Source organism: Leifsonia sp. AG29 (assembly GCF_009765225.1).
Lineage (GTDB): Bacteria > Actinomycetota > Actinomycetes > Actinomycetales > Microbacteriaceae > Leifsonia.
On sequence record NZ_VMSF01000001.1, the window covers coordinates 335,361 to 388,910 of the forward strand.

Consider the following 53,550-nt stretch of genomic DNA (forward strand, 5'->3'; position numbering starts at 1 on the left):
TCTGAGGGATGTGCGCTTTCTGACGGTCGCCGAGGTCGCCGACATGATGCGGGTCTCGCGCATGACCGTCTACCGTCTCGTCCACGCGGGGCAGCTTCCGGCCATCCGGTTCGGCCGCTCCTTCCGCGTCCCCGAGTCGGCCGTCAGGCAGGCTCTGCAGGCAGTGACACCGCTCTCCGAGGACGGCGTCGCGGACTCCGCGTGAGTTCCGGTAGACTTGCTCCTTGTGTCGCCGCGCATCCCGCGGCAAACCCCCCGAATTTTTGTGAGGTCTACGTGGGTTCCGTTATCAAGAAGCGTCGCAAGCGTATGGCGAAGAAGAAGCACCGCAAGCTGCTTCGCAAGACGCGTCACCAGCGTCGCAACAAGAAGTAGACCCCGGGTCTGCGGCTCAAGCGTCGGTCCGATCGGCCCGGCGCTTTTTGCTGTACCCGCTGTCAGCGCAGCGCAGTACCCGCTGCGCCTAGAGTTGTGGGGTGCCCACCGTCTCCCTCACGCTCATCGGCAAGCCCGGCTGCCACCTGTGCGATGACGCTCGCGACGCCGTCCGGGAGGTCGTCGGCGCTCTTCCGGACGGCGCGCCCGACGTGGTCGTCGAGGAGCGCGACATCCTGCAGGAGCCGGACCTCTACGAGAAGTACGTCGAGGAGATCCCGGTCGTCCTGATCGACGGACGGATGCACACCTACTGGCGCGTCGACCCCGACCGTCTCCGCTCAGCCCTCCTGGAGGACCGATGACCATCCGCCACGTCGTCTCGTGGAAGCTCGCCACCACCGACGCGGAGGAGCGCGCGCAGCATGCGGCGGGCATCAAGCTCGGGCTGGAGTCCCTCCCGGCCGTGATCCCTCAGATCAGGTTCCTGCAGGTCGGCGTGAACGCCCTCGCGGGCGACAACTTCGATGTCGTGCTCATCAGCGACTTCGACAGCGACGACGACCTCCGGGCGTACGTCGAGCACCCCGCGCATGCCGAGGTCGCCTCCTACATCCGCTCGGTCGTCGCCGGCCGGGCAGCGGTCGACTACGAGGTCTGAGACCTCTCGCTCAGAAGACCGGGCTCTCGTCGATCTCGGCGTCGCTGCGCCGGTAGTCGGACAGGAACTGCTCCCGTGCCGGTTCGAAGAACGCGTGGACAAGGTCTCCCGCCGTGTCGCCGTCGCGCTCCTTGACCGCGGCGACGATCGCCGCGATGCGCTCGGCGATGTCGTCCGTCCCGAAGGGCGACTGCCAGGCTCCGACGTACCGGAGCAGCTGCGGCCCGAGTCCGTCCGCGACCGCGAGCAGGGGCTCGTTCCCGGCGGCGCGGGCGAGCTCGAGGAAGAACGCGTTGAGGGCACGCCCGAGCGCGGGACGGTCGCCGGCCTTGGCCGCCTTGCGCACCTCCCGCTGTGTCTTGTCGAGACGCGAGACGACCGGATTGTCGATCGTGGGAACGGCCGTACGCGTCGCGTACTCGAACAGCAATCCGGAGGTGTACACCGCCTCGTCGAGCGCGCGGAGGTCGATGGGCGCGACCCGCGTGTAGCGATTGGGCGCCATCTCGACGAGGCCGATGTCCGCGAGCTTCATCAGGGCTTCGCGGATCGGGGTGCGGGAGACGCCCAGCCAGGCCGTGAGCTTCTCGTCGAGGAGGCTCTCGCCGGGCTCCAGCGTGCCGTCGAGGATGCCGTCGTAGAGACGGTTGTAGACGACATCGCGCAGCAGCTGGCGTTCGACCGGCGCGCTGTCCTTCACGGGGAGCGGCATCAGCCGTCCTTCCTCTCGAGTTCGGCGAATTCGGCTGCGACGGTGAGCAGCCCCTTCTCCCAATAATCGCCCATCGCGCGAGCGGCCTTGTCGCTCTTGCCCGCCGCGGCGGCCTGGGCCGTGGCCCGGAGGTGCGGTGCGGCCTTCTCGAAGGGCACGTTCGACGGCGCCGCGACCAGAGCGCGACTGACCTCGGGGAGGTGCCGCTTGAGGAGGCGCGCCAGGGTGCGGTTGTCGAAGCGGCGGAGGAACACGGCGAGGAAGTTCTCGGTGACGAAGCGGTCGCGCTCGATGCCGGCCAGCTCCTCCAGTTCGGGACGTTCGGAGAGGTCGCGGAGCGCCGCCCTGTCCTCGTCGGTGAGGAGGGGCGTCACGTCGCGCACGACCCCGCTGAACAGCGTGCCGACCGTCCGGATCAGCCCGCTCAGCCGTTCGGGGTCGATCGTCGTGACGCGGGTGCGCTTCTGCGGCAGGATCTCGACGAGCCCCATCGCCGCGAGCTGGTTGAGCGCCTCGCGGACAGGCGTGCGCGAGACGCCGACCCACTTCTCGATCTCGGCGTCGTAGAGCTGCTCGCCCGGGGTGAGATCCCCCTCCACGATGGCGTCGAGCAGGCGGATGAACACCTCGTCGCGGATGAGTCGGCGCGGGCTGACGGCCTCCGTGCTGGGTACAGGCATACATGAATATTACATCCACGCGAACGCATGCGAGGTGCACCTGCACAGCGTGCCGGGTGGTGCGGGCGAGCCGTGGAGGGTCAGAACCGCTGGCCGAGCGCCTTCGCCTTGAGGGCGTCGAACTCCCCTTGGCTGATGGTGCCCTGGTCGAGCAGCGTCTGGGCCTGCGCGATGTCAGCCGCCGGCGTGCTCGACGGGGTGAACGTGCGGTAGTAGTCGTCGTTCTCCGGAACCGTCTGGCGCTGACGCGCGGTGCGTTCGGCCATCCCGCGCCCGCGGGCGATCAGGTACACGAGCGCGGTTAGGAACGGTACGAAGACGAGGAAGATCACCCACAGCGCCTTCCACCAGCCGTTCAGCTTCTCATCCCGGAACAGGTCCACCAGGATCGTGAACAGCACCATCAGGTACGCGACGAAGACGAACGCCTCGAAGAGGATCCAAAAGAAGCCCCAGAAACCGTTCACGGTGAAACCTCCCTCTCGATGGGGCACACGGTAGCGCCGCCCGTGCCGGGTTGGCTAGAAGCAATGAAGGGGCGCGTGCGGCTGGGCCTGCGGGAGGTCGCAGTCGGGCCGGCAAGCGCGTTCGATCGGATCCGCGGGCGTGGAATGCGGCCCCGGGGAGTGTTCACGCACTGGCCGAAAGGCGCACCGGACGTACTATGGCGGCACGCGGCGCGACGCCGGGGGCGGCACCGAGCGAGGAGGCACGGTGGGACGAGAGACGTACTGGACGGAACAGCCGGACGAGCTGTTGCACGCGGGCAAGAAGTTCACCCTGGCGGGTCACGACACGGCAGCGACACCCGGATTCGCCGGGGACAAGGCCGCGGGCGAGAAAGCGCTGGCGGACGGCGGCGCGATCCTCGCGGAACTGCAGTCCCGGTTGTATGCGGCCGGTCCGACCGGAGAGCGACGGTCGGTGCTGCTCGTACTGCAGGGCATGGACACCTCCGGCAAGGGCGGCATCGTCACGCACGTGATCGGGCAGATGAACCCGGGAGGCGTCAGTTACTACGGGTTCAAGGCGCCGACGTCGGAGGAGCTCGGCCACGACTTCCTCTGGCGCGTTCACCGGCGCCTCCCCGGTGCCGGCCAGGTGGGTGTGTTCGACCGGTCGCACTACGAGGACGTGCTGATCGCGCGCGTCCGGCAGCTCGCGCTCCCGGAGGAGATCGATCGCCGGTACCGCGCGATCAACGACTTCGAGCGGAACATCACGGAATCCGGCACGCGGATCGTGAAGGTCATGCTGCACCTCGGGAAGGAGCAGCAGAAGACGCGCCTCCTGGACCGGCTCGACCGGCCCGAGAAGCACTGGAAGTTCCACTCGGCCGACGTGGATGAGCGTCTCCTCTGGGATCACTACCAGGAGGCCTACCAGCTGATGATCGAGCACACCTCCACCTCGTTCGCGCCCTGGTACGTCGTGCCCGCGGATCACAAGTGGTATGCGCGCCTGGCGGTGCAGCACCTCCTCATCGCCGCCCTGGAGGCGCTGGGCCTCGAGTGGCCCACGGCCGATTATGACGTGGACATCGAGCGGAAGAAGCTCTCAGCGACGTGAGCGGGGGAGGGACGGATCAGCCGAACGCCTCGACGATCGGCCGGAACTTCATGGTCGTCTCGGCGAGTTCGCGTTCCGGGTCCGAGTCGGCGACGATTCCGGCGCCGGCGTAGGCGGTGAGGCCGCCGTCCGGGGCGACCTGAGCGCACCGCAGGGCGATGGCCCACTCGCCGTCGCCGTCTCCGCCGACCCAGCCGACCGGTCCGGCGTAGCGGCCGCGGTCGAACGGCTCGAGCTCGTGGATGAGCTCGATCGCCTCGCTCCGCGGGGTGCCAGCGACGGCCGCTGTCGGGTGGAGCGCATCGGCGAGGTCGAGCGAGCTGGCGCCGTCGCTCAGGGTGCCGGCGACGTCGGTGGCGAGGTGCCAGAGGTTCGGGAGCTTGAGGGTGAACGGCAGGTCGCTCGCGGCGAGGTCGGCGCTGTGCGGGCGGAGCGCGTCGATGACGCTCGCGACGGCGAAGCGGTGCTCGTCCTGGTCCTTGGTGCTCGTGGCGAGCGCGATGGCCGCATCGCGATCGGAGGCGGCGTCGCGGCCGCGCGAGATCGTGCCGGCGAGAACTCGTGCGGTGACCGTCCCGTGGTGGACGCGGACGAGGGTCTCCGGGGAGGACCCGACGAGGCCGTCGACGGCGAACGTCCAGCAGTCGGGATAGCCGAGGCCGAGCTCGACGAGTGCCCGCCGGAGGTCGGACTCCTGGGGGAGGTGCGCCTTGAGGTCTCGCGCGAGCACCACCTTCGAGAGGTCGTGTTCGCGGATCTTCTCGACCGCCTGAGCGACTGCCTGCTGGTAGCCCTCCTTGCCGAGCGTCCCCGGGAGGAGCGTCAGCCGGTACTCGTCGCCGAGTGGCGTCGTGCGGGGGCGGGCTTCGCATCGGTCGGTGAGGGGAGGGTCGCCCGCCCGGTGGATGCGCGTGATCCAGGTGCGCGTTCCGCGGCGCCCGATGACGACTTCGGGGACGATGAGCGTGCTGACGGCGTCGCTGTCGTCGGCGAACGCGAAGGTGCCGAAGGCGATGAGCCCGGTGCCGGGCGTGCGCACCGCGTCGTCGACGTGGGCGGCGGCGGCGAGTTCGCGCCACGTGGCGGATGCCTCGGCGATGCGGTCCGGGCCGCGGAACTCGAGCCGGAGAGCCTCGCCGATGCCGGCCATCCCGTCGCCTTTGCGCTGCCAGAGGAGGGGCGTGCGCGAGTCGAGGTAGGGGATGAGGCTGCGGAGGTCGTCCAGCGGTGTCGTCGCGACCTGGAGGACCGTCTGCGCGGCCGCCCGTCGGGTGGTCGGAACGGTTGTCACAGGCTCAGCCTACGCCCGGCTCCCTGTGCGCCTGTTGCGGGGTGGCTGGGGGCATGATGTGCGCGCGGGGGCGGTCCGCGGGGGCGGCTCGGACGCGGAAATGCACGGGTGTGCGCCGCAGCCTAAGCTGGTGGGGTGAGTAAGGCCGACCTCAGCAAGCAGCCCGCCCAGGTCGCCGCGATGTTCGACGAGGTGTCGACCCACTACGACCGGACCAACACCGTCCTTTCGATGGGGAACGCGGCCCTCTGGCGCGTGGCCACCACGCGAGCGGTCGCCCCGGCGCCCGGCGAACGGATCCTCGACGTGGCGGCCGGCACCGGCACCTCGAGCGCATCCCTCGCGCGCAACGGTGCGAGCGTCGTCGCGGCTGACTTCTCGGCCGGGATGATCGAGGTCGGGCGCGAACGCCAGGCCGGGAACCCGTACGTCTCCTTCGTGCAGGCGGATGCGACGGCGCTGCCCTTCCCGGACGACTCGTTCGACGCGGTGACCATCTCGTTCGGCCTGCGCAACATCGTCGACCCGCGTGCGGCGCTCGCCGAGTTCTTCCGCGTGACCAAGCCCGGCGGGAGGGTCGTCATCTGCGAGTTCTCGCGGCCTCCGCTCGGCCCCATCCGGGCCGGGTACAACGCGTACCTCCGGTATGGGATGCCCGTTCTCGCCAAGGCCGCGAGCTCGAACCCTGCCGCGTACGAATACCTCATGGAGTCGATCCAGGCGTGGCCGAGCCAGCCCGAGCTGGCGGCCTGGCTGCGGGAGGCGGGCTTCGATCGCGTGGCGTACCGCAACCTCACCGCGGGCATCGTGGCGCTGCACCGCGGGTGGAAACCGCTCGCTGTGTCATCGGCGGCGCCGACTGCTGTGAAGTCGAATGCTGCGACACAGACCGCTGCCCAGGGGGACGCAGCGAGTCCGACGGCCGCCAAGCCGGCTGCGGCCAAGCCGGCTCCTGCCGAGCCGACTCCTGCCAAGCCTGCTGCGGAGTCCCCCGCTGCGAAGTCGACCGCTGCGAAGTCGCCCGCTGCGAAGTCGACGGCTGCGAAGTCGCCCGCTGCGAAGTCGACGGCTGCCAAGTCTGCTGCTGCGAAGTCGACGGCTGCCAAGTCGGCTGCCGCGAAGCCGACCGCGGACAAGCCGGCTGCCGCGAAGTCGACCGCTGCCAAGCCGGCCGCAGCGAAGTCGAGTGGCACCAAGCCGCGCACCCGCACCTCCACCGGTTCCGCATCCGGCACCGGCACTGCGAAACCGACCGAATCCGATCGGCCGGCGCGCTCCGAAGACCCATCGTCCATCCCACCTGAGGGGGAGTAGTGGCCCGAAGCGTTCCGGTCGTCCGGCGCCCGCCGTCGCTGACCAGTCAGCTCGGCCTCACCGAGCGGATCTTCGCGCGCGGGGAGGACCGAGAGCTCGCGAACGCCGTCGACGCCGGCCTCGCCCAGGTCGAGGAGGGCCTGCACCGCGAGATGCAGTTCGCTGACAACCTCGCCGACGTGACCGCGCGCTATCTGCTCGAGGCGGGAGGCAAGCGGGTCCGGCCGATGCTGACGCTGCTCGCCGCCCAGCTCGGTGACGGCAACCTCGCCGGGGTGATCCGCGCCGCCGAAGCGGTCGAGATCACGCACCTCGCGTCGCTCTACCACGACGACGTCATGGACGACTCCCAGATGCGGCGCGGCGTGCCGAGCGCCCAGTCGGTGTGGGGTAACTCTGTCGCCGTGCTCACCGGCGACCTGCTCTTCGCGCGCGCGAGCAAGCTCGTCTCGACCCTCGGGGAGCGCGCCATCCAGCTCCAGGCCGACACCTTCGAGCGACTCTGCCTGGGACAGCTCCACGAGACGATCGGACCGGAGGACGGCGAGGACCCGATCGAGCACTACATCCGGGTGCTCGAGGACAAGACCGGCTCGCTCATCGCCGTCGCCGCGCAGATGGGCATCGTCTTCTCGAACGCTCCCGAGAGCTACGAGCAGCCCGTGGTGGTCTTCGGGGAGAAGATCGGGGTCGCCTTCCAGATCATCGACGACGTGATCGACCTCTCCGCGCAGGGCGTGAAAGAGACCGGCAAGACCCCCGGCAACGACTTGCGCGCCGGCGTGGCGACGCTGCCCGTGCTGCGTCTGCGTCAGCTTGCCGAGACGGACGCCGCGGCGGCCGCGCTGCTGGAACGGCTGGAGCGCGACGTGATCGGTACCGCCGAGGAGGGCGAGATCACCCCGGAGGCCACGGCCGCCATCGCAGCTCTCCGCGACCACCCGGTGACCGCGGATACGCTGGCCGAGGCGCACCGCTGGGCGCGGGAAGCGGTCGAGGCGCTCGACGCCCTGCCCGACGGCCCGGTGAAGAAGGCCCTCATCCGCTTCGCGGACACGATCGTCGAACGTTCGAGCTGAGCGAGAAGGAAGCTTCGCATGACCAAACTCCGACTGGCCATCGTCGGCGCCGGCCCGGCCGGCATCTACGCCGCCGACATCCTCCTGCGCGCGGAGCGGAACTTCGACGTGTCGATCGACCTGTTCGAGCAGCTTCCCGCGCCGTACGGCCTGGTCCGTTACGGTGTCGCCCCCGACCACCCGCGCATCAAGGGCATCATCGGCGCCCTGCGCGAGGTGCTCGATCGCGGCGACATCCGTATTTTCGGCAATGTGGAGTACGGCCGCGACATCACGCTCGAAGACCTGAAGCACCACTACAACGCCGTCATCTTCGCCACGGGTGCCGTGCGCGACGCCGCCCTCGAGATCCCCGGCATGCACCTCAACGGCTCCTACGGGGCGGCCGACTTCGTGAGCTGGTACGACGGTCACCCGGACGTCCCCCGCACGTGGCCGCTCGAAGCGAAGTCGGTCGCGGTCATCGGGAACGGCAACGTGGCGCTCGACGTCTCGCGGATCCTCGCCAAGCACGCCGACGACCTCCTGCCGACCGAGATCCCCGACAACGTCTACGAGATCCTCAAGGACTCGCCGGTCACCGACGTCCACGTGTTCGGCCGTCGCGGGCCCGCGCAGGTGAAGTTCACGCCGCTCGAGCTGCGCGAGCTGGGTGAGCTGCGCGACGTCGACATGATCCTGTACGACGAGGACTTCGACTACGACGAGCAGTCCCGCTCTGCCGTCGCCAGCAACAAGCAGGTCATGGTGATCGACCGTGTGCTGCAGTCGTGGCGCCAGCGTGAGGTGGGCTCCGCGAGCCGTAGGCTGCACCTCCACTTCTATGCGAAGCCGCTCGAGGTCGTCGGTGACGAGCACGGCAACGTGGCCGCACTCCGCTACGAGCGCACCGCGCCGGACGGCGAGGGCGGTGTGCGCGGGACCGGCGAGATCCGCGAGGTCGAGATCCAGGCGCTGTACCGCGCCGTCGGCTACTTCGGATCGCCCCTGCCCGACATCCCGTTCGACAAGCGGCACGGCGTCATCCCGAACCACGAGGGTCAGGTGCTGCGCAAGGGCGACAACGAGCGCATGTACGGCGTGTACGCCACGGGGTGGATCAAGCGCGGGCCGGTCGGACTCATCGGTCACACGAAGTCCGACGCCATGGAGACGATCAAGCATGTGATCAACGATCAGGGCAACTGGTGGTCGCCGGCAGACCCCTCCGAGGAATCGGTGGAGAGGCTGCTCCGCGAGCGGGGTGTGGAGTACACGAACCTCGACGGCTGGCACAACCTCGACGCCCACGAGCAGGCGCTCGGCAGCGAGCGCGGCCGCGCACGGATCAAGGTCGTGCCGCGCGACGAGATGGTCCGCGTCTCCAACGGGGTGCCCGCCGTCGACTGACTGCGACGAGCCACTCGCGCCGGAGAGGCTCCCCCTGGCAGGCTGAAGGCGTGAGCAGCGCAGCGGAGTGGCGGCCCGACGTGCTCGGCGACCCGTTCGAGCAGCTCACGCTGCCGCTGGAGCCCGATGTCGAAGGCGACGTGGTCGCCACCCTCGTCCGTTACGCCGCCGCACCGCACCTGCACCTCCATCGGCCCGTCGCCTCCGGGATCGACGTGCTCTACGTGCACGGTTGGTCGGACTACTTCTTCCAGTCGCACCTCGCCCGCTTCTGGCACGATGCCGGCGCGCGATTCTTCGCACTCGACCTCCGCAAGTACGGCCGCAGCCTGAGACCGGGGCAGACGCCGGGGTTCGTCGACGATCTGGCGACCTACGACGAGGACATCGAGGCCGCTCTGGAGGCGATGGGTCACGGCGCGAACGGACGCGACCATCAGCGCTCCCTCGTGCTCCTCGGCCACTCGACGGGCGGCCTCACGCTGAGCCTCTGGGCGGCCCGGCACCCCGGCCGGGCCCGGGCTCTCATCCTGAACAGCCCGTGGCTCGAATTCCAGGCGCATTCCGCGGGCCGGTCGGCGCTCACCCCGTTCGTCGACCTGCAGGCCCGCATCGACCCGAAGGCGCCCATGCCGAACGTCGACCTGGGGTTCTACACGCGCACCGTCTCGAGGACACAGGACGGCGAGTGGGACTACGACCTCGCGTGGCGCCCGGCGCGCGGGTTCCCGGTGCATCCCGCGTGGCTGAGGGCCGTGCTCGTCGGGCACACGAGGGTGGCGGCCGGCCTCGAGATCGATGCGCCCGTGCTGACCCTCCTGTCGAAGCGGTCGACGCTGGTGCCGTACTGGTCGGAGGAGATGCGCCGGTCCGATTCCGTCCTCGTCGTGCGGGACATCGCGACCCAGGCGCTGCGTCTCGGCGACACCGTGACGATCGCGTGGATCGACGGCGCGCTGCACGACGTCTTCCTGTCCCCGGAGCCCGTCCGAGAGATCGCCTACCGGCGCATCGAGCGCTGGCTCAGCGGGTACGCGCCGGTCAGCGAAGGTTCACGAACTGGAGCGCGACGTCCAGATCCGCGTTCTTGAGCAGGGACATCGTCGCCTGGAGGTCGTCGCGGCTCTTCGAGCTCACGCGCAGCTCGTCACCCTGGATCTGCGCCTTCACGCTCTTCGGCGCCTCGTCGCGGATGAGCTTGCTGATCTTCTTCGCGGCATCCTGCTCGATGCCGTTCTTGAGCCCGACCTCGACCCGGAACTCCTTGCCCGACGCGTAGGGCTTCCCCGCGTCGAGCGATTTGAGCGAAATGCCGCGCTTGACGAACTTCGACTCGAGAACGTCGAGGACCGCCTTCACGCGCTCCTCGGTGTTGGCCTTCAGGAGGATCTTCTCGCCGCTCCAGTCGACCTCCGCTCCGACGTTCTTGAAGTCGTAGCGCTGCTCCACCTCTTTGCGAGCCTGGTTGACGGCGTTGTCCGCCTCCATCTTGTCGACCTTGCTGACCACGTCGAACGAGGAGTCTGCCATATTCCCGATCCCTTCGATCTGCCGAACGACAAGTCTACCGATCGGGCTGTCGCCGGGCAGACCCGACTCGGACGGTCCGGCCGTCCGGCCATCCCCGGTCAGGCGGTCTGCGCCAGCTCGGCGTAGTAGGTCACGTGGCAGCCGTCGCCGGCGCACTCGACGCAGAGGACGATCTCCTCGCTGTGCTGGTTGGGGTCGGCCCCCGTGCCGTCGCACCGTTCGCAAATCTCCACCGTTCTCATGCCCACGATTCTGCGCCCGACCACCGACAGCGCCCGCACCCGCATCGGGGTGTCGCGCATCCGTTTCCATGGCCCCGAACCCGACGACGAGCGCGACGCTCGGATTCTGCTCAGAGCAGAACGCGCCGACGGGGGCGGCGCGGATCGCGTGTCCGCGGCTTAGGCTGTCGCCATGCTTGTGCGGCACGCCCTCGGCACCGTGCTCCGCCGGATCCGGACGGAGCGGGGCACGACCCTGCGTCAGCTCTCCGAGCGGTCCAGCGTCTCCATCCCCTACCTCTCCGAGATCGAGCGCGGTCGCAAGGAGGCGTCGTCCGAGATCGTCGCGGCGCTCTGCCGCGAGCTCGACGTGTCGGAGCGCGATCTCCTGACCGCGGTCGCGGCCGAGTTCGCCGGTGCCCCGGTGATCAGCCTCCTGCCGACCGGTGCGGAGACGGCCGACGCAGCTGCAGCCTCCTCCGCCGACGCGGCCGCGCCGGTCGTGGCGCTCGCGGCCTGACGCTCCGAACCGCTCCGAACCGCGCCGGAATGCTCCGAAACGCCCTGGAACGGCGCTGATTTCGTCTGCGAGCGCGCGACGAGTATTCTTGTCTGGCGCCATCCGGTCGGCAGACCGCGGTGCAGCCGGCGAGTTACCCAAGCGGCCAAAGGGATCTGACTGTAAATCAGCTGTCTACGACTTCGGGGGTTCGAATCCCTCACTCGCCACGCCAGGAAAACAAAGGGGACTCGGACTATCCGGGTCCCCTTTCTCGTTGTTCGGGGCCCGATGTGTGAGCGGTGTGCGAACAACGGACCGTTGCTCGATCCGTCACCTTTCCTCCGGTAGGGACTGAACCCAGGCCCGCAGATCCTCGGCCAAGATGATGGCCTTACTGAGCGCATAGTGCACGACGAGGTCGTTCCGTCTCACAAAGCTGCGCAGGAAGCTCGGGGAGACGCCGCATTCGAGGGCCGCGTCCTCCAGGGAGTACGCCACGCGAGCCGAAGCCTCGCCGGGCGCTCGCACCTTTACGGCAATGGGCCCCTCGTTCACCGCGTCCGCTCTAGTCGCCTCGAGGACGCCCGCGCGCGCCATCTCAAGCCGCACGCCAATTGCCACGCGCTCCTCGAGCTCGTCGCCGAGCTGGTCCCACGGGCACCAGAAGGTCCCCGCCCGATCGACCACCTCGCACGGCTCCGGCCGGTCAATGAGTTCCGCGCGGACGTGGACGTTGTCGTCGACGTCAAGTAACCGTGCGCGTTCGATCGGCTTTCCCTTTTCCGGACGCCACGCCCACACCTGTCCGACTCGCATCTTTGGCTTGTTCCAGTGCACTGACATGGACGCACCGTACCCCTGATCCATGGCGGGGGGCCAGAGCGTTTTTGCCCGCTCACCTGGGATATTGCCCTCGGTGAAGGTTTCCTTGCCGCACGGCAATCTTCGCCCACGGGCGGTGTCCTCGCCGGGCGCTATTAGGTCAGATCTCACGTGACCTGTTCGCTGAACGTAAAGGGTCGGCCGCCACTGCCCCGTCCGGGGTGTACCGAAGAGTCTGGTCTGGCCGCTACGATCAGCGAATTATGAGGAAGTCTCTGATCGCACTGGTGCTGGCGGTGCTGGCCCTCAGCGGCTGCTCGGCGCACGGCGAAACGGTCGCTCAGCCGAGCGACTCCACCCGCAGTGCCGAAGCGAGCCCGACGCCGACGCCGACGGTTCACACGATGAGCCTCGACGAGGCAGCCAAGTACTACCTCGCTGGCGTCTGTGCGGCGAATAAAGCGACGGCAGCGAACAGCGCCGCGTTCGCTGCGCAGGACCTCGCCGCGGTGAAACAAACGGCGGCCTCGGCGCGGGATGCGTATCAGGCAGAAGCCAAGGCGTTCACGGACACGACGGTGGTCTGGCCGTCTGCCGTTTCCTCGGCCGACATCAAGCTCATCACCGACGCAGACTTCGCCATCATCTCGAACTACGACGCTATATCGACAGCGCAATCATTCGAGGCGGCGTCCGCCACATCCAACGGCTACGTGGACAACGGAGCGGCCGCGGCGGCCCAGCGGATTCGGCTTGCGCTCAACCTGTCTGCAGATACTTCGGCAGGCTGCTGAGTCGGATGGGGCGCAAAGACAGCCAAGGGACGGTCACATACCAAGGGACCTCGTTCCATGACGCGGTCCTTCCTCAACCGTTGCGATTTGCGCCCCCTTACGCTCATCTCGCCGCCGACCCTCAGGCTTTTTCGCGGTTCTGGCAGTTCGCAAGCTACGCGTTCGATCTGCCAGACCCGGCCGCTTTCCCCGCGTTTCCTGAACCGTTCGACCCAGATGAGGCTGCGCGAGCACGACGATTCGTGTCGACGTGCCGGGACCTCGCGAGTTACTCACTCATGAGCGCTCATGACGGTGTCACATTCACGATCAAGGCGGACGGGACCGCAGACATTCAGACTCAAAAGAGCCCTCGAGAGAATGTCGGCGGCTTCATAACTCAGTTCAGGCAGCTGTATGCCAAAGACGAGAGCGCAAGCTACAGTGACGTCGTCGGCATCATCTCCCGCCTCACCCGAACCACCACTGACTCCTTCCAGGATCGACGCCAGGACATTCTCAGCGCCTGGAGACGGGCGCACGGGCGCTTGCTCCAACAGCGGGTCGAAGCCATCGTGGCGCGCAAGCACGTCAACAGTGCATACGTGGGGCAGGGTGACTCTCCCACCCCTATACCGTTCGAGCACGCGCGGCCCACAGAACTAATCTCGCGATACATGTACGGGGAATACATCCACTACGGGGAGAAGCGAGAGGCACTCCAGGCTTTCCGCAAGAGCGAGAGCGAGCTCATCATTGAACTCGATTACCTGAACTTCCTCGAGGCGGCTATCGGCCTCGCTCACTACTACCTTGGCTTCTCGATACTGGCGACGCGAGCGTTCAAGCTGAGTGCGTAGACGTGACGCCCAGGGCGTCGCCCAAGCGGCTGAGGAGGCTGGTGGCGTCGTCGAGGCCGGGGGTACCGTCGGCCGCTTCCATCTTCATCGCAGCTGTGATGTGGGTCTGGATCGCTTGAGCGATGTCGCGCTCGTTCTGCGCGGGCACGAAATCGAGCTCCCGCGCCTTTTCTACCCCTACCTCGGTGCGTACGAGGGTCTTGAAGGTCGGTGCCTCCAGCCGGTCATACAGCGCTTCCGCACGCTTGTATGCCCGGAGCTTGAGCTCCAGCCGGCGGGCCTTCCCGTCTACTTCGCGCGCTTGGTTGGCAGCCTTGACCTGTGCCCGGTCGAATTCGAGACCTTCACGCTTCGCCCACGCCGAGATAGTGGAGGGGGAAACCCCAAGCTCCTTGGCGATGGCATTGCAGCCCAGGCCCTTGTCGAAGAGATCTCGCGCCCGGGCGCCTCCAGTGAACGCGCCCATCAGTACGCCACCTTCTGCATCCCGGAACGGAGCCCAGCCCGCTGACGAGCCGCCGCCTGATTGACCACGATCTGTGCCTCACCGTTCGCCATCTCACGAAGCACCCCGAACAGGGAGCCGTCCATGAAGATCGGCCGGTCCCCGCTCTTCGGCCCGACCGATGCGAGAGCCGCGGCAGGGTTGTCGTTGTACGCCTTCATGAACTGCGGGTCGTAGCTGGCGGATTTCTCCTTGACCACGAACTCGCCCTCGGTGAGCATCGCCGGGACCATGTCGGTGCCCTGCGGCTGCCACATGCCGTGCCCACCCACAGCGAGGTAGTTCATCGGCCCGCCGGAAGCCCGGTACGCCATGACGTCGCCGCCGTGCGCGAACTTGTACGCCCCACCGGTGGTGTTGGCGGGCATCTGAGCCGGCGCGCCCACGTTGTTCGTGACGACGGTCAGGGTGACGGTCTGGTCGTGGATCGACGCGAGCTCAGCCTTGAACGCTGCGAGCTTGGCCGAGGCCGCGTCCGCGTCCAGTTCAGCCTGCGTCTTCACCACAGGCGGCACCGCGTAGTACTTGTCGATGAGCGCCTGGATCGCCGGGGTCAGCTGCCCCGTCGCGGTGAGCTGGTCGATGAGAGCCTGCTTCGACGCGGCGAACGCTTTCGTGCCCGCCTCCGTGGAGCCGGTCTGCTTCGCGATCGCCTCCGCGGCCTGCTGGTCCGCCGCGACCTTCTGCTCGAGCGCCTGCTGGTTCGCGACCGCGGCCTTCGAGTTACCGTCGATCGCGGTGCCGTTCTGCTTCAGCGAGTCGAGGAGCGTGTTCCCCGCCGCGGCCGCACCGGTCTGCGCCTGCGCGACGGAGAGCATGCCACCGTTGAGGAGCGTGAACGCGTTCGTCAGCAGGGTCGCGGCGTCGTTCTCGAACTGCAGTTGCCGGGTCGTCGCCGCCGCCTGGTCCGCGTTCTGCTGCTGCGCCCCCTTCGCGGCGAGCATCTGCGGCACCGACATGCCGTACGTGGCCGCGAGAGCCTGCGCAGCACGCAGCTGCGCCGCCGAGGAGATCGTCGACTGGCCCTGCGCCTGAGCCACATCGTTGTACGCCTGGATCTGGCTGGAGATCGCGCCGTGCGTGCCGTTCAGCTTGCCGATCAGCTCCTGCGCCGCCTTGCCCTGATCGGTCTGCACTCGAATGGCTCGGTAGCCGGACGCCTCAATCTTGTAGCCGGCGTCCACCTGCTTCTGCAGGGTGCTGATCAGCTTCTGCCGGGCGGCGTCGTCCGTGGTCGTGGCTGCGGTGAGTTCCTTCGTGCTGATGTTCAGCTTCTTCGCCAGGTCGAGTGCACCGGACTTCTGGAGGTTGTCCGCCGCCTGAGCCTGCACATGCTGGCCGATCACACCGTTGTCCTGCTGCACCGCCGCCGTATAGTCCTCGGTCGCCTGAGTGGCCTGCCCAGCCCCGACAGCGATGCCGACAAGACCAGCAGCGAGGAGCGACGCGGCACCGATGATCCACCCGACCGGGCCGGAGGCAATGTCCGCGGCCACACCGACCGCGCCGAGCCGCCACGCCACATCCTCGAGGACGGGCGCGATGGCCTCCCACTTCATGAACATGGTGAACGCGGCGATCGCGCCGGCGAGGATCGGCGGGAACGCGGGCCCGAGCATGCTGAGCAGCGACAGCAGGTTACCGATGAGGCTAATCGTCCCCAACAGGACAGGGCCGAGGGGCGAGAACGCCTGAATCAGGTCCAGGATGCCGTGGAGCAGGTTGCCGAGCGCTTGCGTGACCTGCGGGAGCGAGGTGATGGCGTCCTGTGTGAACTTCGCCAGCCCCCCGTCCTGGGTCCAGTGGGTGAACCCGGCGGCGAGCTGCTCAACGTAGAACCCGGCCTGCACGAACAGGGGGTTCATGACCCGCAGCGCCGTGACGACACCGGTGGTGACGACAGACGCGGCGGTGCCGAGCTCGCCCGAGAACACACGGATCTCGTCGTTCAGTGCCGGGAGTTCGTCGTGCACGGCCGACAGGGACCGGTCGAACCCGTTGAGCACCCCACTGGACGCGGTTGTCTCAAGCTGCTGCAGGTCACCCTGGAGGATCTGCAGCCCGGCGCGGTACTCGTTGCCAGCCTGGGTGCCGTCCTGCATCTGCTGCTTGATGCCAAGGATCGCGAGGACACCGGCGGCGCCCATTCCCGCCATACCACCAGCGATACCGACCGCGGCACCGGCGAGCTGCGACGCGAGGGGGATCGCTGCGGCGATGCCCGCGACGACAAGGCCGAGGCGCCCGACGTTGTTCTGGTTCGACTGGGCGGCCTTGTCGGTGGCGTTGCGGTCAGCTTCCAAGGCTGCCGCTTCACGCAGCGCAGCCACCGCGGACCGGTCGGACTCCTCCGCCTGGCGTGCCTTCGCGGCGGTGAGAGCGTCCTCCGCAGTGGCGGCGCGTGCTGCCGCCGCCTCGGACCGCTGGATGGCAACCTGCACACCGAGTTCCGCGGCGGCGAGCTGCCCATCCGTCATGCGGGTCTTGTCGCGGCGCTCGTCGAGGCGCATCTGCGCGACGATGGCCCGCTGGGTGGCGACCTCGGACGCAGCCTCCGCCGCCGTGAGACGGTTCTGCGCGGCAGTGACCTCGTCGATCTTCGACGCGCCCGAGCCGCCCTTCGCGCCCACGTTGACACCGGTGAGGCTGCCCTCCGCCGCTCGGAGCGCTTCGATCTTCGCCATCGCCTCGGCGACGTCCGCGTTGACCTTGATGTTCGGGTCAGTGCGACCCAACTCCCGGGCCCGGGCCTCGGCTTCGTCGAGTTTGCGGTCCCAGTCGGACTTGTCCAGTCGCAGGTACGCGACGATCGAGCCTTCGGTGGTGTGGGTATCGGGCATGATCGGTTCTCCTTGCGCCTACGCGGTCGTCACGGCGTGTCGGCGGTGAAGCTCACCGCGATCCAGTCGTTCGTGGACATCGCGAACGGGACCGTCGAGCTGAGCGCCTGGATGCTCCGGTCGGTGAGGCTCATCACCCCGATGGTGACCAGGCCCGCACTGGTGACGTGCGCCATGCCCTGATAGGTGGCCCCGCTGGTGCTGTTGACCATGATCGCGTTCGCGGGGATGCGCGCGTTGAACAGAGTCAGCCCGGTGGCGACGCTGATCGCCCCGGTGATCGCGCTGGTCGACCCGAGGGTGATCTTGATCTCGCAGAACAGCCGCTTGCCGACCTTGTTGTACTTCGCCAGGACCGAGCCGTTACCGACAGTGAATCCCGTCACGGTCGGATTCGAGATGGCAAGCGACGTTCCGAACGCCGAGCCTGCGGTGGCACTGTCGATCAGGATCGTGCCCGTACCAGAGTCCACAAGCTGCCCAGTGCCCATCGCGCCGTCGACCCGCGTCCCTGTGCCCGCGTTGGTGATGATCGCGGCGGGGTTCGAAGAGTGCGAGCGAAGCGCCGTGTAGAGGGCCCCGCTGGCAATGGTGACTGCGTTCGCCAACGCCCCCGATGACCCGCCGTACATGGGGGCGTCGAGGACGGTGCCGCGCGCCCCGGAGAGCACGTTGAAGCAGCCGCCCGTGTTCGCTTCGAAGTACGGGTTGTAGAACGCGTTCAGCTGGCCCGAGACCTGCACACCGATGCCGGAGCAGCTCTGCGCGATCAGCGAGTAGAACGAGTTCGCCCACGACGTCGACCCGATGATGACACCGTTGCCGCAGCGCTCGATGTCGAGCATGGTGAACGCGTTGTTGTTCGTGGCGGTGTCGAGGTTGATGCCGGTGGAGCAGCCGCGGATCATGAGCGCAGTGAACGTGGCTTCGTTGACGTTCTGCGTCCACACACCGAGGTAGAAGTTCGCCACCTTGACCCGGGACACCTTCAGGTTCACGACGCTCATGCTGGACGAGCCGACCGCGATTCCGGTGCTGGTCCCGGAGCCGGGGCCGATCAGGGTGAAGTCCTCCACCCCACCGGAGTTCACTTCCGTGTCCAGGATCGTGATCGCCGTGCCCGTGGTGCCGGAGAAGCGGATGACGGTGCCGTTGTAGTTCGCGTTGTTCGCGTAGTTGCTGTCACCGAACGCGCCAGTCCGGTCGCGCCAGTCCTGTTGTCCCGCACCGCGCAACGTCTGCCCGTGGCCGAGGGTGACACCGGACGCCCACACGCTCACCCCAGCCGGGACGGTGATAACCCGGCCAGGGTTGGCATTCGCGGCGGCTTGCACGGCCCCACTGTCGTCGGTGGCACCGTCGAGCTTCGCGCCGTAGTCTCGGACGTCGATGTTCGTGGCAGTGGAGGTCCAGTTGCCGCTGGTGCCGCACCCGCTGAAAGTGCTCCCGGACGTGTGCGTCGTCTTGGCCTTGACGATTGCGCCGGAGAACGGGCTGATGACCATCTGGCCCGCCGTGTACTGCGTGCTCGGAGCCCACGGGCGAACGTCGAGGCCGTACAGGGCCGCCGTGTCCGACATGGCCGAGGAGTACTGCGTCTCCATGTTGTTGAGATGGTCTGGGTTCAACGCCGGGGGGAGCCCGAGATTGAAGGGGCCTGACTTCGTGTACGGCATGCGGGCTCCTTAGCCGGGGAACAGATCGTCGGCCGGGTACAGGTCGTCCGAGGGGTACAGGTCGTCAGCGACGAGGGGAGGTGCCTTCTTGTTGCGCTTCCCCCGTTCTGCGGCCGGCTCGGCGGTCTTCTCGGTCGTCTCCTGTCCGCCGGCTCGCTGTTCGGCCATCAGTCGGTCTTTCCGAGGCTGTTGAGCGTCCGGTCCTGCTGCTCGAACTTCAGGCTGTCGATCTGCATGTCAAACCAGTCGAGACCGAGGGTGTCGAAGATCTCCGAGGGCGACGGCGTCTGGCTGACCCAGCGCATCTGAGACTTCGCGAGTTCGACTGCGGCCTGCGGGTCGTCGAAGCCCACGCGATCCCCGTTCGGCAGCTGGACTCGGTCGCAGCCTTGGTCGATCACGTCGACCCGACCTGCGATGAGTTCGCCCTTCACGAGGGCGTAGAAGTCGGGGTTGGACAGCTGCTGGTGGGTGACGACCCGTCCGCTGATGTCGGCGACCTTGGTCGGGTTGCCGAACTGGCTGAGGTGGTTGTAGTCGAGTTCGGCCATGATCAGATCTCCTTGATCCAGTCGCCCGCGACTCCGCCGGACTGGTCCCGGATCCGGGACTTGAGCGGGGCGAGCAGGGTTTTGACGACAGTCGTCGCCGGGATGAAGTCATAGCGCTTGCCGCGGAACGTGAACCAGGACGCTCCCGGTACGTTCGGGAAGAACCGGGACTGGAGGGCGTCTTCTGGGTCGGTGTAGTTGACGTCGTGGCCGGCGTACTCGGTGATGGCCCACACGGCCCTGTTGCGCTCGATCAGCAGATCCAGCGCCTTCTCGATGTGCGGGCGTGCCTGCTCGAGCTCGGCGGACACCTCGGCGGAGACGTCCTTGGTGGCTGCGTCCAGGTAGTTCTTGAGGAGGTTCGCGTACTGCTCGTGACGGAGCTCCTCGGCACGCTGGGCGGCCTTCTTGGTGGCTGCGTCTCGGCGAATGCGTGCCCAGCCGGCGCGCTGCTTCGCTTCCTGCAGGTCGTCGATGGTCACCGACTCGTCACCGTTGCGAGCGGCGGACTCGAGGTCAGCGGCGAGCTTGTCGGCTTCCCGGAGCTGCTCCTCCGCGTCGGCGATGATCGATGCCGGCGTGACCGTGGTGGGGTTGTGCCTGGCGGTGCCCATGGTCACGCCCCCTTTGTGCCGAAGAGCTCGTCGAGCATCCGCTGGCGGTTGATCTTCACCGAAGCTCCTCGTCCGTGAACGTGATCTGCGGATCGTTCGCACCGAACAGCTGCGGGTTGAGTTCGCGGGCCTCCTCCTCCGAGATCTCGGTGATGCCGTGCTTGAGGTAGGGGATGCCGTTGTCGGAGTACGCGGTGAGGAACCGCTCCACGTGCTCGTCGTCGACGGAGTGGACCCCGCCGTTCTCGTTCTTGATGTAGCGGGTCAACTTGCGCTCCTTGCGGTCTGGCGGTCGATGCCCTCGGCGTCGACCTCGAGCGCAGCGCGAGTATCTGAGTGATCTTCTGAGTGATCCCCTGATTGTTCTTCCTCTATATGCCTGCCACTCTGTCCGGTGAGTTTGGACTCTGTGTCCGGTGAGGTCGGTCCTTCTGTCTCGTGACTCTCTGTCACATGACTCTCTGTCTGGTGACTCTGCGTCGCGTACGAGAGGTTGAGAATGCAGAGGTCGCTCGTTCGAGATCCCCCTGGCCGACGACGCTGCTTTCGTGTGATCGCACCTTGTGCCTCGAGCTCGTTGAGGGCTCGTGACACGGTCCGGAGTGACGCTCCGGTCATGCTCGCGAGGACCTGCTGGCCGGGGAAGCACTCGAACGTCTTGTCATCGGCGCGGTGGGCAAGAGCCAGGAGTACGGACTTCGTCGCGGGTGCGATATGAAGGCCGTATGCCCATTCCGTCGCCTTGAACCCCACGTCAGCTGTCCTCCCCGAGGAGGCGGAGCAGGGCCGGCACGGGGACGAGGTAACGGCGCGACAGGCGGATGCTGGGCAGCGAGCCGTCCTTGAGGGCCGCGTACGTCTGCCGCATGCCCATCCCGAGCAGATCGGCGGCTTCTTCCGGCGTGGTGGTGGCGCGATCCCGGACGTCGTTGAGGGTCATTTGTCAGCCCCCTGTCGGCGCTCGTTGATCCACGCCTTGAGGTCGCTCTCGGCGTAGCGGACGACTCGGCCGACGCGGAATCCCTTCGGTCCGGTGCCGTGTTTGCGCCAGAAGCGCACGGTGTCGACCGAGACTCTGCACGCCTCGGCGACTTCCTGGATGGTGAGCAATCGCTCCACGACTTTGGCTCCCTTCAGCGGAACCGGTTGGTTCCTATGGGGAGATGCTTGCAGTCATGGGGAGATATTGGTAACGTGACTGTTCGTAAGATCCGAACGTAAGGACACAGGGATGCCCCGGGCGAAACGACAGCCGACTATATACGCCGAGCAGACAGCCGTGCGCCGGCTCGCCGAGGAGCGGGAAGCGCAGGGCATCTCTGTCCGCCGGCTGGCGGAACTCCTCAGCGAGGAGGGGTGCCCGATGCATGCGTCGGCAGTTAGTGACACCTTGAACGGAAGCCGGCGTCTGTCGGTGGATGAACTCGTTGCCTTCGCCCGCGTGCTGCAGGTGCCCCTCGCGCAACTCGTGGAGCCCAAGGCCTACGCCCAGGAAGAGATCGCACGCCTGCAGAACCGAGCGGAGTACGCCACGGCCGCGTGGGAGTTCGCTCAAGAGTTCAGCGCCAAGGCTGACGCGGACTACAGGCGCGCGGTGCTCGCTCTCGACTCCTACTGGCGTCAGCACCCCGAGGGGCGCCCACAAGGTGACCCAGAGGGGCAAATAAGGCGCGGCTCGCGCGCCATCGATAGGCACAAAGACCGGCTGAGGGATGCGGTGAAGAACGCGGAGCGCCTCAGCTTGGAATAGAACGCCCCCGACCCGTAGCCGCGGGCCGAGGGCATCGTCCGACAACATGAAAGGAAGACCGGACAATGACAACTATCGCAGCACACCACACTCGTGAGGAATGCCTCGAATCAGCGTGCATTCACAACTTCCACGAAGTTGACCGATCTGACCCCGAGGACCGGGCATTCCACGAAACGGCGGCGATCGAGGCATCCGAGGCAGACGGGCGATACCCGACTTACCGGGTGCGGGTCACCAAGTTCGAGAATGAAGATCGCTGGTACGTCGAGGCGGACGTGCGAGTGGCGCCCCTGTCCGCGGAAGACGCCCTCAGCCTCGCGGATGCGATCCGCCTTCAGGCTGGGGTCGCGTACGAACTCACCGAGGAGATGAGTGCATGAGCAGTGACATCTACCGCCGGTGCGGCTGTCGGGACGCGGCGGGGAAGCTGTACCCGCCGCTCCCCGACCGGGCGAGCGCGGACGCGAAGGCACGGACCTGCCCGAGGCTGCTGAGCGACCCTAAACACGGTTCATGGGGCTACGCCATCTCGGGCGGTGTCGATCCAGCGACCGGAAAGCGGGTTCAGCCGCGCAAGATGGGCTTCGCGACGAAGGCGGAAGCACAGAAGGAACGTGCCGCCGCGCTGACCGAAGTTACGTCGGGGCGGTGGAAGGGCCACCAGACCACAGCGGTCGGCGAGTACCTCATCGCGTGGCTTCGAGACCGCGTGGACGGCAAGCGACGGCCCTCCACGGCCGCGATGTATCGCCGGTACGTCGAGCAGGACATCATCCCTGCACTCGGGCGCCTGCGGCTCGCTGAGCTGCGCCGAGCTCAGGTCGACAAGTTCATCCGCGACCTCGAGCGCGCCGGCCGCGGAGCGACGACCATCCGCCGCATCCATGCCACGCTGTCCAGCGCGCTCAGCACAGCCGAGACACTCGACCTGGTCGACTACAACGCTGCTGCGAAAGTCGCGCTCCCGACCGTGACCAAGGCGAAGATCACCATGTGGGAGCCGAGCCTCGCAAACACCTTCCTCACCGCTGCCGGCGGCCATCGCCTCGGGGCGATGTTTGAGCTCGAGGTTCGCACCGGGTTGCGGCGTGGGGAACTGTGCGGCCTGCGCTGGTCCGACGTCGACTTCGATAACCGGGAACTCCACGCCCGAGTGCAGTTGTCTCAGGTCCGTGGGAAAGTCGCAGAGGGGCCGATCAAGACGGAGTCAGGCCAGGACCGCACCGTCTCCCTCGACTCGGAGGCCATCGGCGCGCTCATGGTGTGGAAGCTGCGGCAAGACATGGAACGCGACGCGTGGGGCGCGGACTACGTCGAGTCGGGCCGCGTGTTCACCTACGAGAACGGGGAGCAGCTGCGCCCCGATCACGTCTCCCGGGTGTTCGCGTCGCTGGTGGCAAAGGCCGAGCTGCCTAAGATCCGCTTCCACGATCTCAGGCACCTCCACGCGTCGCTGCTCATCGCTGCCGGCGTCCCGCTCGCGGTGATCAGCAAGAGGCTCGGGCACAGCACCATCTCGATCACCTCGGACCTCTACGGGCACCTCCTCCGAGACGCAAACCGCGATGCTGCGGAGGCAGCCTCGTCGCTGTTGCAGCGGGCAGCGTCGTAGAACCAACCCCCCAACGAGAGCCCCGGCCCGCACAGACTGCGGACCGGGGCTCTCTCGCGGTCAGGGGCATTCTGTGTGTGCATTTGTGTGAGCAGACTTGCGGCCGAACATGCAGACTCGGGGATGGTCGCCTGACTGTCGGTCGACCGCGATCCCTTGTAATGACTGGGCGAGGCCGCTCGGTGCCGTTCGGGGAATCTCGTTTTCAGTGACTGTAAATCAGCTGTCTACGACTTCGGGGGTTCGAATCCCTCACTCGCCGCGTTGTGAAAGCCCCCGGTTCGACCGGGGGCTTTCGTGTTTTCCGCGAGCTGGGCGCGGGTGCGGCAGTCGGTAACGGAGGATGGTCGGTCGCGGCGCGCCGTGTGCTGCGCACTAGGGAGGGGCTGCGGCCGCGATCGGGGCGGGGTCTCCTCCCTTGGCATCGACCGGCGGGCGACGAGACGGACCCAGGAGGATGCAGGCGCGCGGGGGCGCCGCGTCTGACAGGGTGGAGGCATGACCTCCTCCGCCGAGCTTCTCGAGATCGCCGTCACCGTCGCACGCCGGGCAGCCGCCCTGGCGCAGCAGCGGAGATACGACGGCGTGGAGGTCGCCGCCTCCAAGTCGACCATCAGCGACATCGTGACGCAGGCCGACCGGGAGGCGGAGCGTCTGATCCGCGGTGCTCTCGAGGCCGCTCGGCCGCGCGACGGCTTCCTCGGCGAGGAGTCGGGCGGCGAGGCGGGCGAGAGCGGCCTCACCTGGGTCGTCGACCCCATCGACGGCACCGTCAACTACTTCTACGGGATCCCGGCCTACGCCGTGAGCGTCGCGGTCGTGGAGGGAGACCCCGACCCGGCGACGTGGCGCACGCTCGCCGGCGCCGTGGTCAATCCGGTGCTCGGCGAGGTGTTCACCGCGTACGAGGGAGGCGGTGCTCGCCTGAACGGGACGCCCCTCCACGTCACCGAGGGTGTCGGGCTGGATCTCGCGCTCGTCGGCACCGGGTTCGGGTACGACCCCGAGGTGCGGCTCAAGCAGGCGCGGTTCGTCGCCGAGCTGATCGGCAAGGTGCGCGATGTCCGGCGGATCGGCGCCGCCTCCCTCGACCTGTGCAACGTCGCGGCGGGCCGTCTCGACGCCTACTTCGAGCGCGGGCTGAACCCGTGGGATCACGCCGCTGGAGCGCTCATCGCCAAGGAGGCCGGCGCGCGGATCGGCGGCCTGGGGGAGGCGCCCGGCGGTCGCGAGCTCATCGTCGCCGCGGCGCCGGACCTGTTCGAGCAGCTCGACCCGATTGTGCAGGAGTACTACACGCGCTGGTGAGGCGCGGAAGCCCGGCTGACCGCGCACGAGACGCCGAAGGGCGGCCTCCCGAAGGAGACCGCCCTGCCGCATTTCAGCCCGAAGAGCTCAGACGAGCCACACGGTGGTGTCCTGCGGGAGTGCGCCGTTCTCCAGCGGGCCGCTCTCGAGGATGATCCGGCCCGCGGGAGGCGTGACCGGCGTGGTCCCCAGGTTGCTGACGACCGTCACACCGCCGGAGCGGAAGGCGAGGACGTCCGGTCCGAGGTCGAACCAGTCGAGCTCGCCGAAGGCCAGGTCGTGCTCACGGCGGGCGGCCAGCGCCTCCTGGTACATGGTCAGCGTCGAGCCGGGGACGCCCTCCTGCGAGGAGCGCGTGTACTCGGCCCAGGACGCAGGCTGCGGCAGCCAGCTGCGGTCGGACGGGCCGAAGCCGTACGAGGGCTCGGTGCCCTCCCACGGGATCGGCACGCGGCAGCCGTCGCGGCCGTAGCGCTCGCCGTTCGTGCGGAACCAGGTCGGGTCCTGACGGGCCTCGTCGGGCAGGTCGATCGCCTCGGGGAGGCCGAGCTCCTCGCCCTGGTACAGGTAGGCCGAGCCGGGGAGGGCCAGCATGAGGGCGGTCGCCGCGCGGGCGCGCCGCAGGGCGAAGGCCGGGTCGGCGATCCCCGTCGTCTTCGGGCCGATGCCGTGACCCTGCACGTTGATGTTCTCGAGGGCGAGGCGCGTGGCATGACGGACGACGTCGTGGTTGGAGAGCACCCAGGTGCTCGGCGCGCCGACGCTGCCGAAGACGCTGATGGAGCGGTCGATCACCGAGCGAAGGGGCGCCGCCTCCCACGGGGTCTCGAGGTAGCCGAAGTTGAAGGTCTGCTGCATCTCGTCGGGGCGGACCCAGTGGGCCAGCGTCTCGAGCGGCTCCACCCAGGCCTCGCCGCAGAGCACGCGATCGCCCTCGTACTCCTCGAGCACCTTGTGCCAGTCGCGGTAGATCTCGTGGACGCCGTCCTGCGCGAAGTAGGGCGGGGTCGCCGGCTCGGTCTCGCCGTGGCCGCCGATCTCGGGCTCGAGCGGGATGCCGCCCGTTCCCGGGCCGACCTGGCCCGCGCCCATCGAGCCCGCGCTCTCCGGAGGCGTGTAGTCCGGGAGGCCCGCCTCCTTGACCATGCCGTGGGCGACATCGACGCGGAAGCCGTCGACGCCGCGGTCGAGCCAGAAGCGGAGGATGCCGCGGAACTGCTCCCAGATCCACGGGTTCTCCCAGTTGAGGTCCGGCTGCGACTTGTCGAACAGGTGGAGGTACCACTGGCCCGGACGGCCGTCGGCCTCGGTGACCCGCGTCCACGCCGGGCCGCCGAAGATCGACTGCCAGTTGTTGGGCGGGAGGTCGCCGTTCTCGCCCTTGCCGTCGCGGAACATGTAGCGGTCGCGCTCGGGGCTTCCCGGGCCGGCGGCCAGCGCCTCCTGGAACCAGGCGTGGTCGCTCGAGGAGTGGTTGGGGACGATGTCGATGATCACGCGCATGCCGAGTCCGTGCGCCGTCTCCAGAAGGGCGTCGAAGTCGGCGAGGGTGCCGAAGCGCGGGTCGACGTCGCGGTAGTCGGCCACGTCGTAGCCCGCGTCGCGCTGCGGCGAGGTCTGGAACGGCGACAGCCAGACGGCGTCGACGCCCAGCTGCTGCAGGGCCGGGAGGCGGTGGGTGATGCCCGGGAGGTCGCCCATGCCGTCGCCGTCGGCGTCGGCGAACGACCGCGGGTACACCTGGTAGATGACGGCGGAGCGCCACCACTCGCGGCCGGGCGTGGAGGGGGAGAGGGCGCGGGTGGGAGGGGTCGTGGTCGGAATACGGATCACCTGTCTTCGGCGAGGGTCGGTCTGGGGCGGTCCTGGGGTGTCAGCCGAGCGCTGGTGCGGCGGTGCTCCCTCGCACGATGAGCTCGTACGGGACCGGGATCGTTGCACCGGCGTCGGCGCTGGAGGACATGCTAGCCGCATCGGGCTGGTGCTCGCCCGACGGTTCGAGGGTGCGCATCAGCAGGTCGACCGCGAGCTCGCCCTGGCGCCCGGGGAACTGCGCCACCGTGCTCAGACCGAAGAACTCCGAGAGCTCGTAGTCGTCGATGCCGACCACCGAGACGTCGTGGGGGACGGAGATGCCGAGGTCGCGCGCGGCCAGGAGGGCGCCGATCGCCATCTCATCGGAGGCGGCGAAGATTCCCGTCGGCCGGTCGCCGGGCGTGCCGAGAAGCTGCTTCGCCGCGGCGTAACCGCCCGCGATCGTGAAGTCGGCGGTGCGGTACAGCGCGGGCTCGATCGGGATGCCCGCGGCTGTGAGCGCCCGCTCGTAGCCGTGACGGCGACTGGTCGGGATGTGGAAGTCGAGGTCGTACTCGCGGCCGCCGCCGATGTGCGCGATCCGCCGGTGCCCCAGGGCGATCAGGTGCGCGGTGGCGAGCTGGGCCACGGCGACGTCGTCGATCGACAGGGAGCGGACGCCCTTCAGGGGGCCGCCGACGCTCACGAGCGGCTTGCCGATGCGCAGGAGGCGGCCGATCTCCTCGTCGGTGAGTTCGAGCGAGATGGCGATCACCGCGTCCACGCGCTGGCGGAGCAGGTGCCGCTCGAAGACCGTCCGCCGCTCCTCGCCTCCGCCGCTCAGGTTGTACAGCGTCAGGTCGTAGCCGCGCCGGAGGAGCGCCCGCTCGGCGCCCTCGATGACGGACGCGAAGAACCAGCGGTTGAGATGCGGGACGACGGCTCCGACGTTGCGCGTCCGGCCGGAGGCGAGGCTCGAGGCGTACGACGAGACGACGTACCCGAGGGCGTCGGCGGCCTCGGTCACCTTGAGTCGCGTGGCGTCGGAGACCTTCACGCTGCCGCTGAGCGCGCGCGACACCGTGGCCGTGGAGACGCCGGCCAGCCGTGCGACATCGTCGATGCCCGCCATGTTCACTCATCCTCGTTCGGGTCGATCCGATCCTAGTGGCGGGCTGAGAGCCGGCAGGACAATTGTTGCAAGCGTTTGCACAATACATCGCAGAACAGAGGTTTCAAGTGGCGTCGCGGCCGGGTAATGTCCGGATTTTGGCGGACTTGCGTCTGTCGGTGGCGCCTGATATCAATGAAAGCGCTTGCACCATTCACAACCGAAAGGCACACCAATGACGGTGAGACCCCGCATCCTGTTGACCACCGCGGCCGCGCTGACGGCCGTCCTCGCGCTCGCCGGCTGCTCGGCCGGAGGGTCGTCCTCCGCTTCGGGTGACTCCGCGAGCAAGACCCCGCTGACCGTCTGGGTCGACGCCGACCGCGCGAAGGTCATGAAGGATGCGGCCGCCTCCTTCACCAAGGAGACCGGCGTCAAGGTCACGCTCGTCCAGAAGGACTTCGGCAAGATCCAGGACCAGTTCGTCGCCCAGGTCCCGACCGGCAAGGGCCCCGACATCACGATCGGCGCCAACGACTGGACCGGCAACTTCGTCGCGAACGGCGTCGTCCAGCCGATCGAGCTCGGCGACAAGGCCTCCGGCTTCCAGAAGGTCGCCGTCGACGCGATGACCTACGAGGGCAAGACCTACGGCCTCCCGTACTCGATCGAGAACATCGCGATCCTCCGCAACACGGCTCTCGCCCCCGAGCCCGCGACCTCGTACGCCGACATGGTGTCGAAGGGCTTCCTCGTCCAGGTCGGCCCGCAGTCCGACCCGTACCACCTGTACCCGTTCCAGGCCTCGTTCGGCGCCCCGGTGTTCGGCACCAACTCGACCGGCGGCTACGACCCCAAGAAGCTCGAGCTCGGCGGCACCAACGGCGACGCCTTCGCCTCCTGGCTGGCGGAGCAGGGCAAGGCCGGGGTGCTCAGCACCTCCGTCACCGGCGACATCGCCAAGGAGCAGTTCCTCGCCGGGAAGGCCCCGTTCTTCCTGACCGGCCCGTGGAACGTGGCCGACGCGCAGAAGGCGGGCATCAAGCTCGCGGTCGACCCGATCCCGTCCGCCGGCGGCAAGCCGGCGACCCCGTTCGTGGGCGTCCAGGGCTTCTTCATCAGCTCGAAGACCAAGAACAAGCTCGCGGCCAACGAGTTCCTCACCAACTACATCGGCACCGAGAAGGTCCAGACCGAGCTCTTCAAGGTGGGCGCCCGGCCGCCGGCGCTGACCGCCGCCTTCAAGAAGGCCGCCAGCGACCCGATCATCGAGGGCTTCGGCAAGGTCGGCGCGACCGGCCAGCCGATGCCGAACATCCCCGCGATGGGCAAGGTCTGGCAGTTCTGGGGCGTCACCCAGGCGTCGATCATCGGCGGCAAGGGCGACCCGGCGCAGCTCTGGCAGAAGATGACCAGCGACATCCAGGCGGCCATCCAGCAGTGACGGCACGACCCCGGCCGGGCGCTCTCGCGTCCGGCCGGGGTCGGACCGCGGCCATGAGGAGGGTCGAATGACGACGCAGACGGAGATCGACGACGATCTCGACACACCACCCGGCGGCGCACTGCCGCCCGTCCGGGCCAAGCGCTCGGCGCGCGCGGCGCGCGTAGCGGAGCGCGCCTCCATCGGGGTCCCGGCACTGATCGCGAAGATCGCTCTGCTGGGTCTCGTCGACGCCACGAGCCTGTACGCGCTCATCGTCCTCGCGGGCAAAGCGCAGTGGACGGCCTTCGTGGTCGTGCTCGCCATCGCCGCGATCGTGAACGCGGTCTACCTGAGCCGGAAGCGCCTCCCCGCGAAGTACCTCGTGCCGGGTGCGCTGTTCTTGGTCGTGTTCCAGCTCTTCGTGGTCGGGTACTCGGGGTACATCGCCTTCACGAACTACGGCACCGGTCACAATTCCTCCAAGGAGGACGCGGTGACCGCGCTCCTCCAGTCGGCCGAGACGCGCGTGCCGGACTCGGCGACCTACGAGGTCACGGTCGTCCGCGGGCCCGACGGTCTCGGGTTCCTCGTGACCGACCCGAAGGGGCGCGTCTCGCTCGGTGACGCGACCCACCCCCTCCACCCGGTGGACGGCTCCCTGCCGGCCGGGTACACCAAGCTCGACTTCTCGCAGGTGATCAGCCAGCAGGAGGCGATCGCCGGCCTCGCGGTCCCCGTCAGCGCGGACGCCAACGACGGCACCCTCCGGACGTCCGACGGAAGCACCGCCTACCTCTACCGGTCGACCCTCGTCTACGACGCCAAGGCCGACACGATGACCGATACCAAGAGCGGCGTCGTCTACTCGGACACCGGTCGCGGCGCGTTCACCGCCCCGAACGGCAAGGAGCTGCTGCCGGGCTGGCAGATCCCGGTCGGCCTCGACAACTTCTTCCGCGCGTTCGGCACCGAGTCGATCCGCGGGCCGCTCGTGCAGGTCACCGTCTGGACGTTCGCGTTCGCGGTGCTCTCGGTCCTGACGACCTTCGTGCTCGGACTCTTCCTCGCGCTCGTCTTCAACGACTGGAGGATGCGCGGGCGCAAGTTCTACCGGGTCGCGATGATCCTGCCGTACGCGTTCCCCGCGTTCCTCTCGGCGCTGGTGTGGGCCGGCATGCTCAACCCCGACTTCGGCTTCGTCAACCAGGTGCTCTTCGGCGGGGCCAAGATCCCGTGGCTCACGAACGAGTGGCTGGCGCGGGGAAGCATCCTGTTCGTGAACCTCTGGATGGGATTCCCCTACATGTTCCTCGTCTGCACGGGTGCGCTCCAGGCGATCCCGAGCGAACTGGAGGAGGCCGCCCGCGTCGACGGGGCCACCGCCTGGCAGGCATTCCGGCGCGTGAAGTTCCCGCTCCTCCTCGTGTCGCTCGCGCCCCTCCTGATCAGCTCGTTCGCGTTCAACTTCAACAACTTCAACTTGATCTACATGCTGACGAACGGCGGCCCCCAGCTGCCCGACGCCGGGATCAACGTCGGGTCGACCGACATCCTCATCTCGATGGTCTACAAGGTCGCGTTCGTCGGGGCCAACCGCGACTACGGGCTCGCCAGCGCCTTCTCGATCATCATCTTCGTGCTCGTCGCCGCGATCTCGGCGATCAGCTTCCGACAGACCAAGGCCCTCGAGGAGCTGACATGACCGCCACGTCCGCCACCCGTCGCCGTCCGACCTTCGGGCGCTGGTTCCGGCAGACCGGCTGGCGCCACCTCGTCGGCGTCGTCATGGTGGTCTTCGCCGCGTTCCCCCTTCTCTATGTGCTGTCCGCCTCCCTTCGCCCGGGTGGCACGCTCATGACGGCGAACGCCCCGTTCAGCTCGCTCGACCCGAGCAACTACGTGCGGCTGTTCCAGCTTCCGCAGCAGCCGTATGCCGCGTGGTTCGCGAACACGCTCGTGATCGGGATCGCGACCTCGGTCGGCTCCGTGTTCCTCGGCGCGCTGGCCGCGTACTCGTTCTCGCGGATGCGCTTCACCGGCCGCCGCGTGGGGCTCCTGTCCCTCCTCCTCGTGCAGATGTTCCCGCAGCTGCTCGCGATGGTGGCGATCTTCCTGCTGCTGAACGGGATCGGCGACGTCTTCCCGCCGCTGGGGCTCGACAGCCAGATCGGGCTGATCATGGTCTACCTCGGAGGGGCGCTCGGCGTGAACACGTACCTCATGTACGGCTTCTTCAACACGGTGCCGGTGTCGATCGACGAGGCGGCGAAGCTCGACGGCGCGGGCCACGCGCGGATCTTCTTCACGATCATCCTACGCCTCGTCGCGCCGATCCTGGCCGTGGTGTCGCTGCTGACCTTCATCGGGACGACCAATGAGTTCGTCATCGCGAGCACCGTGCTAATCTCGCCCGAGAAGCAGACCCTCGCGGTCGGGCTGTACCAGTTCGTGTCGCAGCAGTTCTCCGAGAACTACGGTCTCTTCGCGGCCGGGGCCGTGCTTGCGGCGCTGCCCGTGATGGCCCTGTTCCTCTTCCTCCAGAAGTACATCGTCGGAGGCCTCACCGCGGGGAGCGTCAAGTGACCGCGGCCGCACTGCTGCCGCACCACGACGGCTCGCCCCTCCACGTCTCCACCGCCGCGCCGAAGCTGGGGGAGGAGGTGCGCGTCCGGCTGCGGGTGCCGCACGCCTGGGGCGAGGTCGCGTCGGTCCGCACACGGTCCAACCCCGACCGGGAGCCGCGCTACACGGAGGCGCGGATCGTGGGCGCAGGCGACGGCCACGACTGGTGGGAGGCGCCGGTCCTCGTCGAGAACCCGGAGCACGGATACCGCTTCCTCATCAATCGCGCCGACGGGCGTGCCGTCTGGGTCAACGCGACCGGTGTGCATGAGCTCGAGACCCTCGACTCCGAGGACTTCCTGCTCGTGACGCACCCCGCGCCTCCCGAGCGGCTCGCGAGCACGGTGCTGTACCAGGTGTTCCCGGATCGGTTCGCGCGCTCCTCCCGCGCCGACAGCAGGCCGCTGCCGGGCTGGGCGATCCCCGCGGACTGGTCGGACCCGGTCGATCTGCTCCAGCCGGGCCGGTCGCAGCAGCTCTACGGCGGCGACCTCGACGGCATCGTCGAGCGTCTCGACCACATCGAGCAGCTCGGGGCCACGACGATCTACCTCACCCCGTTCTTCCCGGGGCGGTCCAACCACCGCTACGACGCGTCGAGCTTCGGCTCCGTCGACCCGCTGCTCGGAGGCGACGACGCGCTCATCCGCTTGGTCGAAGCCGCGCACGAGCGCGGACTGACCGTGATCGGCGATCTGACCGCGAACCACTGCGGCATCGGGCACGAATGGTTCCAGTCGGCCTACGGCGACCCACGCGCACCCGAGAGCGACTTCTTCTACTGGCTGAACGACGAGCACACCGAGTACGTCTCGTGGCTGGGTGTGCCGAGCCTCCCGAAGTTCAACTGGAACTCGGCCGAGCTGCGCCGTCGTTTCATCGAGGGGCCCGACTCCGTCGTCGGCCGCTGGCTGCAGCCGCCGTATTCGCTCGACGGGTGGCGGATCGATGTCGCCAATATGACCGGCCGCTACCGCAACGACGACCTCAACGCGGAGGTGCGCCAGGCCATCCGGCGCACGATGATCGAGATCAACCCCGACACGATCCTCCTGGCGGAGTCGACGAACGATGCGACGGGCGACTTCCGCGGGGACGCGTGGCACGGCGCGATGACGTACGCGAACTTCACGCGTCCCGTGTGGTCGTGGCTGTCGGAGCGTGGCGAAGCGGTGAACTTCTTCGGCCTGCCGGTCGCGGGCATCCCGCAGCACGGCGGTCGGGAGGTGCTGGCCGCCCACACGCGGTTCACGGCGGGGTTCCCGTGGCGCACGCGTGTAGGGATGATGAACGCCCTCGACACGCACGACACGCCCCGGTTCGCAACCTCCGCCCGACCGGGCGCGGTGCCGGTCGCGCTCGGCCTCTCGGCGACTCTTCCCGGCATCCCCACGGTGTTCGCAGGCGACGAGTTCGGGCTGACCGGCGTCGACGGCGAGGCGTCGCGCACGCCGCTGCCGTGGGGCGACCCGGCGGCCGAGGGCGCGATGACGCTCTACCGCGACATGCTGCGGCTCCGGCGCGACCACCCGGCCCTGAACGGGGGAGGGATGCGCTGGCTCCACGCCGACGAGGACGTTCTGGTGTTCGTGCGCGAGAGTCGCGAGCAGTCCGTGCTGGTGCTCGCGGCTCGCGAGCCGGTCACGGTTACGCTTCCGCAGCACGCCGTTGCCGGTGCGCAGTCGGCCCGTCTGCTCTCCGGACAGGGTTCGTTGGCGGTCACCGACGCGGGTGAGCTCGAGCTTGCTGTCGAGGGGCCGGCGTTCGTTGCGTGGGAGCTGCCGGCGCCGAGCGTGCCGACGGCCTGAGTCAGCGCCAGTGGGCCGGGCGCTGCAGGCGTTCCGGCAGACGCGTCGTCGTGCTGCCTGCTGCAGCGTTGACCTGCATCTGGGTGAGATAGACGGCCCGGCTCAGGTCTGCGCCGGCCAGATCGGCGTCGCGGAGGTCGGCTCCGATCAGTTCGGCGCGAGAGAGGTCTGCCTTGCGGAGGTCGGCGCCGATGAGAAGGGCGCCACGGAGTTCGGCCCCGCGCAGGTCCGCACCGCGGAGGTCGGCGCCGGCCAGGTCAGCGCCCGGGCGCAGTCGGGTGCGCGAGACGCGGAGGTTTCCCGTGCCGATCGGGCCGGCTTCGCGCGTCAGGCGCGCGGCGTCGCGCAAGAGGGCCGCCGCGGGGGCGCGCAGTGCCTCAACGTCGAGTTCGCGCAGGGCCTCGGGAGGGGCGGCAGCAGCCTCCCGGACCTCGCGCTCTGCGCGGCGCAACCGAGGGTGGAGGGGTGACGCCTCCACCAGCTCAAGAGCCTCGGCGAGGTACCAAAGCACTTCGTGGAGCTGGCGCATGACGGGGAAGACGGCGAACATGTCGGGGCGGACCTGCTCGTCGTGCCAGGTCGCGCCTCCGAACGTGTGCTGCGTGACCTGCTGGCCTGCGCCGAAGCAGTCGAAGACGGTGCAGCCTTTGAACCCGGAGTCTCGAAGCACCGGGTGGATCGTGCAACGGAAGTCGTCGGCCAGGTTCACGCAGGGATCGCCGGCCGGCTTGTCGATGGCGAAGTCGGCCGATCGCGCGAAAGCGAGGGCGACGCAGCAGAGCCCGACGCAGCGGGAGCAGTCCGCTCGTAAGTCGGGCGCTTGGAGGTCCGGCGCTTGGATTTCCACACCTCAACAGTAGGTGCAGCGTCTGCGATTGCTCACAGATCCTTCAGCCCCGGAATAGCGCGAGGCTCGTCGCGTTACCGTCGAATACCGGGTCAAGAATCGACGATCACACCGTCGGTCAGGCCCGCTCTCGTCCGCCTCAGCTCAAGGAGAACAAGAATGACCGCACCTCGCCGCACTGTCGGAGGCTCCGATCTCGAGGTCTATCCCCTCTCGCTCGGTGGCAACGTATTCGGCTGGACGGCCGATCGCGGCACGTCGTTCACCGTTCTCGACCAGTACCTCAGCGCGGGCGGCAACTTCGTCGACACCGCCGACGGGTACTCGGCCTGGGTGCCGGGCAACACGGGCGGCGACTCCGAGCGCATCCTCGGCGAGTGGTTCGAGGCGCGCGGCAACCGTGACGAGGTCGTCCTCGCCACCAAGGTCAGCCAGCACCCCGACTTCAAGGGCCTCGCCGCAGACAATATCCGCCGTGCGGCCGACGCATCGCTCGAGCGCCTCCGCTCCGACTACATCGACCTCTACTACGCGCACTTCGACGACGAGACGGTGCCGCTGGAGGAGACGGTCGCCGCGCTGTCCGGTCTGGTCGACGCGGGCAAGGTCCGCTACATCGGCATCTCGAACTACTCGCCCGAGCGGATCGAGGAGTGGTTCCGCATCACCGAGCGCGAGGGCCTCCATCGCGCCGTGGCGCTGCAGCCTCACTACAACCTCGTGGAGCGCGCCTACGAGACGCGGTACCGCGCCCTCGCCGAGCGCGAGAACCTCGGAGTGATGCCGTACTTCGCGCTCGCGGCCGGCTTCCTGACCGGCAAGTACCGCGACGGCGCGACGGTCGACAGCCCCCGTGCTCAGGGTGCCGCCAAGTACCTCGACGAGACGGGCCGGGCCGTGCTCTCGGCCCTCGACGAGGTCGCCGCTGCGCACCACGCCTCCGTCGCCACGGTTGCGCTCGCGTGGCTCGCCGCCCAGCCGACCGTGACTGCGCCGATCGCCAGCGCCCGCACGCCCGAGCAGCTGCCCGACCTGCTCGCGTCGGTCGAGCTCGAGCTGGCCGCCGGCGAGCTGGAGGTGCTTGACGGCGCCTCGGCCGCAGCGAAAGCGGCCTGAGCGCAAGCTTGCGGAACCCCTCTGCATAGCGTCGCGGGGGTGCTCCGGTGGTACAGAGCACCCCCGCGCGGATGGTATTCTCTTCTGGTTGCCAAAACGCGGAAGGCTCCGTGCTGGCTTCGCCCCCTTAGCTCATTGGTAGAGCACTTCCTTGGTAAGGAAGAGGTAGTGGGTCCGATTCCCACAGGGGGCTCCGTCTCCCGGTCGCGACGACGGGAGGCCCCGGCGGGGTAGCTCAGGTGGTTAGAGCACACGGCTCATAATCGTGGTGTCGCGGGTTCGAGTCCCGCCCTCGCTACATAGCTTGAAAACGCGGGAACGGCGGCTGATGATCAGCCGCCGTTTCGTCGTTGGGAGGGCGATTGGACACAATTCGGACACACTCACCTCATAGGGAAGCATTCAGGTGCATCGCCGCAGTCTTGAGGGAGCGCTCGTCCACGACGTCCTGATGCGTGCTGGGCTCAGGCGTAGTCGTCGTAGATGCCGCGGCCGGTCTTGACGCCGAGTCGGCCTTGTTCGATGTAGGACCGGAGGAAGGGAGCGAGCGTGTTCTCGCGGCCTGCGATGGCGGCGTAGTGGTCTTCGATGTCGCGGACGACGTCGAGCCCGACCTGGTCCATGAAGCGGAACGGGGTTAGCTCTGCCCGGAACAGGTCGGCGAACAGGGCGTCGACGTCGGCGGGGTCCGCGATGCCGTCGGCGACGACCGAGAGGGCCTCGCGCTTGATTGCCGCCCAGATGCGGTTGAAGATGAAGCCCGTGCTCTCCTTGCGCACGATGTGCGGGAGGAGGTGGTAGCGGCTGAACTCGGCACTCACCAACTCGATGACGGCGTCGGCGGTGGCACCGCTTGACATGAGTTCGACGGAGCGTGCCTGGGGCGGCATGTAGAAGTGGGTGTTCAGGAGCCGGGCGGGATCGGCGACGCTGTCGCGGAAGGCCGAGGTGGGGAACGAGGAGGAGTTGCTCGCGAGGATGGCGTCCGGGGCGGCGTGCCTGTCGAGGTCGGCGAAGACCTGCTTCTTCAGGGCCAGCTTCTCGGGGACAGCCTCGATGACGAGCCACGCGTTGTCGAGCGCAGTGCGGAGGTCGGTGGACGCGGTCAAGGCGCCGTTGGTCGTGCCTCCGAGTGCCGCCGCAAGGTCCGGGCGCGCCGCCTGGACGAAGGCCGCCGCGGTGTCGGCGGTCGCGCGCGCGGTGTCGTAGACACGCACGTCCGCTCCGTGAAGGGCGAGCATCAGCGCGATGCGTCGGCCGAGGGTGCCGCCGCCGATCACCGCCAGGGGTCGGGTGTCGACGTGAGTGGGCAGGGTGAAGGACATGGTTGTCTCCTTAAAGGTTGCGAGAGGGTCAGAGCGAGGGGGTCGATCCGAGCACAGCGCGGAGGGAGCCGGTCGTGGTGGCGACCGCGGTCCGGCGCTTCCGGGCCGGACGGAGGTTGGTGATGAGTGCGGGGATCGCCGCCACCACGAGCGCTGCGCCGTAGATGAGGGTCGTCGTCTTGAGGCCGAGCGTCGTGGTGAGTGCGCCTGCGGCGACGGCCGGGACGCTGAACCCCAGGTAGCAGATGACGTAGACCGCCGAGAACATGCCGGCGCGCTCGTGGGGTGCGGCGAGCGGCAGGGTGACCCGTAGCGACCCGGAGTAGCCGCTGCCGAAACCGCATCCCGCCACCATCGTCCCGACGAAGTACAAGAGCGCGGAGCCGGAGACCACGGCGAGTGCGGTGACCGATACGCCGGTGACAAGGCAGGTGACCCCGACCAGCATGGTGGTCCGGTCAGACCACCGCCGCGCGAACACGGTGATCGCGGCCGGGAAGAACAGGGCGAACAGCGCGAGACCGCCGATGATGACCGCCGGATTGTGGGTGAGTGAACGAGTGATCGAAGGTCCGAGCGAGAGGTAGAACCCGCCGAGCGCCCACGTCGCGGCGCCGACCGGCATCGCCGTGGCGACCGTCTTCACGGCCGCAGCAGGGATCCGGAGTCGCGGAACGAGCGATCGCGGTGTCCACGGCAGCGTGCCCCCGGTCTGCGGATGCATGGCGAGCGGGATTCCCAGCACCACCAGCAGTGCCGCGATCGTGAGATAGACGACCTGCGCCGGTGCGGGGGCCAAGCCGACCAGGAGGGACGACCCGAGCGCGCCGCTCGAGAGCCCGACCGGTGAGGCGAGGCTGTTCAGCAGCGATCCGGCCGGACGGTCCGGGTTCTCGAACGCCATAAGGGCGGACCCGGCTGCGCTCATCGTCGCCCCGGTGGCTACCCCTTGGATGACGCGTGCGGCGATGAGGGCGGCAGGGGAGGCTGCACTTGCGAAGAGGAGCATGGCTGCGATCTCGAGGACGATCGCCACGATGAGCACCGGCCGCGTGCCGAGGTGATCGGCAAGAGAACCCGTGATCAGCAGGGTGATGAGGATGGCGGCTGCGTAGACGGCGAAGACTGCGGTGACAGCGATCGGCCCGAGTGCCCATTCGTGCGCGTACTGCGCGTAAAGCGGGGACGGCGCCGCAGATCCGCCGATGAACACGATAAGCACCGCAGCGTGCAACCAGAATGCCGCGTGGCGGCGTCTCATCTGAACCTCGATTCCTTAAAGCAAAAACTGTGCGTTAAGGCATCCTAAACCTTAACGCACATTTTGTGCGTTAGTGAGAGGAACTCTAGAATCGATGCATGGCCACCGCACCGACAGCCCGCCCGGGAGGCCGCAGCGCACGGATCCAGCTGGCGGTGCACTCGGCCGTGACTGAACTGCTCGAGGAGAACGGCGGGGACCGGACCGCCCTGTCCATTCCCGAGATCGCCAAGCGGGCAGGCGTCAACACCAGCACCATTTATCGTCGCTGGCGTGACCTCCAGGGATTACTGGCCGCGGTCGCGTCGAACTCGCTCGCTCGAGAGCAGGTGGAGGACACCGGGACCCTGGAAGGCGACTTGCTTGCCTGGTTCGTGCCCTACGTCGAAGAATTCTCGACCGACCTCGGTCGGGAAGTGCTTCGCGACATGATCGCGGACAGGGATGTCACCACCGACTACTACGAGATTCTGCGCCGGCACATCGATGAGATCCGGTCCCGGGCGATCGAGAGGGGCGAGACGCCTCCGCCCACCGATCGCGTGGTCGATGTGGTCGTCGCCCCGGTGATCTACCGGATCCTCTTCACGCATGCCACCGAGGAGCAGCTCGACGTCCGCGACAAGATCGGTCGGCTCATCGGGGAGATCACGGACACTGCGGAGTGATCCGGCCCCTTCATCCGACTCCTTCAGGACGTGCTCGCTCTCCCGCTCTACGACGCGGACACCTCGGACTCAGATGATCCAGTCCCGCGCTCAGTTCGGGCGGAGGGGGCGATCATCCCGTTCGTCGCGACGATCTTCGTGTACGTGGGAGCGCGCTCCATCAACCGTCAAGCGGAAGCCGAGGCGCGCGATCGCAGCGAGCGTGATCTCAGCAACATCCCGACGGAGAATCCCGAGATCCCGTTCGCTTGATCGATCAGGCCCGCGGTCTCTCCGCGGCGGAGTGGCGCACCTCGGGCAGGGTAGCGACGAGGATGTCGGCAGCGTCTGTCTGGTCGAGAGCTTCGCGCCGGGTCTGGTCCAGGTAGCTGACGTGGCCTTGGAACGCGGCCCGCGCGGCGTCGGGGTCGCCGTCCCGGATTGCGAGGTAGATCGCCTCGTGCTGGTTCGTGACCGACTCGCGGTCCAGGTACTCCACGAATACCGAGTTCGTCGCCGGTCGCGCCAGGTGCACGGACGTCATCGCGAGTTCGAGGATCTTGTTCTTGGCGGCTTTCGTGATCGCCGTGTGGAATTCGAGGTCGAGGTCGAGCCAGTCGGCGATGTCCATCTCGAGGTCCCGCGACGCCTCCACGGGTCGACTGATCGCGGACAGATCCTCGTCTGTCCTCCGGCGGGCGGCCAGGTCGACGCACTGCATCTCGAGAACCCAGCGCGCTTCATCCACGTCGTGGAGCGAGACATTGCCGGCACGGTACCAGAGCTGGATGGCGTCGCTCAGCTGCTCGGCGACTTCTTCGGCGTCCGGGATCGCCACGAAGGTGCCCCCGTTGCTCCCGCGCGCGGAGATCACGAGACCTGTTGCGGAGAGGAGCTTCAGCCCTTCGCGGGCGGTCGCGCGGGCCACGTCGAACGTGTCGGCGAGTTCCTGCTCAGTCGGCAGTCTCTCGCCCGGCTGCCAGACCCCCTGTGAGATCGCGTTGCGCAGTTGGCGCGCGATCTGCCCGGACGCGTCTTTGCGGCCCAGTTGCTCCGGCTGGAAATCGTTCATGTCCCTCCCTCTCCCAGTCAATGGAAACACACCCTTTACAAGGTTCACACACCAAGGTAATAATTCGTATGTTGAATGTTGGACAATGAAGTTCGTCAACAAGGAGAAACCATGACCCGAACCCGTGCCATCGTCGCCGTCGCCGCTCTCGCGGTGCTGGGCGTCGCTCTCGCCGGCTGCTCTGCCCCTACCCCGGCCGCCACCCCCGCGGGTGCCCAGACCGCGGCGACCGCCAGCTCGGACGCGATGAAGCAGACTCTCGCCTACCTCGACGCCGGCCTGCCCGAACTCAAGGGCAAATCCGTGGCCTATCTCGCCGAATGCGCGGCCGCGAACTCCTACTGCCAGACGCGCCTGGCCGGCGCACAGGACATGGCGAAGAAGGCCGGCGTGAAGCTGACCGTGTTCGACGCCAACTTCGACCCGAACACTCAGCTCAGCCAGGTCCAGGACGCCGTTCAACGCGGCTTCGACGGCTTCGTGTTCTCCCCGGTCGCCTCGACGAGCGGGTGTTCGGACTGGAAGCTGCTCAAGGCGACCGGCAAGCCGGTCGCGACGATTAACAGTCCCATGTGCGGGAGTGCGGACTACACCGAGGGAACCGTCGGATTCGTCGGAATGCAGACCGAGTCGTTCTTCCAGGAGCACGTGGAGAACGCGTTCAAGAGCTGCACGTCCCCGTGCAAAGCGGTCGCCGTGGGCGGTTACGTCGGCAGCGATCTGTTCACCCGCTGGCAGGACGCGATCACGGCGGCGGGCAAGAAGTACCCGAAAGTGACCGTGGTCGCCAACCAGCCGGGAAGCTTCGACCCCAAGACGGCGCTCGGCGTCGTGCAGGACGCTCTCTCGGCGCACCCCGACGTCACCCTCGTACTCTCGTCGTGGGATGACATGACCCGGGGAGTCGAACAGGCCATCACCGCCGCCGGGAAGACTCCCGGCAAGGATGTGCGCATCTACTCGGTGGGCGGAACGAAGGACGGCGTCGCGGCCGTCCAGGCCGGACGCTGGACCGAGACGAGCGTCCTCCTGCCGTACGAGGAGTCGGGCTACGGCATCGTCCAGCTCGCCCGCAAGCTCGAGACCGGTGCGGGCACGCCAGGATTCGCCTACCTCGCTCAGGCGCCCGCGGTCGTGAATGGACCGGGCTCGATCTTCGTGACCGCGGACAACGCGTCCAAGTTCTCCCCGGAGTACTGAGATGACGGGACGCGATGAGCAGGGTCTCGTCATCGAGGGGCTCGCGAAGGCTTACCCGGGAGTCGTGGCGCTGGACAAGGTCGACCTCGCGGTCGCGGCCGGGACGGTCCATGGTCTCGTCGGTGAGAACGGAGCGGGAAAATCCACTCTGATGAAGTGCGTTGCCGGAGCCGAGAAGCCGGATGCGGGCTCGGTCATCGTCGGCGGCCGCCGGGTCGAGGGAAGCGTGCACGACGCCGCCGAGGCCGGCGTCGCCATGATCTATCAGGAGCTCACTATCGTGCCCGACCTCACAGCGCTCGAGAACGTCTTCCTGGGTGCGCTGCCGACCAGATTCGGCGTCGTCCGCCGGACGGAGGCTCGACGCGCGTATCGGAGGGTCGCCGCCGCCATCGGAGCGACGACGCGCCCGGGAACGCGGGCGGGTAGCCTCTCGACCAGCGCCCAACAGCAGCTGGAGATCATGAGGGCGATCAGTCACGACAGGCGGGTTCTCATCCTGGACGAGCCGACCGCCTCCCTCGGCCCGGCGGACATCGAGCGCCTGCACACGGTCATCCGGTCGCTGCGCGACCGCGGACTCGCCGTCGTCTATGTCTCGCACGACTTGGAGGCGGTCCTCGATGTCTGCGACGACGTGACCGTTCTCCGGGAGGGGCGCGTCGTCACGACGCGGCCGGCGAGCGAGTGGACCGCTCCAGAGCTGGTCGCCGCCATGGTCGGCGGGGTGCCGCTCGTCTCCGCGGGCGCGCCCCGGCACGAGGGCGGCGAGCGCCCGGAGCTCTTCCGGATCAGCGGCCTCCGGGCACCTGGCGTGGATGTCCCGTCGCTCGACGTGCGCCGCGGAGAGATCCTCGGCGTCGCGGGACTGGTCGGCTCCGGCCGGACCCGCATGCTCCGAGCGATCGCCGGCGCCGATCGGGTCGACCACGGTTCGATGATCCGTGAGGGTCGCGAGCGCCCCTGGCCCCGTCATCCGCGCCAGGCGCTCCACGCCGGGGTGATGCTCGCCCCGGAGGACCGCAAGGGCCAGGGACTCGTCCTCGATCGCCCGTCGGCGTGGAACGTCGCCGTGGGCAGGTTCGCTCCGCGCGGCGCAGGCGCGCCTGTCACCGCCTCCCGGATCCGCCGCTGGGCTGGCCCGTTCGCCGAGTCGGTGGGCTTCGCCCCCGACCGATTGACCGCCGCCGCCGGCACTCTGTCGGGAGGGAACCAGCAGAAGCTGCTGCTCGGGAGGCTTCTCGGGCGTGGCGTCAGTTGCCTCCTGCTGGACGAACCGACCCGGGGGATCGACGTGGGCGCGAAGGCGCAGATCTTCCGAACCATCCGGGACCTCGTCGACGCCGGTCACGCCGTCATCTGGTCGAGCAGCGACCTCTCCGAAGTGGCGCAGCACAGCGACCGGATCGTCGTGGTCGCCGGCGGCCGGGTCGTGGCCGAACTGCCCAAGGGAGCGAGCGTCCCCGAGATCTTGGCGCACGCCTTCGCGGCGACCGCAACCACGGAAGGAGCAGCAGCGTGACCGCTTCCACGATGAATGCGCTCGGCCCGCGTCGTTCCCGCGTGTCGGCCCTGATCGGCCGGCTGCGCTCAGCCGGCGTCGCCGTCGCACTGCTCGTCCTCGTCGTCGTCGTGGCGGTGGCGCAGCCGAACTTCCTCGCGTACGGCAACGTGACGAACATCCTCAGCCAGTGGGCACCGGTGGCCATCATGGGCGTCGGCATGACCTACGTGGTCATCACGGGAGGCTTCGACCTCTCGGTGGCGTCGATCTACTCGCTCAGCGCCGTCGTCGCGGCGGCGGTGGGCCGCACCCAGGCGCCGATCGTCGCCTTCGCGCTCGCGCTGGTGGTCGGGCTCGTGGCGGGACTGCTCAACGGGGCGGTCGTCACCGTTCTGCGGGTCAACCCGTTCATCGCGACGTTGGGCAGCTCCCTGGTCCTGTCAGGAATAGCGCTGGTCCTGACGGGCAATCGGCCTTTCGTCGTCGACTTCGCACCGTTCGGCACACTGGGCACGGGCCGGCTCGCGGGGATCCCGTATTCGGGCTTGCTCGCCATCGGGCTGATGATCCTCGGCGGCCTCGTACTCGCCTATACCGCCTACGGGCATTCCGTGTACGCGGTCGGGGGCAACTCCGAGGCCAGCCGGCTCGCGGGAATCCGGGTCGGTGCGGTGACCGCCAGCACGTATGCGGTTTCCGGGTTCTGCGCGGGTGTGGCGGGAGTCATCACCGCGTCCCAGCTGAGCTCCGCGCAGGCGAACCTCAACCCGAATCTCGTGTTCGACGTGCTGACGGTCGTCATCGTCGGGGGCACTTCACTCAGTGGGGGCCGAGGGGCGATCTGGCGAACGGCGGTCGGGGTCGGGATCCTCGCCACCCTCCAGAACGGCTTCAACCTGCTCGACATCGACCCGTACTTCCAGAACATCATCAAGGGCGTCATCATCATCGCCGCCCTCGCCTCCGTGCGGGTGGTGCGCCGCCGCCGCTCCGCCTCCTCCACAGAACCGCTGAAGCGACGCCTCCCGGTCGTCGCCACGACGAAGAAGGAACAGAAGGAATCATGACCATCGCCTTGCCGCTCGAAGACCTGTCGATCGCCGCCGTCCACGACGCGTACCGATCGGGAGCGTTCACCGCTGAAGAGCTCATCGCCGCCTATCTCGACCGGATCGAGCACCTCGACCGTTCCGGACCGGAGCTGAACTCGCTGATCTCCGTCTCGGAGACGGCGCTCGACCAGGCCAGGCGCCTCGATGCCGCACTCGCCGAGACCGGCGAGCTCGTCGGGCGCCTCCACGGGATCCCGGTGGTCGTCAAAGACCAGATCGAGACCGCCGACCTGCCGACCAGCTTCGGCAGCGTCGCCTCGGGGGACTACCGGCCCGAGCGGGACGCGACGGCGATCGCCCGGCTGCGGGATGCCGGAGCGATCATCCTCGGGAAGACCACGATGCCAGACTTCGCGACCTCCTGGTTCTCGACGTCATCCCGCAGCGGCCTCACCAAGAACCCGTATGACCTGGCACGCGACCCCGGCGGCTCCTCGAGCGGGACGGCGGCGGCCGTCGCCGCCAACCTGTCGCTGGTCGGGATCGGCGAGGACACGGGTGGGTCGATTCGCCTGCCCGCGTCCTTCTGCGGGCTCGTCGGACTCCGGGTGACCCCGGGCTTGATCTCACGGGCCGGGATGTCCTCGCTCGTGAAGCCGCAGGACACTTCGGGTCCGATGACCCGGACCGTCGAGGACGCAGCTCGGCTGCTCGACGTGCTCGTCGGGTACGACCCCGCCGACGAGTACACCGCGGCGGTCGTGGTCGCGGGGGAGGGGCGCCCCTACGTCGACAGCGTCAGCGGCGCCTCCGTGGCCGGCAAGCGGATCGGCGTGCTCCGGCAGGCGTTCGGCGACCCCGCCGACCCTGACGGCGCGCGCGTCAACGAAACCGTGGAGCGGGCTCTCGACGCCCTAGCCCGAGCGGGAGCGGAGCTCATCGACATCGAGATCGACGACCTCGACGAGCAGGTCGGGTTCACCTCCCTCTATACGACCCGGTCCCAGCAGGACATGAACGAGTTCGTCGCGGCGCGACCGGGCCTCGGCATCCCCTCCATGCGCTACCTGATCGAGGAGGGGAAGTACCACGAGAAGCTCGACCTCCTGGAGGGCATCGTCGCCGGCCCCCTGAACCCGACCGATGATCCCCACTATGTCGAACGCGTCCTGGCCCAGACCGCTTTCCAGCGCCAGGTCCTCGGGATCATGGCCCGGAACGACCTCGACGCGATCGCCTTCCCTGACTCGAAGCTGCCGGCGCCGACGCACGAGGACATCTTCGCCGACCGGTGGACCTGCCTCACCTACCCGACGAACACGGTCATCGCCTCCCAGCTGCTGTTCCCGGCGATCACGGTGCCCGCGGGCCTCACCGGCGACGGGCTGCCCGTCGGGCTCGAGCTGATGGCAGCCCCGTACGCGGAGCGTCCGCTGCTCGAGGTCGCGGCCGGCGTGGAGAGCGTCCTGCAGGGCCGGCACGCGCCGCAGCTCTGACGCGCCATGACCGACACGATCACGATCAACGCCGACCTCGGAGAGTCGGTCGGCGTCCACTCGTTCGGCAATGACGACGCGCTCCTCCGGATCGTCGACACGGTGAACGTCGCCTGCGGCATGCATGCCGGCGACCCGACCCAGATGGCGAGAACCGTGAGGGCCGCCGCGGCGGCCGGTGTGACGGTCGGAGCCCACCCCGGGCTCCCCGACATCGCCGGCTTCGGGCGGCGAGCGATGGCCATCACCCCTGAGGAGGCGCGCGACCTGGTCCGGTATCAGGTCGCCGCCCTCGTCGGGTTCCTCGACGCGCTCGGAGTCCCGCTCGACCACATCAAGCCCCACGGCGCGCTGTTCGGCATGACGTCGCGCGATGAGGCGTTGATGAACGGCGTGTGCGAGGTCGCCGCGCAATACGGCGTGCCCGTCTTCGGCGTGGCGGGGACAGCGCACGAAAGCGCGGCGGCCGCGGCGGGCGTGGGATTCGTCTCCGAGTTCTACGTCGACCTCGACTACGACGAGGACGGCAACCTCATCGTCGAACGCAACCCGCCCTCGAGGGATCCCGCAGAAGTGAAGAGGCGCGCCCGGCAGGCCGTGGTCGACGGCTCCCTGACGACTCGGGACGGGTCGGTGCTGCCCGTCCGCGTGCAATCCGTGTGCATCCACTCCGACACCTCGGATGCCGTCGCTTCGGCGACGGTCGTGCGGGAGGTCCTCGTGGATGCGGGGAGGTCCGCCGTCGTCTAGGGCGGTGTCATCAAAGGGGCCAACCAGGAGAGATGGCCTGGGCCACGCCCCGCGGAGGCGGATATCGACACCGTTACTCAGGGGCTGCTGAAATCACCGCCGATGGTGGGATCGCCGTAGGCGGAACTTCGGTGTGGCGGAACGATCGATGAGGCGGGTCTGGCCGGCAAGCTGCGTCCCGACCAGACCCGTCGTGGTGTCGTCGTGTCGCGGTATGCGGACTTGTGCGGTGGTCCCCGCGGGAACTGTAACCCTCAGTGAGTAGTGCTTGCCGATCTGCTTCCAGCTCACGTCGATCGGCCCATACGAGGTGGGGATGACGCCGTTGGCCCAGGTAAGGCTGCCGACGTGCGGTGCGACCGCGAAGGTCCTGTATCGCAGATAGAAAACTGATAACCAGCTCACCGGACGACGACGCGAACCGAGTTCGCCCACGGGTCGTCGAAGCCGACTGAGGCTCCGTCGTCGCGGGTCTGTACGCCGTAGTGCCGCATCCGCTCGGTGAGTTCGCCCAGATCGTCGGGGCGGGGAACTCGGATCTTGACCTCGCCGAGGCCGAGTGCTGGTGCACGACGACCCGCGCCGCGGCTCTGCCAGGTGTTCATCGCCATGTGGTGGTGGTAGCCGCCTGCCGAGACGAAGAGCGCCGAGTTTCCCATCGATGCCGTCGCCTCGAAGCCGAGTCGGTGCACGTAGAACTCGCGTGCCGTCGCGACGTCGCCGACGGAGAGGTGCACGTGGCCGACGACCGCGTCACCGAACCGGCCGGAGAGCCCGTCGGACCCCGCGATTCCGCTCGCCTCCGCCAGCGCCGCACCACGCTCGGAGAGGTGCTCACGCAGAAACGCATTCGGATCGAGGTAGAGCGTGTCCATCTCCACTTGCCCGTGTGTCCAGCTCCACTGCGTCCGATCGCGATCCCAGTACAGCTCCACGCCGTTCCCCTCGGGGTCGGTGAAGTAGAACGCCTGCGACACCAGGTGGTCGGCACTGCCGGTGAACGTTCCCGGCGCGTGACGCGCGACCGAATACACCGCCGCGGCCAACGCCTCCTGGCTGTCGAACACGATCGCAGTGTGGAAGAGCCCGGCCTGACCGGGCGACGCGTGCTTGAGCTCCGGCGCGTGCTCCAGGATCACCAACGGTGTCGATCCGCGGCCCAGGATGACCCGGCCTCCCTCTGCGGCCAGCACGGAGAGCGTCACGGCGTCGCGGTAGTAGGCGGTCATCGCGTCGAGATCGGCGACGCGCAGGGTCACCGCGCCCATCGAGGAGTCGGCGGGAAGGAGTTCGGACATGTCACTGCTCACATTCGGTGGTTCTCGGATGGTCGCGTCGGGGACGGCGGCTGTGAAGCACACCGCCCCCGACGCCGGGGGCCGTTCAGGCGGCGATGCCGAACCCGCCGGTCCAGGAGATGCTCTCACTGGCGGCCAGGCTGATCTGAAGGAAGCCGATCGCCTCGAGCTCGCGGGCGCGCTTGAGGGAACCGGCGTCGATGGTGCGGAGGCCGCCCGCCGTAACGAGCTCGGCCAGCGTCTTCTTGGCCGCGTCGTCGTCACCGGCGATGAGAACCGTGGTCGGCAGGCCGCCGACGGTCTTCGAGGTGAGGGTGGCCGCGAAGGTCGTGTTGAACGCCTTGAGCACGGTGGAGGCCGGGAGCTTCTCGGCGATCACCGCGGCGGCGGAGCTGTCGGCCGGCACGACCAGCGAGTCGAAGGTCGCGAAGTCGAGCGGGTTGGTGATGTCGACGACGATCTTGCCGGCGAGCGCGTCGCCGTATGCGGCGATGACGGCGTCGACCTCGGGATAGGGCACGGCGAGCACGACGATGTCGCCATCGACGGTGCTGCCTTCCCGTCCCAGGTACTCGACCGTGGTGCCGCCGGACGCGATGGCACCTCCGATCGCGTTGGCCATGGAGCCCTTGCCGATGATCGAGACGGTGGTCATGTGATTTCCTTTCCCAGCCGAAGCCTTTAGTTGAATCTTCAAGTAATGGTAGACCTGTTTAGTTGAAGCGTCAAGTTGTTTGCTACACTGGTTCCCATGAGCGACGAGACCGAGGTGACTGCGGGTGCGCGCGAGGCGTGGCTCGGCCTGATCGCACTGACTCAGTTGCTTCCCCCGCTGCTGGACAGTGAGGCGTCGCGAGAGTCGGCGTCGAATCACTACGAATACTTCGTTCTCTCTCGCCTCGCCGATGAGCCGACCCACCGGATGCGTCTCAGCGCGCTCGCGGCGGCCACCAACGCCTCGATGTCGCGTCTCAGCCACGTGATGACCCGGCTCGAAGGCCGCGGCCTTGTGGCCCGTGTGCCGTGCGAGGAGGATGGGCGGGCGACGAACGCGGTGCTCACCGAAGACGGCGCGAAACTGGTGGCGACCGCGGCTCCCGGCCACCTGGAGGCCGTGCGGGAGCGCCTGCTTTCGGCGCTGACCGCGAGTCAGATCGCGCAATTGGGTGAGATCTCAACCGCCCTGCTCGGTGTGATCGATCCCTCCCGCCGCCCGAGCGACGCGTGCACTCCGATCGTCGCCGCCGCATCCGCAGCCGTCTGACCTGAGGCGCGGGGCGACCGCGATCAGTCCGGGCGTCCGCCGGTAGCCGGTGCCGGCCAGGCGACCGCTGCGGCGGTCGACGCGGTCGTCCCGACGCGAAGTGTCGGCTGCGCGTTCAAGCGACAGTTTGCGGTGGTGTCGAAAACGAACACGCTGAGCCTTTGCTGAGTGACTGCTCGCGCTCACGCGCGTACTCTCCCTCCCGAAAACCCAGACCGCCGGAAACGCTTCATCCGATTGCTCGCTCGCTGCTTCTGCAGGGTGACCCGTCGGGCGGCTGGAGGGGGAAGAGGGCGATGGTCCTGTGGCGGCTTGATGACTTTGAGATGCGGGGGCGGCATTTCACCCTGTACGGAGGCGGGTCCTTCGTTCTTTTCGAGGAACACGGCGAAGAAGCGGAGGGCCTCGGCACCATCATCCCCAAGGATGACGGTTTCGAGGTGGCCGTGTGGTGGAGACCCGAAGTGACGATGATCGCCTCGACGCTTCCGGAAGCGATCCGCAAGCTCGTCGAGGTTGCGGATGCTGACGGCTGATCGCGGCACGGCGACGGTGCCGTGGGGACGTGACCACGGCACCTGACGAGCGTTCAGCCCGTGCCGTGCTGCTGCCCGGTGATCGTCTGCGCTGCGCGCCGTCGCTGGTTCACGCGCTGCGCGATCAGGGTCGCCACCCCGCCGAGGGTGATCGCGGCGAGGTTGATGACCAACTGGATGAGCGCACCGACGGACTGCTCGGTCGCCCCGTAGGCGAGGGCGACGGCGGCGTTCGCGGCGGCCGGAATCGTGGTCACCGAGATCAGCACCCCGATGAGCGCGCCCGACTTCGCGGTCGACAGAGACAGCAGGCCGGCGATTCCGGCGAGGAGGCCGATCACCCAGCTGAGCGCGTTCGGCCTCCAGATGAAGTCGGTCAGCGGCCTGGAGTGCAGCAGATCGGCAGGCGACATCAGGTGGAGCGCGGTGAGGAGCAAGGTGAACAGGATGGTGATCGCAATGGCGACCGCGAATCCGACGGCGAGGGCCAGGAGGGATTGAGCGATCATCCGACGGTGCCACCGCACGAGGCCCACCGAGAGCGCAGCGAGCGGGCCGAAGTCCGGGCCGACGACCATGGCGCCGACGATGAGGATGGGTTCGTCGAAGACCACGCCGATCGCAGCGATCATGGTGGCGACGGACATGAACGTCAGGAAGGTGGGGGAGAGGCTGGTCTCCTCGTGTGTCCGCTGCTCGATCTCTTGCCACACGACCGCGTCAGCAGCGTGGCCGGGGGCGGCGCGGCTCGCGCGCTTCGCCCCATCCGAGATCTCGATGCCGATGTCGTCGACGGAGATCGAGCCCTCGTGCTGCACCCCGAGTCGCTGAAGCCGGTCGAGCAGGGTGCTCAGCCCTTCGCGGGCGACATCGCAGAGCACCAGGTCGCCGGCAGGACGGGTAGCGGCCTTCGGGATGCGCACGATGTTGGTCGTCGCAACGTCGTCCTGGAGGGTCGTGAGCACCTGGTCGACGAGGGTGGCGGGGGCGATGATTCGCAGGTGCTGCACGTGGCCAGTGTCGCCGGAATCGAGCCGCGGGTCTGGCGATCGAGGGCGTGTCGGGGAACGCGGCCGGTCGGGGCAGTGCGGGAGCGCGTCAGCGAGCGTTGCGTTCCACATCCTCGCTGGACGCAGCGGATGTGTCCGTCATCTGCGCGAGCCCGGCGAGCATCCGGAGCTTCTCGTCGCTCTCGCTTCCCGCGTCTGGGTAGTACACCACGAGGATCACGCCGTCGACGGGGAGCTTGTCGCGGTGCAACTGCAACTCTCCGACCAGCGGATGGTCGATGAGTGCCGTTCCACCCTCCAGGTTGTGGACATCGTGGCGCGCCCACAGGGAGCGGAAGCGCTCACTGGAGATGGCGAGCTCCCCGACCAGTTCCACGAACCGGGCGTCGTCGACGTCGTCCGCGATGTTGGCGCGGAGCGCGGCGACGATCCCCGCCGTCGCCGCGGCCCAGTCGCGTTGGAACGCCTGCTCCTCCGGGTCGAGGAGCAGCGAGCGCAGCCGGTTGTACCCGGGGCGCAGCCGTGGTGACAGCGCGACCGCGAGGTCGTTGGAGGCGAGCACATCGAACGAGCGACCCTCGATGAATGCGGGCACCCCGATCGTGGCCAGGAGGTGGTCCAGCCGCTCCGGCACGCGCTCCTCCCTGCGCCGGCGGGACGGGCGCGGTTTGTCGGAGCCGAGACCGAGCAGGTAGGCGCGCTCGACCTCGTCGAGCTGCAGGACGCGGGCCAGCGAATCGAGCACCTGGACGGACGGATGGGCGTCCCTCCCGCGCTCGAGACGGAGGTAGTAGTCGGCGCTGATGCCGGCGAGGAGCGCCACCTCTTCCCGGCGGAGTCCCGGGACGCGCCGGTTGTCGCCCGCGGGAAGGCCCGCTTGGGCGGGCGTGACGAGGTCGCGGCGCGCCCGCAGGTATGCGCCGAGCCGGTTCGTCCTGTCCTCATCGGTCACGCTGCAACGCTAGCCCGGCCGTGCAACGCCCGGGGATGCCCTGGTGGACCCCCGGCTCGACGGGACTCTGCCGCGGCCGCCGGAGCAGCCGCACACTCGGTGACGGGTCCGGTGAGTCGCCGGGCCGATCACCCCGGAAAGGCACACATCCCATGGATATCAGCGCACGCACCGTCTTCATCGTTGGCGGCACCTCCGGCATCGGCCGGGAGCTCGCCCGCCGGTTCGCCGCGGCCGGAAGCACCGTCGTGATCGGCGGTCGCGACGACACCGCCCTCGCCGAGCTGGCGGCGGAGGGCTTCGGCACGGTCCGCGTCGACGTGACCGACTCGACGTCGGCCGCGGAGGCGCGCGACGCCGTGCTCGCCGCCCATCCTGAACTGGACACCGTCGTGACGATGTCCGGCGTCATGCTGCTGGAGGACCTGCGCGACCCCGCGCACTTCTCTGCGACGGAGGTGACCATCGACACCAACCTGCTCGGCACCATCCGCATCATCGACGCGTTCACGCCGCACCTGATCGCCCGCGGCGGAGGGACCATCGTCACGGTGACCTCCGGGATCGCGTACCTCCCGTTCCCGCCGATGGCCAGTTACGCCGCCTCCAAGGCCGCCGTGCACGCCTACTCCGAAGCTCTGCGCGTGCAACTCGCCGGCAACGGCATCGACGTAGTGGAGCTCGTGCCCCCTGCGGTCGCCACCGGCGGCCAGGAGAACGTGAACCCGCAAGCCCAGCCCCTCGACGCCTTCGCGACCGAGGTCATGGATCTGCTTTCGCTCGAACCCACGCCGAACCAGATCCTGGTGCAGGGAGTGCAGATGCACCGCTGGGCGGAGAAGAACGGGACCTATGACGGGCTGGTCGCGCAGCGGGCGCAGATGCTGCGGAAGTGAGGTGCCCCAGCCGGCCGGCTATGTGAAGCGGTGTTCGGCTGATGGACGAATGTGCTCCTTCAAACCTCCCAAGATGAGGGCCCAGCCGCGGGTGAAGGCGCCGCCCCGGTAACCGCCGGGCAGCGCGCACGCCGCGCTGAGTTGTTCTTCGGTCAGTTTCTCCCAGCCGCGGTGCTCGACCTCGACCCGGGTCAGGTTCGGTCCCAGGGCGACGAAGCGAAGCTCCACCTCGGTCGGTTCCCCGGTCACGTTCCACGTCATCGTGAAGCCGGAGGGCTCGCGCCAGTCGAGGATGACGCCCCAGTCGTGCTCGCTGCCGTCGTGCCAGTGTTCGGTCACGCGACCGCCCGTGGCCCGGTCGACCGTGATTCTGCTGATGCGATCGCGACCACCCAACGAGAACGGGTCGAGCGGCCACCAGGCGGCGAGCTCTCGAACGAAGACGTCGAACGTGTGCTCGAGCGTGCTCTCGACGGAGACAGCCTGCCGGACCGGCGGCCTCCGGAAGTCCAGGACCTCACCGGTCACGGTCGGACTCCACGAGCGCCTTCGCAGCGGTCAGCGCGCTGCCCCAGATCCCTTCGAGCTCGGCACGCAAGGCCGACAAGCCCTCCTGCCGAGCGCGATACAGCCGGCGGGTGCCGACCCGCCTTTCGGTCACGAGTCCCGCCTCCTTCAGCACGGTCAGGTGCTGGCTGACGCCCGGGCGCGTGATCTCGAACTCGGCCGCGATCTGCCCGGCGGACAACTCGTCGTTCGCGACGAGGCGCAGGATGGCTCGACGGTGCGATGCGGCGAGGGCCCGCAGGACCGCGTCTGTGTCGTCGTCCGCGGACGATGCTGCGGCCGCGGTCACGCCCAGAGACCGACCGGGTTGCCGTCAGGGTCGCCGGCGACGGCGAACGACCCATACCCCTCGGGCAGTTCAGCGGGTTCTGCGATCCGCGAGCCGCCCAGTGCGACTGCTCGATCCAGGGTGGCGGCGAGATCGTCGACGCGGACGTAGAACTTGACGCCGGTGTCCGTCCCGTCCATCGAGGGCCCGATGCCGCCCGAGACCTGGATCGGCTCGGACACGGTGTCCACGAGCGCGTAGCCGCCCATCGCGGGGTCGGCCTCGGCATTCCATCCGAACAGTTCCGAGTAGAAGCGCTGCGCCCGCTCGTGATCGCGGCTGATGATCTCCACCATCGCTATCGGGTTCCCCATGATGACCTCCTTAGTTAGCGTGTGCTTACGTTAGCAGACTCTAACCCTTCGGCGGCGGATCTGACAAGGCCCGCGCGATCGACGAAGGCGCACTCTGCGCGCGGAGGGTGGTCGGACTCGGCCGAGGCGCGCCGCCAGACGGTCCAGGCAGTCGTTCCACCCCAGTACGTGGTCGTCGGCGGTGGCGCGATCGGGGAACCCGAGATGCTGGACGTGGAGGGTCGTGCCTCCCCTATCGGCCGCTGCGAGGGTGAAGCTGACCGAGGTGACCTCGTCTTCTCCGCCCCACTGCCATGTCGTGCTGAGCTGCCGCCCGGGCTCGGCCGAGACGACCTCTCCCGTCACGCTCATCCCGTTCGCGCGGGATGCGATTCGTGTCCGCCCACCGATGCGGGGTTCGATCACCGCGTCCGTGTCGAACGACGCTGGCCAGAACCACGCGGATAGGGACTCGGGTTGGGTCAGTTCGCGCCATACGGCGTCAGGCTCGGCAGAGAGGTGACGCTCGACTTCGATGTCAGGCATATCCGCGATGCTAGGTCGTACTCGCCCGTCGGCACCAGGGACCGACGTGGAACCGGTCATCAGCGGCTCGACTGACTGGCTCACGGGCGTACGCCGTCTCGATTCCGTATCCCCGGTCCCGGGTACCCACGGGGTGCCATCGCGCATGTTCTCGTTTTCTCTTGTGATGTTCTGCGCCGGCCGCTAAGGTCA

General features: G+C 68.2%; 63 protein-coding genes and 3 tRNA genes (1 of these 66 cut by a window edge). 34 read left to right on the forward strand and 32 right to left on the reverse strand.

Annotation, left to right across the window (positions count from 1 at the left end):
• From FPT20_RS01665 to FPT20_RS01680, 4 genes are all read left to right on the forward strand, one after another.
• Positions 1–205, forward strand: the 3' portion of a protein-coding gene (locus FPT20_RS01665) for a helix-turn-helix domain-containing protein (RefSeq protein ID WP_158861957.1). It extends 11 nt beyond the left edge of the window; 205 of the gene's 216 nt are visible here — the last part of the coding sequence; the start codon falls outside the window, past its left edge; the stop codon is at positions 203–205.
• A gap of 71 nt (positions 206–276) precedes the next feature.
• Positions 277–375 carry a 30S ribosomal protein bS22 gene (locus FPT20_RS01670; protein WP_003792170.1) on the forward strand — a complete coding sequence of 33 codons (99 nt, stop codon included), beginning with the start codon at positions 277–279 and terminating at the stop codon, positions 373–375.
• A gap of 101 nt (positions 376–476) precedes the next feature.
• Positions 477–740: a glutaredoxin family protein gene (locus FPT20_RS01675; protein ID WP_158861959.1), complete on the forward strand. Its 264-nt coding sequence runs from the start codon at positions 477–479 to the stop codon at positions 738–740.
• The gene (locus FPT20_RS01680; protein WP_158861961.1) at positions 737–1,036 is read left to right on the forward strand and encodes a Dabb family protein; all 300 of its coding nucleotides are present in this window, start codon (positions 737–739) and stop codon (positions 1,034–1,036) included. The genes FPT20_RS01675 and FPT20_RS01680 overlap by 4 nt, the downstream gene beginning before the upstream one ends.
• Before the next feature lie 10 nt (positions 1,037–1,046).
• Here FPT20_RS01680 and FPT20_RS01685 read toward each other — a convergent pair whose 3' ends face one another.
• From FPT20_RS01685 to FPT20_RS01695, 3 genes are all read right to left on the reverse strand, one after another.
• On the reverse strand, positions 1,047–1,748 hold the full coding sequence (locus FPT20_RS01685; protein ID WP_158861963.1) for a GntR family transcriptional regulator: 702 nt from the start codon (positions 1,746–1,748) through the stop codon (positions 1,047–1,049).
• On the reverse strand, positions 1,748–2,428 hold the full coding sequence (locus tag FPT20_RS01690) for a GntR family transcriptional regulator (protein WP_158861965.1): 681 nt from the start codon (positions 2,426–2,428) through the stop codon (positions 1,748–1,750). The genes FPT20_RS01685 and FPT20_RS01690 overlap by 1 nt, the downstream gene beginning before the upstream one ends.
• A gap of 80 nt (positions 2,429–2,508) precedes the next feature.
• Positions 2,509–2,895, reverse strand: coding sequence for a PLDc N-terminal domain-containing protein (locus FPT20_RS01695; protein WP_442786462.1), 387 nt, complete (start codon positions 2,893–2,895; stop codon positions 2,509–2,511).
• 247 nt (positions 2,896–3,142) lie between these two features.
• Between FPT20_RS01695 and FPT20_RS01700 the strand changes: the two genes are divergently transcribed.
• Positions 3,143–3,997: a polyphosphate kinase 2 family protein gene (locus FPT20_RS01700; protein ID WP_199245637.1), complete on the forward strand. Its 855-nt coding sequence runs from the start codon at positions 3,143–3,145 to the stop codon at positions 3,995–3,997.
• Between the two features lie 16 nt (positions 3,998–4,013).
• On the opposite strand, the gene FPT20_RS01705 is transcribed toward FPT20_RS01700, so the two are convergent.
• Positions 4,014–5,288, reverse strand: coding sequence for an isochorismate synthase (locus tag FPT20_RS01705; protein WP_158861967.1), 1,275 nt, complete (start codon positions 5,286–5,288; stop codon positions 4,014–4,016).
• Between the two features lie 135 nt (positions 5,289–5,423).
• On the opposite strand from FPT20_RS01705, the gene FPT20_RS01710 reads away from it, so the two are divergent.
• From FPT20_RS01710 to FPT20_RS01725, 4 genes are read left to right on the forward strand one after another with little or no spacing between them, the layout of a single operon-like run.
• The gene (locus FPT20_RS01710) at positions 5,424–6,602 is read left to right on the forward strand and encodes a demethylmenaquinone methyltransferase (protein WP_158861969.1); all 1,179 of its coding nucleotides are present in this window, start codon (positions 5,424–5,426) and stop codon (positions 6,600–6,602) included.
• Positions 6,602–7,681 carry a polyprenyl synthetase family protein gene (locus FPT20_RS01715; protein ID WP_158861971.1) on the forward strand — a complete coding sequence of 360 codons (1,080 nt, stop codon included), beginning with the start codon at positions 6,602–6,604 and terminating at the stop codon, positions 7,679–7,681. The genes FPT20_RS01710 and FPT20_RS01715 overlap by 1 nt, the downstream gene beginning before the upstream one ends.
• Positions 7,682–7,699: 18 nt before the next feature.
• A complete protein-coding gene (locus FPT20_RS01720; RefSeq protein ID WP_158861973.1) occupies positions 7,700–9,070 on the forward strand; it encodes an FAD-dependent oxidoreductase in 1,371 nt (456 codons plus the stop codon).
• Between the two features lie 50 nt (positions 9,071–9,120).
• Positions 9,121–10,161: an alpha/beta hydrolase gene (locus FPT20_RS01725; RefSeq protein ID WP_158861976.1), complete on the forward strand. Its 1,041-nt coding sequence runs from the start codon at positions 9,121–9,123 to the stop codon at positions 10,159–10,161.
• Here FPT20_RS01725 and FPT20_RS01730 read toward each other — a convergent pair.
• Together FPT20_RS01730 and FPT20_RS01735 are read right to left on the reverse strand one after the other, a co-directional pair.
• Positions 10,112–10,600, reverse strand: a complete 489-nt coding sequence (locus tag FPT20_RS01730) for a YajQ family cyclic di-GMP-binding protein (protein ID WP_158861978.1) — start codon at positions 10,598–10,600, stop codon at positions 10,112–10,114. The two genes, FPT20_RS01725 and FPT20_RS01730, sit on opposite strands and share 50 nt — an antisense overlap.
• Before the next feature lie 98 nt (positions 10,601–10,698).
• The gene (locus FPT20_RS01735; protein ID WP_199246065.1) at positions 10,699–10,842 is read right to left on the reverse strand and encodes a hypothetical protein; all 144 of its coding nucleotides are present in this window, start codon (positions 10,840–10,842) and stop codon (positions 10,699–10,701) included.
• A gap of 172 nt (positions 10,843–11,014) precedes the next feature.
• On the opposite strand from FPT20_RS01735, the gene FPT20_RS01740 reads away from it, so the two are divergent.
• Together FPT20_RS01740 and FPT20_RS01745 are read left to right on the forward strand one after the other, a co-directional pair.
• Positions 11,015–11,341, forward strand: a complete 327-nt coding sequence (locus FPT20_RS01740) for a helix-turn-helix domain-containing protein (RefSeq protein WP_158861982.1) — start codon at positions 11,015–11,017, stop codon at positions 11,339–11,341.
• Positions 11,342–11,468: 127 nt separating this feature from the next.
• A tRNA-Tyr gene (locus FPT20_RS01745) sits at positions 11,469–11,550 on the forward strand.
• 103 nt (positions 11,551–11,653) lie between these two features.
• Here FPT20_RS01745 and FPT20_RS01750 read toward each other — a convergent pair.
• A complete protein-coding gene (locus FPT20_RS01750; RefSeq protein ID WP_158861984.1) occupies positions 11,654–12,166 on the reverse strand; it encodes a hypothetical protein in 513 nt (170 codons plus the stop codon).
• Between the two features lie 242 nt (positions 12,167–12,408).
• On the opposite strand from FPT20_RS01750, the gene FPT20_RS01755 reads away from it, so the two are divergent.
• Positions 12,409–12,939, forward strand: coding sequence for a hypothetical protein (locus FPT20_RS01755; RefSeq protein ID WP_158861987.1), 531 nt, complete (start codon positions 12,409–12,411; stop codon positions 12,937–12,939).
• 5 nt (positions 12,940–12,944) lie between these two features.
• Complete coding sequence (locus tag FPT20_RS01760) at positions 12,945–13,778, forward strand: hypothetical protein (protein ID WP_158861989.1); 834 nt, start codon at positions 12,945–12,947, stop codon at positions 13,776–13,778.
• Here the strand turns inward: FPT20_RS01760 and FPT20_RS01765 are convergent.
• From FPT20_RS01765 to FPT20_RS01810, 10 genes are read right to left on the reverse strand one after another with little or no spacing between them, the layout of a single operon-like run.
• A complete protein-coding gene (locus tag FPT20_RS01765) occupies positions 13,762–14,244 on the reverse strand; it encodes a helix-turn-helix domain-containing protein (RefSeq protein WP_158861991.1) in 483 nt (160 codons plus the stop codon). The genes FPT20_RS01760 and FPT20_RS01765 overlap by 17 nt on opposite strands.
• A complete protein-coding gene (locus tag FPT20_RS01770; RefSeq protein ID WP_158861993.1) occupies positions 14,244–17,123 on the reverse strand; it encodes a hypothetical protein in 2,880 nt (959 codons plus the stop codon). The genes FPT20_RS01765 and FPT20_RS01770 overlap by 1 nt, the downstream gene beginning before the upstream one ends.
• Positions 17,124–17,152: 29 nt before the next feature.
• The gene (locus tag FPT20_RS01775) at positions 17,153–18,799 is read right to left on the reverse strand and encodes a glycosyl hydrolase family 28-related protein (RefSeq protein ID WP_158861995.1); all 1,647 of its coding nucleotides are present in this window, start codon (positions 18,797–18,799) and stop codon (positions 17,153–17,155) included.
• A 9-nt stretch (positions 18,800–18,808) separates the two neighbouring features.
• Positions 18,809–18,967, reverse strand: a complete 159-nt coding sequence (locus FPT20_RS01780) for a hypothetical protein (RefSeq protein ID WP_158861997.1) — start codon at positions 18,965–18,967, stop codon at positions 18,809–18,811.
• Complete coding sequence (locus tag FPT20_RS01785; RefSeq protein ID WP_158861999.1) at positions 18,967–19,350, reverse strand: hypothetical protein; 384 nt, start codon at positions 19,348–19,350, stop codon at positions 18,967–18,969. The genes FPT20_RS01780 and FPT20_RS01785 overlap by 1 nt, the downstream gene beginning before the upstream one ends.
• Positions 19,351–19,352: 2 nt before the next feature.
• Complete coding sequence (locus tag FPT20_RS01790; protein WP_158862001.1) at positions 19,353–19,970, reverse strand: hypothetical protein; 618 nt, start codon at positions 19,968–19,970, stop codon at positions 19,353–19,355.
• A gap of 49 nt (positions 19,971–20,019) precedes the next feature.
• Positions 20,020–20,232: a hypothetical protein gene (locus tag FPT20_RS01795; RefSeq protein WP_158862003.1), complete on the reverse strand. Its 213-nt coding sequence runs from the start codon at positions 20,230–20,232 to the stop codon at positions 20,020–20,022.
• Positions 20,229–20,717 (reverse strand): helix-turn-helix domain-containing protein, encoded by a 489-nt coding sequence (locus tag FPT20_RS18205; RefSeq protein WP_158862005.1) that lies wholly within the window; start codon positions 20,715–20,717, stop codon positions 20,229–20,231. Before FPT20_RS18205 ends, FPT20_RS01795 begins: the two co-directional genes overlap by 4 nt.
• Position 20,718: 1 nt before the next feature.
• On the reverse strand, positions 20,719–20,904 hold the full coding sequence (locus tag FPT20_RS01805) for a helix-turn-helix domain-containing protein (RefSeq protein ID WP_158862007.1): 186 nt from the start codon (positions 20,902–20,904) through the stop codon (positions 20,719–20,721).
• A complete protein-coding gene (locus tag FPT20_RS01810; RefSeq protein ID WP_199245639.1) occupies positions 20,901–21,083 on the reverse strand; it encodes a helix-turn-helix transcriptional regulator in 183 nt (60 codons plus the stop codon). Before FPT20_RS01810 ends, FPT20_RS01805 begins: the two co-directional genes overlap by 4 nt.
• 112 nt (positions 21,084–21,195) lie before the next feature.
• On the opposite strand from FPT20_RS01810, the gene FPT20_RS01815 reads away from it, so the two are divergent.
• The 4 genes from FPT20_RS01815 to FPT20_RS01830 all read left to right on the forward strand — a co-directional run bounded on the left by FPT20_RS01815 (position 21,196) and on the right by FPT20_RS01830 (position 24,637).
• Positions 21,196–21,714, forward strand: coding sequence for a helix-turn-helix domain-containing protein (locus FPT20_RS01815; protein ID WP_158862009.1), 519 nt, complete (start codon positions 21,196–21,198; stop codon positions 21,712–21,714).
• A gap of 65 nt (positions 21,715–21,779) precedes the next feature.
• The gene (locus tag FPT20_RS01820; protein WP_158862011.1) at positions 21,780–22,097 is read left to right on the forward strand and encodes a hypothetical protein; all 318 of its coding nucleotides are present in this window, start codon (positions 21,780–21,782) and stop codon (positions 22,095–22,097) included.
• A complete protein-coding gene (locus FPT20_RS01825; RefSeq protein WP_158862013.1) occupies positions 22,094–23,329 on the forward strand; it encodes a site-specific integrase in 1,236 nt (411 codons plus the stop codon). The genes FPT20_RS01820 and FPT20_RS01825 overlap by 4 nt, the downstream gene beginning before the upstream one ends.
• 498 nt (positions 23,330–23,827) lie before the next feature.
• Positions 23,828–24,637, forward strand: coding sequence for an inositol monophosphatase family protein (locus FPT20_RS01830; protein ID WP_158862015.1), 810 nt, complete (start codon positions 23,828–23,830; stop codon positions 24,635–24,637).
• 87 nt (positions 24,638–24,724) lie between these two features.
• On the opposite strand, the gene FPT20_RS01835 is transcribed toward FPT20_RS01830, so the two are convergent.
• Positions 24,725–26,470: a glycoside hydrolase family 13 protein gene (locus FPT20_RS01835; protein WP_442786463.1), complete on the reverse strand. Its 1,746-nt coding sequence runs from the start codon at positions 26,468–26,470 to the stop codon at positions 24,725–24,727.
• A 40-nt stretch (positions 26,471–26,510) separates the two neighbouring features.
• On the reverse strand, positions 26,511–27,563 hold the full coding sequence (locus FPT20_RS01840) for a LacI family DNA-binding transcriptional regulator (RefSeq protein ID WP_158862019.1): 1,053 nt from the start codon (positions 27,561–27,563) through the stop codon (positions 26,511–26,513).
• Positions 27,564–27,777: 214 nt separating this feature from the next.
• On the opposite strand from FPT20_RS01840, the gene FPT20_RS01845 reads away from it, so the two are divergent.
• From FPT20_RS01845 to FPT20_RS01860, 4 genes are all read left to right on the forward strand, one after another.
• The gene (locus tag FPT20_RS01845; RefSeq protein ID WP_158862021.1) at positions 27,778–28,986 is read left to right on the forward strand and encodes a sugar ABC transporter substrate-binding protein; all 1,209 of its coding nucleotides are present in this window, start codon (positions 27,778–27,780) and stop codon (positions 28,984–28,986) included.
• Positions 28,987–29,053: 67 nt separating this feature from the next.
• Complete coding sequence (locus tag FPT20_RS01850; protein WP_158862023.1) at positions 29,054–30,670, forward strand: ABC transporter permease subunit; 1,617 nt, start codon at positions 29,054–29,056, stop codon at positions 30,668–30,670.
• Entirely contained in the window at positions 30,667–31,551 is an 885-nt protein-coding gene (locus FPT20_RS01855; protein WP_158862025.1) for a sugar ABC transporter permease, read from the forward strand. The genes FPT20_RS01850 and FPT20_RS01855 overlap by 4 nt, the downstream gene beginning before the upstream one ends.
• Positions 31,548–33,398, forward strand: coding sequence for a glycoside hydrolase family 13 protein (locus tag FPT20_RS01860; protein WP_199245641.1), 1,851 nt, complete (start codon positions 31,548–31,550; stop codon positions 33,396–33,398). The genes FPT20_RS01855 and FPT20_RS01860 overlap by 4 nt, the downstream gene beginning before the upstream one ends.
• A 1-nt stretch (position 33,399) precedes the next feature.
• Here the strand turns inward: FPT20_RS01860 and FPT20_RS01865 are convergent, their stop codons facing one another.
• A complete protein-coding gene (locus FPT20_RS01865) occupies positions 33,400–34,245 on the reverse strand; it encodes a pentapeptide repeat-containing protein (protein ID WP_442786464.1) in 846 nt (281 codons plus the stop codon).
• A gap of 159 nt (positions 34,246–34,404) precedes the next feature.
• Here FPT20_RS01865 and FPT20_RS01870 point away from each other — a divergent pair, with 159 nt between their 5' ends.
• The 3 genes from FPT20_RS01870 to FPT20_RS01880 all read left to right on the forward strand — a co-directional run bounded on the left by FPT20_RS01870 (position 34,405) and on the right by FPT20_RS01880 (position 35,659).
• Positions 34,405–35,361 (forward strand): aldo/keto reductase, encoded by a 957-nt coding sequence (locus FPT20_RS01870; protein WP_158862027.1) that lies wholly within the window; start codon positions 34,405–34,407, stop codon positions 35,359–35,361.
• A gap of 121 nt (positions 35,362–35,482) precedes the next feature.
• Positions 35,483–35,554: transfer RNA gene (locus FPT20_RS01875), tRNA-Thr, on the forward strand.
• Positions 35,555–35,585: 31 nt separating this feature from the next.
• Positions 35,586–35,659: transfer RNA gene (locus FPT20_RS01880), tRNA-Met, on the forward strand.
• Positions 35,660–35,825: 166 nt separating this feature from the next.
• On the opposite strand, the gene FPT20_RS01885 is transcribed toward FPT20_RS01880, so the two are convergent.
• Both FPT20_RS01885 and FPT20_RS01890 read right to left on the reverse strand, forming a co-directional pair.
• Complete coding sequence (locus tag FPT20_RS01885) at positions 35,826–36,686, reverse strand: 3-hydroxyacyl-CoA dehydrogenase family protein (protein WP_158862029.1); 861 nt, start codon at positions 36,684–36,686, stop codon at positions 35,826–35,828.
• A gap of 28 nt (positions 36,687–36,714) precedes the next feature.
• The gene (locus FPT20_RS01890; protein WP_158862031.1) at positions 36,715–37,947 is read right to left on the reverse strand and encodes an MFS transporter; all 1,233 of its coding nucleotides are present in this window, start codon (positions 37,945–37,947) and stop codon (positions 36,715–36,717) included.
• 98 nt (positions 37,948–38,045) lie between these two features.
• Between FPT20_RS01890 and FPT20_RS01895 the strand changes: the two genes are divergently transcribed.
• Together FPT20_RS01895 and FPT20_RS01900 are read left to right on the forward strand one after the other, a co-directional pair.
• Positions 38,046–38,615 carry a TetR/AcrR family transcriptional regulator gene (locus FPT20_RS01895; RefSeq protein WP_158862033.1) on the forward strand — a complete coding sequence of 190 codons (570 nt, stop codon included), beginning with the start codon at positions 38,046–38,048 and terminating at the stop codon, positions 38,613–38,615.
• A gap of 30 nt (positions 38,616–38,645) precedes the next feature.
• Positions 38,646–38,867 carry a hypothetical protein gene (locus FPT20_RS01900; protein ID WP_158862035.1) on the forward strand — a complete coding sequence of 74 codons (222 nt, stop codon included), beginning with the start codon at positions 38,646–38,648 and terminating at the stop codon, positions 38,865–38,867.
• A gap of 4 nt (positions 38,868–38,871) precedes the next feature.
• On the opposite strand, the gene FPT20_RS01905 is transcribed toward FPT20_RS01900, so the two are convergent.
• Positions 38,872–39,666, reverse strand: coding sequence for a FadR/GntR family transcriptional regulator (locus tag FPT20_RS01905; RefSeq protein ID WP_158862037.1), 795 nt, complete (start codon positions 39,664–39,666; stop codon positions 38,872–38,874).
• Between the two features lie 111 nt (positions 39,667–39,777).
• Between FPT20_RS01905 and FPT20_RS01910 the strand changes: the two genes are divergently transcribed.
• The 5 genes from FPT20_RS01910 to pxpA are packed head-to-tail and all read left to right on the forward strand — an operon-like array spanning position 39,778 to position 45,668.
• On the forward strand, positions 39,778–40,866 hold the full coding sequence (locus FPT20_RS01910; RefSeq protein WP_158862039.1) for a sugar ABC transporter substrate-binding protein: 1,089 nt from the start codon (positions 39,778–39,780) through the stop codon (positions 40,864–40,866).
• Position 40,867: 1 nt separating this feature from the next.
• Positions 40,868–42,388: a sugar ABC transporter ATP-binding protein gene (locus FPT20_RS01915; protein WP_158862041.1), complete on the forward strand. Its 1,521-nt coding sequence runs from the start codon at positions 40,868–40,870 to the stop codon at positions 42,386–42,388.
• The gene (locus FPT20_RS01920) at positions 42,385–43,437 is read left to right on the forward strand and encodes an ABC transporter permease (RefSeq protein WP_158862044.1); all 1,053 of its coding nucleotides are present in this window, start codon (positions 42,385–42,387) and stop codon (positions 43,435–43,437) included. Before FPT20_RS01915 ends, FPT20_RS01920 begins: the two co-directional genes overlap by 4 nt.
• Positions 43,434–44,918 carry an amidase gene (locus FPT20_RS01925; RefSeq protein ID WP_158862046.1) on the forward strand — a complete coding sequence of 495 codons (1,485 nt, stop codon included), beginning with the start codon at positions 43,434–43,436 and terminating at the stop codon, positions 44,916–44,918. Before FPT20_RS01920 ends, FPT20_RS01925 begins: the two co-directional genes overlap by 4 nt.
• Before the next feature lie 6 nt (positions 44,919–44,924).
• Entirely contained in the window at positions 44,925–45,668 is a 744-nt protein-coding gene (gene pxpA / locus FPT20_RS01930; protein ID WP_158862048.1) for a 5-oxoprolinase subunit PxpA, read from the forward strand.
• Positions 45,669–45,761: 93 nt separating this feature from the next.
• Here pxpA and FPT20_RS18210 read toward each other — a convergent pair whose 3' ends face one another.
• From FPT20_RS18210 to FPT20_RS01945, 3 genes are all read right to left on the reverse strand, one after another.
• The gene (locus tag FPT20_RS18210; RefSeq protein WP_158862050.1) at positions 45,762–46,103 is read right to left on the reverse strand and encodes an alpha-L-rhamnosidase C-terminal domain-containing protein; all 342 of its coding nucleotides are present in this window, start codon (positions 46,101–46,103) and stop codon (positions 45,762–45,764) included.
• A complete protein-coding gene (locus tag FPT20_RS01940) occupies positions 46,070–46,966 on the reverse strand; it encodes a VOC family protein (protein WP_158862052.1) in 897 nt (298 codons plus the stop codon). The genes FPT20_RS18210 and FPT20_RS01940 overlap by 34 nt, the downstream gene beginning before the upstream one ends.
• 85 nt (positions 46,967–47,051) lie before the next feature.
• The gene (locus FPT20_RS01945; RefSeq protein ID WP_158862054.1) at positions 47,052–47,621 is read right to left on the reverse strand and encodes an NADPH-dependent F420 reductase; all 570 of its coding nucleotides are present in this window, start codon (positions 47,619–47,621) and stop codon (positions 47,052–47,054) included.
• Between the two features lie 96 nt (positions 47,622–47,717).
• On the opposite strand from FPT20_RS01945, the gene FPT20_RS01950 reads away from it, so the two are divergent.
• Both FPT20_RS01950 and FPT20_RS01955 read left to right on the forward strand, forming a co-directional pair.
• A complete protein-coding gene (locus FPT20_RS01950; protein WP_158862056.1) occupies positions 47,718–48,230 on the forward strand; it encodes a MarR family winged helix-turn-helix transcriptional regulator in 513 nt (170 codons plus the stop codon).
• A 296-nt stretch (positions 48,231–48,526) separates the two neighbouring features.
• Entirely contained in the window at positions 48,527–48,766 is a 240-nt protein-coding gene (locus FPT20_RS01955) for a hypothetical protein (protein ID WP_158862058.1), read from the forward strand.
• Between the two features lie 53 nt (positions 48,767–48,819).
• On the opposite strand, the gene FPT20_RS01960 is transcribed toward FPT20_RS01955, so the two are convergent.
• Together FPT20_RS01960 and FPT20_RS01965 are read right to left on the reverse strand one after the other, a co-directional pair.
• Positions 48,820–49,776 carry a DUF389 domain-containing protein gene (locus FPT20_RS01960; protein WP_158862060.1) on the reverse strand — a complete coding sequence of 319 codons (957 nt, stop codon included), beginning with the start codon at positions 49,774–49,776 and terminating at the stop codon, positions 48,820–48,822.
• A gap of 88 nt (positions 49,777–49,864) precedes the next feature.
• Positions 49,865–50,728, reverse strand: a complete 864-nt coding sequence (locus tag FPT20_RS01965) for a helix-turn-helix transcriptional regulator (RefSeq protein WP_158862062.1) — start codon at positions 50,726–50,728, stop codon at positions 49,865–49,867.
• A 152-nt stretch (positions 50,729–50,880) separates the two neighbouring features.
• Between FPT20_RS01965 and FPT20_RS01970 the strand changes: the two genes are divergently transcribed.
• A complete protein-coding gene (locus FPT20_RS01970) occupies positions 50,881–51,624 on the forward strand; it encodes an SDR family oxidoreductase (RefSeq protein WP_158862064.1) in 744 nt (247 codons plus the stop codon).
• An 18-nt stretch (positions 51,625–51,642) separates the two neighbouring features.
• Here the strand turns inward: FPT20_RS01970 and FPT20_RS01975 are convergent, their stop codons facing one another.
• From FPT20_RS01975 to FPT20_RS18215, 4 genes are read right to left on the reverse strand one after another with little or no spacing between them, the layout of a single operon-like run.
• Positions 51,643–52,152, reverse strand: a complete 510-nt coding sequence (locus tag FPT20_RS01975; protein ID WP_233265350.1) for an SRPBCC domain-containing protein — start codon at positions 52,150–52,152, stop codon at positions 51,643–51,645.
• Complete coding sequence (locus FPT20_RS01980; RefSeq protein WP_158862066.1) at positions 52,142–52,480, reverse strand: ArsR/SmtB family transcription factor; 339 nt, start codon at positions 52,478–52,480, stop codon at positions 52,142–52,144. Before FPT20_RS01980 ends, FPT20_RS01975 begins: the two co-directional genes overlap by 11 nt.
• On the reverse strand, positions 52,477–52,833 hold the full coding sequence (locus FPT20_RS01985) for a VOC family protein (RefSeq protein ID WP_158862067.1): 357 nt from the start codon (positions 52,831–52,833) through the stop codon (positions 52,477–52,479). The genes FPT20_RS01980 and FPT20_RS01985 overlap by 4 nt, the downstream gene beginning before the upstream one ends.
• 30 nt (positions 52,834–52,863) lie before the next feature.
• Entirely contained in the window at positions 52,864–53,505 is a 642-nt protein-coding gene (locus FPT20_RS18215) for an SRPBCC family protein (protein ID WP_442786465.1), read from the reverse strand.
• Positions 53,506–53,550 lie beyond the last annotated feature (45 nt).

Bases quoted from the DNA above. Each gene is read 5' to 3' on its own strand.
- FPT20_RS01680 (WP_158861961.1), top strand. From the start codon at position 737: ATGACCATCCGCCACGTCGTCTCGTGGAAGCTCGCCACCACCGACGCG.
- FPT20_RS01685 (WP_158861963.1), bottom strand. From the start codon at position 1,748: ATGCCGCTCCCCGTGAAGGACAGCGCGCCGGTCGAACGCCAGCTGCTG.
- FPT20_RS01690 (WP_158861965.1), bottom strand. From the start codon at position 2,428: ATGCCTGTACCCAGCACGGAGGCCGTCAGCCCGCGCCGACTCATCCGC.
- FPT20_RS01720 (WP_158861973.1), top strand. From the start codon at position 7,700: ATGACCAAACTCCGACTGGCCATCGTCGGCGCCGGCCCGGCCGGCATC.
- FPT20_RS01730 (WP_158861978.1), bottom strand. From the start codon at position 10,600: ATGGCAGACTCCTCGTTCGACGTGGTCAGCAAGGTCGACAAGATGGAG.
- FPT20_RS01735 (WP_199246065.1), bottom strand. From the start codon at position 10,842: ATGAGAACGGTGGAGATTTGCGAACGGTGCGACGGCACGGGGGCCGAC.
- FPT20_RS01740 (WP_158861982.1), top strand. From the start codon at position 11,015: ATGCTTGTGCGGCACGCCCTCGGCACCGTGCTCCGCCGGATCCGGACG.
- FPT20_RS01750 (WP_158861984.1), bottom strand. From the start codon at position 12,166: ATGTCAGTGCACTGGAACAAGCCAAAGATGCGAGTCGGACAGGTGTGG.
- FPT20_RS01755 (WP_158861987.1), top strand. From the start codon at position 12,409: ATGAGGAAGTCTCTGATCGCACTGGTGCTGGCGGTGCTGGCCCTCAGC.
- FPT20_RS01760 (WP_158861989.1), top strand. From the start codon at position 12,945: ATGGGGCGCAAAGACAGCCAAGGGACGGTCACATACCAAGGGACCTCG.
- FPT20_RS01765 (WP_158861991.1), bottom strand. From the start codon at position 14,244: ATGGGCGCGTTCACTGGAGGCGCCCGGGCGCGAGATCTCTTCGACAAG.
- FPT20_RS01770 (WP_158861993.1), bottom strand. From the start codon at position 17,123: ATGCCCGATACCCACACCACCGAAGGCTCGATCGTCGCGTACCTGCGA.
- FPT20_RS01775 (WP_158861995.1), bottom strand. From the start codon at position 18,799: ATGCCGTACACGAAGTCAGGCCCCTTCAATCTCGGGCTCCCCCCGGCG.
- FPT20_RS01780 (WP_158861997.1), bottom strand. From the start codon at position 18,967: ATGGCCGAACAGCGAGCCGGCGGACAGGAGACGACCGAGAAGACCGCC.
- FPT20_RS01785 (WP_158861999.1), bottom strand. From the start codon at position 19,350: ATGGCCGAACTCGACTACAACCACCTCAGCCAGTTCGGCAACCCGACC.
- FPT20_RS01805 (WP_158862007.1), bottom strand. From the start codon at position 20,904: ATGACCCTCAACGACGTCCGGGATCGCGCCACCACCACGCCGGAAGAA.
- FPT20_RS01815 (WP_158862009.1), top strand. From the start codon at position 21,196: ATGCCCCGGGCGAAACGACAGCCGACTATATACGCCGAGCAGACAGCC.
- FPT20_RS01820 (WP_158862011.1), top strand. From the start codon at position 21,780: ATGACAACTATCGCAGCACACCACACTCGTGAGGAATGCCTCGAATCA.
- FPT20_RS01825 (WP_158862013.1), top strand. From the start codon at position 22,094: ATGAGCAGTGACATCTACCGCCGGTGCGGCTGTCGGGACGCGGCGGGG.
- FPT20_RS01830 (WP_158862015.1), top strand. From the start codon at position 23,828: ATGACCTCCTCCGCCGAGCTTCTCGAGATCGCCGTCACCGTCGCACGC.
- FPT20_RS01840 (WP_158862019.1), bottom strand. From the start codon at position 27,563: ATGGCGGGCATCGACGATGTCGCACGGCTGGCCGGCGTCTCCACGGCC.
- FPT20_RS01845 (WP_158862021.1), top strand. From the start codon at position 27,778: ATGACGGTGAGACCCCGCATCCTGTTGACCACCGCGGCCGCGCTGACG.
- FPT20_RS01850 (WP_158862023.1), top strand. From the start codon at position 29,054: ATGACGACGCAGACGGAGATCGACGACGATCTCGACACACCACCCGGC.
- FPT20_RS01855 (WP_158862025.1), top strand. From the start codon at position 30,667: ATGACCGCCACGTCCGCCACCCGTCGCCGTCCGACCTTCGGGCGCTGG.
- FPT20_RS01870 (WP_158862027.1), top strand. From the start codon at position 34,405: ATGACCGCACCTCGCCGCACTGTCGGAGGCTCCGATCTCGAGGTCTAT.
- FPT20_RS01885 (WP_158862029.1), bottom strand. From the start codon at position 36,686: ATGTCCTTCACCCTGCCCACTCACGTCGACACCCGACCCCTGGCGGTG.
- FPT20_RS01890 (WP_158862031.1), bottom strand. From the start codon at position 37,947: ATGAGACGCCGCCACGCGGCATTCTGGTTGCACGCTGCGGTGCTTATC.
- FPT20_RS01895 (WP_158862033.1), top strand. From the start codon at position 38,046: ATGGCCACCGCACCGACAGCCCGCCCGGGAGGCCGCAGCGCACGGATC.
- FPT20_RS01905 (WP_158862037.1), bottom strand. From the start codon at position 39,666: ATGAACGATTTCCAGCCGGAGCAACTGGGCCGCAAAGACGCGTCCGGG.
- FPT20_RS01910 (WP_158862039.1), top strand. From the start codon at position 39,778: ATGACCCGAACCCGTGCCATCGTCGCCGTCGCCGCTCTCGCGGTGCTG.
- FPT20_RS01915 (WP_158862041.1), top strand. From the start codon at position 40,868: ATGACGGGACGCGATGAGCAGGGTCTCGTCATCGAGGGGCTCGCGAAG.
- FPT20_RS01925 (WP_158862046.1), top strand. From the start codon at position 43,434: ATGACCATCGCCTTGCCGCTCGAAGACCTGTCGATCGCCGCCGTCCAC.
- pxpA (WP_158862048.1), top strand. From the start codon at position 44,925: ATGACCGACACGATCACGATCAACGCCGACCTCGGAGAGTCGGTCGGC.
- FPT20_RS01940 (WP_158862052.1), bottom strand. From the start codon at position 46,966: ATGTCCGAACTCCTTCCCGCCGACTCCTCGATGGGCGCGGTGACCCTG.
- FPT20_RS01945 (WP_158862054.1), bottom strand. From the start codon at position 47,621: ATGACCACCGTCTCGATCATCGGCAAGGGCTCCATGGCCAACGCGATC.
- FPT20_RS01950 (WP_158862056.1), top strand. From the start codon at position 47,718: ATGAGCGACGAGACCGAGGTGACTGCGGGTGCGCGCGAGGCGTGGCTC.
- FPT20_RS01955 (WP_158862058.1), top strand. From the start codon at position 48,527: ATGGTCCTGTGGCGGCTTGATGACTTTGAGATGCGGGGGCGGCATTTC.
- FPT20_RS01970 (WP_158862064.1), top strand. From the start codon at position 50,881: ATGGATATCAGCGCACGCACCGTCTTCATCGTTGGCGGCACCTCCGGC.
- FPT20_RS01985 (WP_158862067.1), bottom strand. From the start codon at position 52,833: ATGGGGAACCCGATAGCGATGGTGGAGATCATCAGCCGCGATCACGAG.
- FPT20_RS18215 (WP_442786465.1), bottom strand. From the start codon at position 53,505: ATGCGCGATGGCACCCCGTGGGTACCCGGGACCGGGGATACGGAATCG.